The organism is Faecalimonas umbilicata (assembly GCF_004346095.1).
Classification (GTDB): domain Bacteria; phylum Bacillota; class Clostridia; order Lachnospirales; family Lachnospiraceae; genus Faecalimonas; species Faecalimonas umbilicata.
Genome location: NZ_SLZV01000003.1, coordinates 57,672 through 115,342, shown reverse-complemented (window position 1 = coordinate 115,342; position 57,671 = coordinate 57,672). Strand labels below are relative to the sequence as shown.

Below are 57,671 nucleotides of genomic sequence, written 5' to 3'. Positions count from 1 at the left end.
GTTGGTGGTATGTGTGGTGTTGTTACAAGTTGGAACTCTTTTATGATTGGTGGGAATAGAGCACTTATGTCCATGGCTGATTCATACATGATTCCGCATATGTTTGGAAAGATACATACCAAATATAAAACTCCACATCTCTCATTAATTTTGATTGGAGGGTTATCAATTTTATCACTTTTTTTTGGAAGAGTGATGCTTGTATGGATTGCAAACAGTGCCAGTTTTGCTTGCTGTATTTCATACTGCATGGTTGCTATAGCATTCGTTAAGATAAGAATTAAAGAACCTAATATGAAGAGACCTTATGAGGTCAAAAATTATAAATTAGTTGGATTTATGGCAATAGTGTTGTCTGGGTTTTTGTGTGTTATGTATTTGATTCCTAGAACGGGGTGTACATTAACAATTCAAGAACTAGTAATTACAGGTGGTTGGGCTGTGATTGGTGTAATATTTGCAGTGATTTGTAAATCAAAATATTAAGAAAGATTTGAAGATAATTTCGCTTCTAAAAACGGATTAATATGTAGATTAAAGATGGTTGCTATAAAAGCAAGTTGATTAACAAATGAAGTTAACAGAATAGTAGATGTTAAACAAGTAAAGAGATTTTATTGAGAGTATAAGATTTAAATTATATGTATTTGATTGGTGTTAGAATATAAATAGTACAAGTCAAAATGAGAATTCCTTATAAGAAAAATCATGGTACAATGTAGGTACCGCACTGAAGGAGGATCTCATTATGGCAAAACACTATGACAAACAATTTAAGCTGGATGCAGTCCAGTATTATCATGATTACAAGAACTTAGGACTGCGGGGGTGTGCTACAAATTTAGGAATCAGTCAGCAGACATTATCACGCTGGCAGAAAGAACTGCGCGAAACAGGTGATATTGAAAGTCGTGGTTCCGGTAACTATGCTTCTGATGAAACAAAAGAAATCGCACGATTAAAACGAGAATTACGAGATGCACAGGATGCCCTTGAAGTATTAAAAAAAGCAATCAACATTCTGGGAAAATGACAGAAGCCATTTATCTCGAAGTTACGGAGATGGCAGAAACTGCCCATAAGGCGAAGCGCCGAGTTTCTGTCTCCGGAATGTTGAAACATCTTGGCGTTTCCCGTTCTGGTTATCATGCGTGGCTAAAACGTGTTCCTTCTAATACGGAAAAAAGACGTGAAGCCGTAAAAGCTAAAATTCAGGATATTTACGATGAATCCAAACAGAATTATGGTGCCCCTAAAATCACCAGAGAATTGCGTAAATCAGGAGAAATCATCTCCGAACGTACTGTTGGTAAGTATATGAAGCAAATGGGCATCAAAGCCCAGTGGGTCAAGCCATGGACTATCACAACCAAAGATTCTGACTTCAGCAGCGAATTAAAAAATATCCTTGATGAACAGTTTAATCCAGAACGTCCAAATGCTGTTTGGTGTTCTGATATCACTTATATCTACGATAGACGGATTTGTTTATCTGACCAGTATCATGGACTTATATTCCAGAAAAATCATTGCCTGGACACTTTCCAAAACATTGGAGGTATTCTGCATGATTGAAACAATAAAGAAAGCCAAAGCAAGACGCAATATCGATAAGCCTTTAATTCTGCATTCAGACCGGGGAAGCCAGTATGTATCAAAAGAATACAAACGTGTAACCGCAACCATGCAGTGTAGTTATTCTAAAAAGGCATATCCATGGGATAACGCATGTATTGAGTCGTTCCATTCCCTGATTAAGAGAGAATGGCTGAATCGGTTTAAGATTCGAGATTATGATCATGCATATCGTTTGATTTTTGAATATTTGGAAGCATTCTACAATACGAAACGAATTCATAGTCACTGTGATTATATGTCACCAAAAGATTATGAAGAGCTGTATCGTAGGCTTCAGCAAGACGAATTGCAGCTGGCAGGTTAAGATGAGGAAAACCTCATTTTAACTTGTGCTAAATCTTGACATAGGACCAGATAATTATTAGAGTTTAAAGATAAACTGTTTTGATAATATAAGTGTAGTAAATTGAGGAGTTAATAAATGAGAGTATATGTTATAACATTATTATTGGCTGGCTTTTTTGCTTTAGTTGCCCAAAACAATAAAATTCGATTATTAAATAGAGAGTGTAGTTCTAATAGTTTGTTTAAATTTCATTTTTTTGTAATTCTTACAGCAATTGTACTTATTTTTGTTGCAGGTTTTAGATATAGAGTTGGAGCCGATTACATGAATTATGCATTAGGATACGAACAAGTAAAATCAACTTTTTGGAACTCGTTGAAGACTCTCGATGAGCCGGGTTACAAACTTCTAACAATAATCGGAAGTTGGTTTTATGATGATTATGCATCAATGTTTTTTATTCTTGCGTTGTTTACAATTGGAAAAAATATAAAAACTATGAGTAAATATTCAGATGACTTTTTTTGGGCAATTATTACTTATATTTTTATAGGTGCATGGCATGGATCATTTGGAGCGATGAGACAATATGCAGCTAGTGCAATATTATTTGCAGGACATCATTATATATATGAAAAAAAGTTTTGGCATTTTTTACTAACTGTTATGCTTGCGTTTTTCTTTCATCGTACTGCAATTGTATTCGTGGTAGTATATTTTATTGCAACAGATAAAATTTCGGTAAAATCTATATTTTGGATGGTAATTATCGCAGTTGTAGCAGCGTTGAGTCTAGATAAAGTATTTGAAGTTATGAGCTATTTTAAAGGAACAGATCAAACAGAATTTGTTTATATGACAGCAGACGTAAACCCTTTTCGGGTAATGATGGCCTTTTTACCATTATTGCTTATATTTCTTGTTCCTAAACGGGACAGAAAAAATCCTGAGTTAGCATTTTATTATAACTTGTTGATTATTAATGCATTATTTATGTTAGTTACATCATCAAGTACTTATCTTGCTCGTATAGGAATTTATACAGATATTTATGCCACAATTGCTTTTCCAAAGTTAAAAAGATATATGTCTGAGAATAATAAAAAAGCTTTTTTATTTTTGATGATTATTTTATATGGCTTTTTTTGGATTCACGAAATACAAGCTCGAGATACATTACAAAATTTTCAATGGATATTTTATAGATAAGGAGAAAATATGGCAGTAACAGTATGGGAAATGAATGGGGTTATGAACTCGGGAGGCACTGAAAGCTTAATAATGGAATTTTGTCGAAATAAGCCAAATGATATAAATCTTATTTTGATTATTCATTCTGAAACCACTAATTTTTCTGGTATTCACGATAAGGAAATTCATAGTTTGGGAATTAAAACTTATTTCTTACCTTCTGTTGGTTCCGTAGGAATAAAAAAATATGTTGGAGAGTTCAAGGGTTTATGTGATAGAATTGGAAAACCAGATATTGTACATAGTCACATTAACGGAATTGGGGGGATTATTTCATATGCCGCATATTTATGTGGGATTGATACAAGAATTATTCACTGTCATGCAGATATTAAATTTCGAGGTTCTTTTTGGTATATTGCAAAGGAAGAAATATTACTATATGTAATGAAGCTATTTGTAAAAAGATATGGAACAGAGTTTTGGGCGTGTTCAAAAGCGGCAGGTGAGAGATTATTTGGGAAAAATAAAAAATATAAGATAATAAAGAATGTAATTGATGTCAAAAAGTATAGATCATCTGTTCAAAAGCATATAGAAGAAAAAGAAAAGTTAGGGTTTTCAGAGGATACCATTGTTGTTGGTGCAGTGGGCCGAATTTCATCTATAAAAAATTATGAGGTTATTATAGAAGCAATTAATAAAATCAAGAGTAGAAATGTCGAGTTTTGCTGTTATGGACGAGTAAATGATCAAGAGTATTATAAAAAACTAATTATTATGGCTAAAGAATTAAATGTTTCCGATAGAGTTCATTTTTTAGGAAATAGTAGCAGTATTTGCGATAGAATTGCAGCATTTGATTTATTTGTGATGCCTTCAATTAGTGAGGGGTTAGGGATTGCAGCATTAGAAGCACAAGCGGCTGGAATTCCTAGTTTGATATCAACAGGTGTTCCTGAAGAAACGGATATGGGAATAGGTCTTGTTGAACGAGTGGATCCGCATAATGCAGAACAATGGGCTAATGCGATGTTAAATTTTAGGTTAGATACGATACCATATTCAACTATTCTTGATGCATTTCAAAATAAAGGATTTGATTCTAAAGAGCAATGCTCTGTAGTATTTCAATTATATAGAGATTATGTAGGGGGACACGATGATGAAGCAAAACGTTAGAGTTCTTTTTGTTGCTAATGTTGCTAAAGAGCATGTGCTAAAATTTCATGTGCCAATGATTAAAAAGTTAACTGATTTAGGATGGACGGTAGATGTTGCTTGTGGTGGTGATGAAGATATTCCATATTGTAGTAGTCAGTATAAATTAGCATATACGAGAGCAACAGTAAATATCAATACATTCAAAGGATTTAAACAGGTAATTGATATTGTAAAAGAAAATGAATATGATATTATTTATTGCCATACTACTGTTGGTGGAGCTGCTGGCAGAATTGCTAGCATATTTTCTAAAAATAAAAATGTAAAGGTGGTATTCTTTGATCATGGATTTGATTTTTGTAAGGATGCACCATGGTATGTTTGGATTACATTTTATCCTTTCGAAAAAATTATGGCAAAATTAACAGATGCAATTATATGTATTAATCAAGAGGATTATTACAACTCAAAATACAGATTAAAGCCTAAGCATCGGTCGTATTTTATAGAAGGTGTTGGAGCAGATTTTTCAAAGTTTGATGTAGATAATAAGATGGTTATACGAGCACAGTATAGAAAAAATATGAATATTTCAGATAATGCTACTGTTTTGATTTATCTTGCAGAATTGACACCGAATAAAAATCAGAGATTATTAATTGATGTTCTTGAAGTAATAAGAAAAAAAAATCCGGATACATATTTAGTACTTGCGGGTTTTGATCATTGTGATGGTTATTATATGAAATATGCGAAGTCAAAAGGCTTAGACCAATATGTTAGATACCTAGGATGGCGTGAAGATGTTGGAAATTTGTATGCAATGTCTGATATTTGTGTTGCTTCTAGCATAGTTGAGGGATTAGGATTAAATCTAGTTGAAGCGATGTATAGTGGATTACCTGTTGTAGCAACAAATAATAGAGGACATTCTACTGTAATAACCGATGGTGAAACAGGATTTTTAGTAAATCAAGGGGATGTTTTAGATTTTGCAAACAAAGTGAGCATGTTGATTGAAAATGAGCATTTAAAAAATTCTATAGTAACAAAGGGGTTGAGTGAATGCAGAAAGTATTCGACGGATGCTGTTCTGGAAAAATTATATAGTATTCTGTTGAATTATACACCATATCCATTTATAGAGTATTAAAGAAGGAGAGATAAAAGTGAGTTTTATTAAGGAATATGTAATTAGTGAACTACATATAATAGAGTGTTTTTTTTTACCAAAATTGATTTCAGATGAAAAAGCAATTAAAAGATATTATCGAAAGAAGTCGAAGGGAAATATGTTGAATCTTGATAATCCGAAACGTTTTAGTGAAAAGTTACAATGGTACAAATTGAATGGGAAAGATCCGCTCATGCAGATTTGTGCAGATAAAAATAGGGTTAGGAAATATATCTCTGATTTGGGATATGGATATTTATTAAATGAACAGTATGGCGTTTTTAAACATGTGGAGGATATTGATTTTGACAGTTTACCTAACAAATTTGTTATGAAAGCAGCTCATGGTAGTGGATGGAATATTATTGTTAAGGATAAGAACAAGCTTAATAAAAAGAAGGCAAAAATGTTAATGCGTAGTTGGCTAAAGCAAGATACATCTTGGAGTGGAAGAGAATGGGTGTATAAAGATATGCCAAGAAGTATTGTAATTGAAAAGTATCTGGAAGATGAAACCGGAGAGCTCAGAGACTATAAATTTTTCTGCTTTAATGGTCAGCCTCGTTTTATGCAATTAGAAGTTGGTAGGAATACAGCACATAATACTAGAAATTTTTACGATATGGATTGGAAATTAATGCCATTTGGTAAAGAGCTTCCGCATAATCCGAATTTGAATGTTCCAAAACCAACTTTGTTTGATGAAATGAAAAAAATTGCAGAGAATTTGTGCAAGCCGTTTCAGTTTGTTCGTGTAGATCTTTATCAGGCAAATGGGAAAGTTTATTTTGGAGAATTAACATTCTTTCCAGCTGGAGGTGCTCCTGATTTTGTTCCAGATCAATACGATGAAATTGTAGGAGATATGTGGGAGTTGAAAAGATGATTATGAATACAAAAAGTAATAGAAATTTGAATATTGAAATATTGCGAATCATCGCTATGTTTTTGATAATTATGGGGCACTCTATAGGGCATACATATCTTTTGGAATCGATTCCTCAAAATTCTATTAATTACTATTTAGTTTCATTGCTGCAGATTATATCTTATCCTGCAACAAATATTTATGTGATGATTTCTGGATATTTGCTTTGTGAGAAACAATTTAAGGTAAAAAGAATTTTTACGATATGGTGTCAGGTGTTCTTTTATTCAATAGTATTAATGTTGGCAGTTGGTATTATTGACAGAGGACTATTTTCAATAACATCGTTTATTAAAGTATTAATGCCTATTTCTGGAAATCAATATTGGTTTGCAAGAGTTTATATTGGACTATATTTGTTGATGCCATTTATCAATAAATTTATATTATCTTTAAACAAAAAGAACTACCAAGCTTTTTTGTTAGTATGTTTTATTTTATTTTCGCTTTGGAGAAGTTTTATTCCTTTTGCAAAAACACTTAATGGTGAAGGCGGAAATAGCATTATTTGGTTTGTGGTTTTGTATTGCTTTGGAGCATATCTTAAGTTGTATGGGTTTTCAGAAAAATTAACAATAAAGAAACAGTTGATATATGTGAGTGGATTATTGCTATTTTCATTTAGTTCCAGATTGGCAATAACTTGGATATCCAATTTAATTGGACTGAATGGAGCAGGATCTAGTTTGTTTACGGAGTTTACTTCATTTCCAATGTTGTTGACAGCATGGCTAATTACAAATTTTGTTGTTAAGTCCTCTAAAAATTTAGGGGGGGTATTCAAGGTATATTCTATGGTTTTCTAATAGCACGTTTAGTGTATATTTGATTCATGAAAATCAATATGTAAAAAAATTTTTGTGGAATTTTATTGATATGCCTGAAAAAGCAGAGAGTCAAGCAATAGTTTTAGTTACTATTGTTGTTACTTTAGGAATCTTTGTCATATGTACGATACTAGACAAAATATTATTTGTTCAAGCATCAAAATTTCTAAAGTATATAAAATTTGAAAAGATACAGGGAGTTGTTGAGTCATATCTCTACAAAAATTAAAGGGTGATAAGATGAGTGGAAAGATAATAATATTTGGAGATATTTGTCCAGATAATAATTATAGAAAAATATTTGATAAAGGCAGTTGTGCACTTTCGGAAAATATCTTGGCGGAGATAAAAAAAGCAGAGTATGTTGTTGCAAATCTTGAGTGTCCAGCAACAAATGAAACGAATCCGATTGTTAAATGCGGTCCAAATTTGAGGGCTAAACCAGGGGATTTACAGGTTTTGTCTAAGGCAGGAATTAATGTTCTGTCTTTAGCCAATAACCATATTCTTGATTATGGAGTAGATGCTGTGTCTGATACATTGAAAGCATGTCATGATAATGGTTTCTTTGTATTTGGTGCGGGGAAGAATCAAAGTGAAGCAGAGAAACCTCTTATTATTGAGATAAGTGGGAAGAAAGTAGGGTTTATTAGTTTTGCAGAAGAAGAATTTAATATTGCAGGACAAACAACACCAGGATCGGCGTTATTTGATCCATACTATTCCTTTGATAAAATTACAGCTCTCAAAAAAGATGTTGATATAGTAGTTGTACTTTATCATGGTGGTATTGAACATTATGTATACCCGACACCGCTGCTTCAGAAAAAATGTAGAAAAATGGTAGAAGTGGGTGCAGATTTGGTTCTGTGTCAGCATAGTCATTGTATTGGGACAATTGAAACATATCATGAAAAGACAATTCTATATGGGCAGGGAAATTCTGTGTTTGGTTATAGAGAGGGAAACGAAAAGTGGAATGAAGGACTACTCGTTGAGTTGGATGCATTTTCATCTAATACTACTTTCAAACTAATGAAAGCTACGCCGGAAGGAATTGTATTTGCAGATACAAAGGATGAAGATGCGAGGATTGATTTAATGAGAAAGCAGTCAGAAATTCTCGACGATGTAACTGCTATCAAGGATTCCTGGACTACATTTGTTGAAGAAAACAAAGCACTATATTACTCAATGTTGCTGGGGAAAAATAGGGTATTTAATAAGATGAACAGAATCTTAAAAAACAAGTTGATTGATATTATATATAGAAAAATGAAGCAGATGATTACTATGAATATTTTGCGTTGTGATGCACATAGGGAGGTGCTTATTACAATGCTGGAGGAAAAAGTTTATGGAAAATGATTTGATTACGGTTGTAGTTCCGATTTATAACATGGGATCATACTTAATGAAAGCAGTTGATAGTCTTCTAAAACAAAAATATCGTCATTATGAAATCATTTTGGTAGATGATGGATCTACTGATAATAGTTCTGAACTTTGTGATGAGCTGGCGAGCAAGCATGAAATAATTCGCGTCATTCATAAGAAAAATGGTGGACTTTCATCCGCAAGAAATTGTGGTATAGAGGGAGCTAGAGGAAAATATATCATATTTCCTGATCCAGATGATTGGGTAGATGAAAATTATCTTTCTGCTTTAGTGGAACAACAGGCAGATGAAATTGATCTTGAAATATGTGGAAATTATATTGTGACACATACGAAGCAAGTGATTCAAAATAATGGTGCTAAAAAAGAAATATTTAATAAAAAAGATGCCATTTTGCATCTATTGGCGCAGACGGAATATTGTGGATTTGCATGGAATAAATTATATCATTTAGATATTATTTATAGAAATAATCTAAGGTTTGATGAAGAATTGGGAATGGCTCAGGATCTCCATTTTGCCTTTAGATATATACTAAAATGTGGGAAAATTTCATATAACCCAGAACCTCATTACTTTTATGTTCAGCATAAAGCCGGTGTGACAAACATTAATCACCCACTAAGCCAGAGAAAAATAAGTGGTTTGAAAACATATGATAAACTTTTGGAATTAGCAAAAGTTTATGTACCAGAGGCTGTTCCAATTATTGGAGCGACTATAGCAAATCAGAATTTAAGTTTCCTATATATTTATTATAATTCTGGAATGAATGATGAAGTTCTTAAAGAACGATTGTATACTAATTTTAAGAAATATAAACATTACTTTTTTAGAAATAGAAAATATGGATTTTCGCATAGGATATTAGGTTTGATAGCATTGATAAATCCGGAATTACATTATAAATTGAAGAAGATGAAACATAGAGGAGACCAGTAAGATGAATAATCCAATTATATCTGTTATTATGGGAACGTATAATTGTGCAGATACTGTAAAAAATGCAATAGATAGTGTTGTGGCACAGACATTTGAAGATTGGGAATTTATTATTTGCGATGACTGTTCGACAGATAATACATATCATGTTTTAAAAGAAATTGCGGAGGGGGATAAAAGAATAAAAATAGTAAGAAATGAGAGTAATAAAAAACTGGCATATACACTAAACCATTGCTTAGAAATTGCAAAAGGAAAATATATTGCAAGAATGGATGCAGATGACATATGTTTTCCAGATCGCCTATCAAAGCAGGTGAAGTTCCTTGATCAACACAAGGAGTATGCTGTTGTTGGAGGTGGAATAATTCCATATGATGATAGTGGAGAGCATAAGGCTAGAATTGGGAAGGAAATACCAGAAGTTAGAGATATGATTAAAGATGTTCCATTTTATCATCCAACAATTATGATGAGAAAAAGTGTTTATAAAAAGTTGAATGGGTATACTGTATCAGAGCGAACAATAAGAGGACAAGACTTGGACTTATGGTTTCGTTTTTTTTCAAAGGGATTCAAAGGGTATAATTTGCAAGAACCAGTTCTGAAATATCATCAAAGTATGAGTGATTATAAAAAAATTGGAATGAAAGTTTCGATTAATATTGCAAAAACAAGATTGATTGGCTTTAAAATTAATAGATTTCCAATTTGGTTATATCCATTTGCTATTAAACCAATTATTACGGAACTGATACCCAAAAGAATTATGTATATATATCATCACAGATAATGAGCATCGTTTTCGTTTGCAAATTATGTAGAGTGTAGAAAGATGATAATATGTTTTGTGGACTAGCAACAATTCAATATTAGGATTTTGTGCTTTGCAATAGAGTGATATTATTATGAAAATAAATAGGTACAGCTATGGTTGTTAGAAGTGCTGTTTGAATAAATATCTTATGAATCTATAAATGTAAAGTAGGGTATGAGTGAATAAGATTATTCATATAATAACGTATTGGTGGAATGCAATTCTGATACGGCGAAAAATGATTTCATAAACGAGTATAGATTAACCCCGGAAGAAGTACTTTATTAAATGATGGATAAATTTGCATATGCTAATTTGTACATTATCATAGTTTCAATGATTATTACACATCGATTAATGCAAAAATGTACCATGGTTGATTTTGGGGCTAACAAAGAATTTGATTAAAACAATGTAACTATTAACCATTCAGAAAAACTAGTGAAATCATAGTTTTTTGTTTAAATAATTAATTAGGAAAGAATAGAGAGTATGTCATTTTTACATAATTATCCATATGTTTTAGGTATTTTTAAATTGGTATTTTATAAATTATTTATGGGAAAGAACTTAGAAATGCATGGAAAGCAAAGACTTAGTTTTAAAGCAAGTTTTAGAACTAGAAAAAATAGTAAGATAATTCTACAAGATCACGCACATTTTGCTGAGGGCACATTGCTGCGAGTGACCGATAATGCTATCTTTAAATTAGGGAAAAATTCGGGTTTCAATTCTTATTGTGTTATTACTTGTAGAGATAAAATTATAATTGGTGATAATGTAATGTTTGGACCTTTTGTAACAATTCATGACCATGATCATATTTTTGATACAGATAATAATATCAATGAGGAAGGGTATAAAACGGCTCCAATAATAATTGAAGATAATGTGTGGATAGGAGGTAATGTTGTGATTTTAAAGGGGGTTACGATAGGTACGGGATCTGTGGTTGCGGCAGGAGCAATTGTAACAAAGGATGTACCTCCATATTCAGTAGTATACAACAAGCGGAATGTTGTTATAAAAAAATTGAAATAAAACTAGAAGAGGGAGTAATTGTATTATGAACAGGAATAGAATGGTAGTATTAAATGGGATAATTGTATCAAGCACAACTATTCTATGCGCTGTTTTGGGCATGGTTGAAGTTTCACTATTTATAAAATGTTATGGAGCAGATATCAATGGCTTAATACAGACTGGAAATCAGGTCTTAAATTATATAGTTTTAATAGAGGCGGGGTTAAGTGCTGCATTTTTATATAAAATGTATAAACCAATAGCAGAAAATGATAATAAGCAATTATCAGCATTTTATAATGGTTTTCGAAAGAGTATGAGCAAGGCAGTAAATATAATGCTTTATGTTGCAATATTAATTTCAGCTATTTATCCATTGCTTATTAGAAAAAGTGATATAAAGTACTTAACTGTTTTCTCTATATTTCTATTACTTAGCCTAAAAGTAATTTTACCTTATAAAATCACAATGGTTCCTAAGTATATGATAATAGCTAAGGAACAAAAGTATAAAGCAGAACTTATAGGTGGTTTAACAAGGGGAATAACATATATAACAGAGATAGTGCTTCTAACAGTAATAATTAACTTTAATTTTGTAATTTCAGTGCAAGTTGTTTTGTTGGTTAGTGTGATAATATCTTTGATCGATGGTATATTATTTCATATTGTAATGCAGCATATCTATGGTAATACCCTTGATAAAACCGTAGCGCCTAATAATACTCCCAATAAGATGTCAAAAGATTTATTGGTTCATAACATATCGAGAATAGTTTTCAGTAGTACAGATAATATAATTATTTCAACAATGGGATCATTGGAGGCTGTAACTGTTTATAGTTCATATAATATGGTTGTCGGACAAGTAATAGAGATGGCACAAAAATTTATGGATGGCGTTACAGCAACTCTTGGAATTAAAATTGCGCATGAGGATAAAAATTCATATAATGTATTTAAAGAGATGTTGGCGGGGAGTTATTGGCTAGGAGGTATAATCGCTTCGGTTTTTATTTGCATGATAAATGAGTTTGTTTCTTTGTGGATTGGAAAAGAATATTGTGTAAATATTATCAATATAATTCTTTTTTCTATGGTTTTATACTGTGGTATTATTCTTCCTTGTATTCAAGTTGCAAGAAACGCATGTGGATTGTATAGGGAAAGTAGAAATTTTACTGCAATTCAGGCTGTAATAAACTTATTGATTACGATTCTCTTGGTTCCTAAACTAGGGATTATGGGTGCTCTTATTGGTACGGTGTTTGCTAGAGTTGCAATAACAGTTCCTTGCAATTATAAGTTGATATGTAAAAAAGTTTTCCCAGAGTTAAAAGCTAGCTGGTTAGAGATGTATACTAGTTATGTGCTTGTAATAGGAATAGGAATTTTAAATAAGTATTTAGTGATATATGTGGGGAAAATGCTTCAAAATGGAGTCGTAGGTTTTATCGTAAAAACATTGCTTGCATCATTTGTGTCATTTGTGATATACACAGTATATTATTACACATTTGATTTAGGATTTAGAGACCTTTCAAAGAGATTATTAGGAATAATAAAAAAATAAAGGAGAACGTAAGAAATGCGTAAGAGAATACTTTGTCTCGATATTGTAAGAGTAATATGTATGACATATATTGTTGGCTTTTGGCATATGTCAAATTATACAGAATACTCAAACTTTATAGCAGAATCAAAAGTATTAGCTGATATTACACTTGGGATATTGGGGGGATTTATTTTTTTGTCTGGATTTTTGGGGGGAGGGAAGCACTTTGAATGTGTCAAGGAAATAATGGTATATTATAAAAAAAGATTTATTACAATATATCCATTGTTTTTTGTATCTTGTTTTAGCTTGTTTTTTATTACTAGAATGGGGATGGGGAATTATATTGTTGATTTAAAACAATTGGGGTTAACACTAGTAGGAATGGCATGTTTTATTTCTGTTCCCCCAAAAACAGTTTGGTTTATTAGCATGCTAATTCCATTATACATTGTAACTCCGTTATATAATAAATTGAGCATGAAATTAAAGATAATAGTAATATTTGCTTGTTATACTACTATAGTAATGAAACCTGGCAGAGCTTATAGTGATGTCAGAGTATTCTATTTATTACCAATATATTTTATTGGATTAATGTTAGGAGAAATTTTTTTTGTAAAAAAGTATGAGTGGACAAAAAGAAAAAATACACTTTTGCTAATGACAAGTAGTATAGTGGCGGTAGTGTCAGAAAATTTAAGCTTAGGTATAGGAAATGAGTTTAAGATAGAAAAGATAATTGTAAAGAGTATATATATGTTGTTCTTTATATTATTTCTTTTTACGTTAAGTTATGAAGTAGAGGTGCGGATTAAAAACAATAAATGGGTTAGTATACTTGAAAATATTAGTGTAGCATCATTAACATGCTATTTATTTCATAGACAGATTTACTTTGTATTGAACATATTATTTGGTGAATATAATAGCTTTTTTGAGTGTATTACTTTTTTTCTTCTAGTGTTGATAATTTCCATTTACATTCAAAAATATTATGATAAAGTGATAATGTTACATAAAAAAAGAAAACAGTAATAGCAAGTGTTAGAGATTAATCAAATTAAGTACAAAAGGGATTTTGGTAAATGAAAAATGTCAAGATATTTGCTATGTTGTATCTTAAAACAGCAAAAATGTAAGCACTCAAATACATGTACCGTAAGCGATGAATAACAACACGGGTATCCAAACCAGGGAACCCTAAATTGGCAGGTTCCCACGATTTTCTGGAAGTTCCAGGCTATCATCTATGATTCCGGAACACTTATCCTGTACAAATGTACTCCACGGTAGCAACTGTTCTATGCCTGCGGGCTCATTTTTGTAGTCCGGCATATACAAAAGCAGGGTGTACAGATACTTGTAAGCATTTAGGTTGTTTGCTTTTGCTGTCTCCACAAGACTCATAACAATTGCGGTTGCTTTCGCATCGTCAACAGAGTCGTGAAACAGGAAGTTTTTACGCCCGGTGGCGTAAACCTTTGCCTTTCGCTCAGCGGAATTGTTTGAGATTTCACATCTTCCATCCAGAAGATAATTCATTAACGATTCCTTATGGTTTAAGGCATACTTAACCGCTTTCTCCAGATTGCTTCCGCCAGATGGATCCAGCGTGTCAATCCAGGACCAGAATTCATCCCAGATTGGTGTTTCTTCTTCAAGACGTTTTGCTTTTCTGTCTTCTGGAGATAACTCCTTATACATACGTTCCTTGAAGAACAGACGATTGCAGAAAGCAACTCCTTTTTCGGCTGGAAGCAGATTTGCATCTTCCTCTGAGGAAAGGGGTTCATCCAGTGCCTGCTCCGAGTTGATATCCAGAAGCCGGATTCTTTTTTGCCTTCCTTTTGGAACTGCATCAAAGAATTTACGGCGTGCATGTGCCAGACAGCAGATAAGGATTACATCTTCAATGCATCCGTATGCCGCATAACCATCGCACTGTATCATTCCATGAAATCCTTTCAGGAATTCAATCGGATAGGCACTTGCCCGGCCCGGCTGATATTCATACAGCGCCACAGGAGGTTTCCCATCACTTCCGCTTTGATAAATCCACATGTAGGATTTCTGAGTCGCCTTGCGGCCATCCTCGTGCAATACCTGACAGGGAACTTCATCTGCATGGATAAGGTCTCTCCCTATAAGTTCCTCATGCAGCTGACTGTAAATCGGTTCAAAATACTCAAGAGCACCTTTAATAAACCAGCGTGCTTGCGTTTCACGAGGAATCGGAACACCACTCATGCCAAAATCCATTTCCTGCCGGTAAAACGGAAGATAAAGTCCTGCTTTCCGGTACATGATCATTGCCACAAGGGATGGTGATGCCGGACTGTGGGGAAACAGAGACGTTGGAGCAGGTGCCGCAACGATCGTTGTTTCATCTTCTTCATGACAGCCGGGACAGCGCATCTTCTGCTGAAGGTAACGGACCCGAAACAGTTTTGCGGGGATTACCCTTAATTCCTCTCTGACAAATTGTATCCCATAGGTTCCAGCGGGGTACCACAGTCCGGACAAAACTTCTGTTCATCCGGCAGTGGACATTTGACTTCACAGACCGGAAGCGAAGCATAAAGCTCTTCTCAGGATGCCTTTGACTTACGAGGTTTTGAACTCTTTTTACTTTTCGCCGGAGTCTCCTTTACATCATCCTCTGATACATCTTCCGCCACATCAGACTTTTTACCGTCTGCTGGCAGAGAGATATTTTTGGAATGCTCGCTTGAAATGCCAAAGAATCTCCGGTTTAACTCGGCAATGGTTTCTTCTAGATTCGCAATGGTCTGGCGCAGATCCCGGATGGTATCCTGCATGTCCTCGCCATTTTTTGTGAGGAGCGCAATCGTATTATTCTGTTGTTCAATGATTGTCAGAAAAGTGCTGATATCACTTTGCCGGTTGCTATTGTTTGACATGATTTACCACCTGTTTATTTCTACTGTTATTATAAAAATAAATCAGGTTTTTCGCAAACCGGCTGATTTTATGCATGGTCATTTTGACCAATAAAATCCTGTGGATATCTAACCTGAGAACCTGTAATTCAATGGATAATTCCGGATTTTCAGGTTAGATATCCACCGTGGAATAAGAAAACGGAAGGAATCCGTCCGGTATTCCACAGATGGAGCAAAAATAGAAAAAATGCTGTTGATAAGTCTGGAAAGCGTCGTTTTATGACCGGAAAAAAGTTTTTATTTTTCTCTGTTTTGTACAAAACTCAGAAGTCTTTTTTCCTGCTTCCTGCTTTGATTGCCTTGGGCTGATCGATTGACAGACCTTCCATGAGCCATTGGAATTCCTGTCTTGTAAGCAGGCGTGCTTCCGAGGCATTGCGCGGCCACTGGAAACGACCGCTTCCATCTAATCTTTTTTGCATCAGGACAAAACCGTCCTTGTCGAAGTGCAAAGCCTTGATTTTCCGGCAGTCTCTTCCGCAAAAAAGAAACAGAGCATTGGAGTATGGGTCGAGGTCGTAGCTGTCCCGCACGATAGCCATGAGCCCATCAAAACTCTTTCTCATATCGGTGCGGCCGGTGATTACAAAAATCTTGGAAACACCGGGCAGGTCGCCTAACATAACTTTTGCAGAGCCGTTAGTGTTTGAACGATTGTAGACTCTGCCGCAGCATTGGTGATTTCAATCTGAATCCCATGCATTGAGATTTTAATAGCAGTTGCAGCAATCTCCTCTGAACTACAATTCATTGGTAATTCAGATACAGGATTGAAATTCAGTTCTACAACTTCCTGCTTCTGGCAGGGAATCACGGTACCGACAGTAGCTGCCGGAATACTGCATGCTTTATTGCGAAGTCGTTTGACATGGTAATAAAAAGTACTGATACCGATTTGATGCTCCATGCACCAGTCCTTGTCAGAAAGCCCGCTTGATCGGCATTCGCTAATTAGGTCAAGCCACTTTTCATCAGAGTAGTGCAGTCTTTTTGAACTCATAGTAATTCACTCCTAAAGGTTATTCAGAGTGAATTCAACCGGAATCAATCACAGTTAGAGTAAACAGCTCCAAATACAAATGCAACTGTTCCAGAGATATCCTCACTCCTGAAGTGATTATCTCATGAAAAGTTGGTGGCGACAAACCGTGTGATTATACATCGCTTACACTTTGACGGCATTCCATGATGAGACGGTATTGTTCTTCGGCAGGTATTCTTTTGCTTCTCATGAGTACACCTCCATAAATCGGATAGAGTAAAATGCTTGCATCTATCATTTCTAGCAAGAGAAGATGAAGTAAAATGCTTGCATTTTCTATTGATTATTATGGATGCATTTTTAGGGCAACACAATCCGTTGAATTATTTTGCGCTTACGAAATATAAATAAATACCATCGTTTTCTTCATGATGAGATCAAGAAATTTGAAGGAAAAACTGAAGAAAAGACTGCTTAGAAAAAGGGTGCTTTCAAAAATGCAGTCAAGGGGTTTTTGCGTCCTAAAATACATACAGAAAAGAAAAAATACGAATCTCCTAAAGAAGTTCAAGTATTAAAAATACTGATTTCTATGGGAGATTCGTATTTTAAGATTTAGAGCCTAAAAATCGGTATTAACCGATTTCTACTTTTAAAAAGTCTAACTTTTTAGGGTCGCCCCAATTTAAAATCATCCCCAACATTTATTTTAGAGACGAACCAAACTTTATTTAAATTTTATAAAACGTTTTATACCATTCCGCGAAGTTACGAAGCCCTGCTCTTAAGGAGGTATTTGGTTTGAAACCATAGTCTTTTTCCAGTGCGCTTGTATCAGCATATGTTACTGGCACATCACCGGGTTGCATGGCAACAAGTTCTTTGTGGGCTTCAAAGTCATAATTTTCAGGAAGTACGTCTGCACGGATCAGCTCTTCCTGAAGGATGGTGACAAAGTCTAGAAGATTTTCGGGATTACTGTTTCCAATATTGTATATAGCATACGGAGGGATTGGAAGACCGTCTTCTCCGTTTTTCTTTTCCGGAGCGCCCTGCATGACACGTTTTATTCCTTCTACAATATCATCAACATAGGTGAAGTCACGTTTGCAATTTCCGTAGTTGAAAATTTGGATTGTTTCGCCTCTGAGCAGTTTGTTTGTGAATCCGAAGTAAGCCATATCTGGTCTTCCTGCCGGTCCGTATACAGTAAAGAAGCGAAGTCCAGTGGACGGAATATTATAAAGTTTGCTGTATGCATGAGCCATAAGCTCGTTTGATTTCTTTGTGGCTGCATAAAGGGAGACCGGATTATCTACTTTGTCCTCTGTACTGTATGGAATTTTTTTGTTGGTGCCGTAAACAGAAGAGGAAGAAGCATATACCAAATGCTCTACCCCTTTAGCCCCATTATCATAGGAATGGCGGCAGGCTTCCAAAATATTGTAAAAACCAATCATGTTTGACTGAATATATGCGTCCGGGTTGCTAATTGAGTAACGCACACCTGCTTGGGCTCCTAAGTTTACTACAATATCTGGTTTATGTTCTTCAAAGATTTTATCAATAATTACTTTATTTGAAAGGTCGTTTTTATAGAATACATAAGTGGAATCAGTGTGTTCATTGACACATTTTTCAATTTCCTGTAAACGCCATTCTTTGATGTTGACATCATAGTAGTTGTTCATATTGTCAAGTCCGATAATACAGATGGGTGATTGCGTTTTTAAAAGTTCAAGAACAAGGTTGCTGCCGATAAATCCGGCAGAACCTGTAATGAATATTGTTTTATTTTTTAAATCTATATGCTTCATATTGTTTCCTTTCATGTTAATCTCTTTTGAAGATATCTCTTGTATAAACCTTATCTTTTACATCATCGAGGCAGGAAGCATATCTATTGGCAATGATTGCCTGACTTTTCTTTTTGAATTTCTTTAAGTCATTGACGACTTCAGAACCATAGAAAGTTTCTCCATTTTTTAAAGTTGGTTCGAAAATAATAACTTTGGCACCTTTTGCCTTGATTCGTTTCATAACACCTTGAATGGAAGACTGGCGGAAATTATCTGAGTTACTTTTCATCGTTAGGCGATATACACCAATGACTTTTTCCCCTTCTTTGGTTGGATCCCATGAACTGTTTGCTTCATAGGCTCCAGCCATTTCTAGAACCTGATCTGCAATATAGTCTTTTCTTGTTCTATTACTTTCTACAATAGCAGAAATCATATTCTGAGGTACATCATCAAAGTTAGCCAGAAGCTGTTTCGTATCCTTCGGCAGGCAATAGCCACCGTATCCGAAGCTTGGATTGTTATAATGAGAACCGATACGTGGATCCAGACATACACCATTGATGATTTCTTGTGTGTTTAATCCTTTTGTTTCTGCATAGGTATCCAGCTCATTGAAATAAGAGACACGGAGCGCCAGATAAGTGTTGGCAAACAGTTTAACTGCTTCCGCTTCTGTGAATCCCATGAATAATGTATCTATATTTTTCTTTATAGCGCCCTGTTGAAGAAGGCCTGCGAAGATTTCAGCCTTTTTTCTGGAATCTTCATCACAGGAGACGATGATTCTAGATGGATAGAGATTATCATAAAGTGCCTTGGATTCACGAAGGAATTCCGGACTAAAGATGATATTCTTTGTATGCCATTTTTCTCTGACAGATGCAGTATATCCCACAGGTATGGTGGATTTAATGACCATCGTTGCATCTGGATTTACTTTTAGTACCAGCTCAATTACAGCTTCCACAGCGGAGCAATCAAAGAAGTTCTTTTTACTGTCATAATTAGTTGGGGCTGCAATGACGATAAAATCGGCATTTTTGTATGCTTCTTCTCCATCAAGCGTAGCGGTAAGATCAAGCTCTTTTTCAGCAAGATACCGTTCGATATAATCATCCTGAATAGGTGATTTTCTATTGTTGATGAGGCCTACTTTTTCCGGAATGATATCAACAGCCGTTACGTGGTTGTACTGTGCAAGGAGGGTGGCGATGGAAAGACCTACATAACCGGTACCGGCAACAGCAATGTTATATTTTTTATGAAGAACCAGTTTATCGTTTTCTGGTCGGATTTCCTCAAAAAGATCTATTACTTCAAAATGAAGCGCTTCTGCAATCGTATGAAGCTGGTCGATGGAAGGGATATAATCGAGGCTTTCAATACGGCTGATCATCCCTCTGTTGATGCCGGTCATTTTTGCTAGCTGTGCCTGAGTGAGTTTGAGTTCTTTTCTTTGGGTGATAATTGTATCTGCCATTTTTGCATAAGATATTTTTTTCATATCAAATCTCCTAATGTTATTATCTGTCACATGAAGTGTGAGTTTTTTTTTATATTCCAATAAGAAGATGCTATCAGAAACATATGTAAATGTCAATAAAAATAACTTAAAAGTAAGTGTAAAATAATTTAACAGATTGTGTGCCCTAAAAATCGGTTCATAAGTAAATGCCCATGGTGGGTGCGTAGACAGGACACTAAACATTTGAGATAATCTCTTTGCCAAGTATAAAAAGTTTAGAATCAACTTTTAAGACTAGACTAGAGGCGGTAGAGACCAGGAGTTCAATTGCAATCACTGTCGCACAACAAATATCGTCTTCAAGAATGAGCATCCCAGATCAGAGAATGTCAAAGACGTCCGCAAAATCTTACTGTAAAAGACTGGTGTGTTCAACATCAGATTACAGTTGAGAATTATTACCAGCGTTTGCGCTAGGTTCGGGAAGCGTGTCTGAAGGGAATGACTTCTGAAGTTGCACCACAAGCGGTTGTCGCTGTTCCAGTGACATTGATGGAACGTGCGAGTTCAACATCAGATCCATGCACTTTAGAAATCTAGATTAATTCTATGAGGATTTATGTTTCTGAGAATACATCTCCGAATTTACTGAAAATGGTTTTGCAAGTGGCTACTGATGTTAAATGATGCTACACGCTTTAAAAATATCTTTATAGCAACTGGATACACAGATTTTCTACTTGGTTTGGATTCACTTACAGCGATTATTGAATCAAAACTTGGTAGAAATTCCATTGAACCTGACGCTCTGTATATGTTTTGTGGAGGGCAAACAGATTGCATTAAATGTTTGGTCTAGGAATCTGATGGCTATCTGCTTTTATATAATTGGTTAGAATAAGGTGAATTCCAATGGTCACGTTCGGAATCGGAAATAAAAACTCTTACTCAGCAACAATTCCGTTGGCTTATGGAAGGATTATCTGTGATGCCTAAACGGCTTAGACTTTTTATAAAACAAAGGGATGAAAATTATTCAGAGGCAGTCCGTGAAAGCTGACTTGCGGAAATCAAGAATGAATCACCACGACAGAAATCTGCTGTATGGGTGCAGTATACATATCAGTTGGAGAAAATGGACTCTACAGGGACTATGTCTAATCGTGGACTTTATCTTAACTGGTCAAACTATGCTAAACCACCTGGGCTCCAGCAAAAGAATCTTGATGCGTATCTTGCTGATTGTGGAAATCTCTATACCAGCAGGACATTAGAAGTGTCCCGGATTTACTGTTCAGAGGGATTGATTTTTCTAGAAGGCATGGGAGTACATACCATTTCTGATATTACTTATGAAGCTGTCATAAAGCTGGTAGAAACAAAAATGTATTGTTCTGATGATACAAAGGTCATGATTCCGAATAATACTGCACATATAACCCGGTTCTACGGCGAAAAAGGACTTTGTTCTTTGAACTACAGTCTTGTGCTAAATCGGCAGATTTATCCTCATATAGAGTTAGTATCCCAGTTCTCGGTTGAAAATTGTGGAGAACTAGATAAGATAATGGATGTAACCTTGTCAGTGGATGAAGTCTACAAATCAATTATATGTGGACTTCTATGAGAATTAACTCTCATTTGTATCGGAAATAGCGATGAGAATGAATAAAGTGTTTTAATTTCAGTAGAAAAATGCGATTTTTCTTGAAAAAAATGATAAAGATGGTAGAATTGAGGAGAAATGGTGCTAGAATATAAATAGTACAAGTCAAAGTGAGAAATCCTTATTAGAAAAATTATGATACAATATAGATACTGTACGGAAGGAGGATCTCCTTATGGCAAAGAACTATGACTAACAACTTAAGCTGGATGCAGTCCAGTACTGTCACGATTATAGGAACTTAGGACTGCAAGGCTGTGCTACAAATTTAGGAATCAGTTAGCAGACATTATCACGCTGGCAGAAAGAACTGCGTGAAGCCGGTGATATTGAAAGTCGTGGTTCCGGTAACTATGCCTCTGATGAAGCAAAAGAAATCACACGATTAAAACGAGAATTACGAGATGCACAGGACACTCTTGAAGGATAAAAAAAGCAATCAACATTCTGGGAAAAAGATGGAAGCCATTTATCTCAAAGTTACGGAGATTGCAGAAACTGCTCATAAGGCGAAACGCGAGTTTTTGTCTTCGGAATGTTGAAACATCTTGGTGTTTCTTGTTTTGGTTATCATGCATGGCTAAAACGTATTCTTTCTAAACACAGAAAAAAGGCGTGAAGCCGTAAAAGATAAAATTAAGGATATTCATAATAAATCAAAACAGAATTGCGGTATTCCCAAAATTATCAAAAAGCTACGAAAAACGGGAGAGATTATCTCCGAGCGTATCGTTGGTAAGTATATGAAACAAATGGGTATCAAAGCGCAGTGAATCAAACCATGGATAATCACAACCAAAGGTTCTGACTTCAGAGCAGCGAATTAAAAAATATCCTTGATGAACAGTCCAAAACAGTGGAAGTATCCTGCGTGATTGAAACAATAAAGAAAGGCAAAGCAAGACGTTGGTGTTAGAATATTTTATGCAATGAGTGTTGAGGTGTATTAATTATTAAAGATATTTGACAATTGCCATGTAAATAAATGTTCTAATCAATCTATGACAATATATTTATTACATTGACCAATTGTTTATTCTTTTAGTACTTGGGGCTTTGTTGGACTGGTGAGAAGATACGATAATTTTTCAGTATAATATTGGATTACATTAGGTGTTACGGTTAGTGTTTTGGAAATTATAGTATATTGTTGCAGCAATGTGTTTGATCGGGGTAGTAATACTCTTTTAAATACAATTACATAAAAGGTGATAAAAATGAGATTAATTATTATTGGTGCGGGAGGCCATGGACAAGCTGTATGTGAAGTTGCTGGCGCATTACAAAAATATAATACTAGAGATGAAAATAAAAATATTATATTTTTAGATGACAGGTATAGAGATGTTGCCAATAGAGAACAGAAATATGGGACTGTAGTTTATAAAATAGTAGGCATGTGTGATGAATATTGGAAGTATATAAATCAAGACACAGAATTTTATCCGGCGTTTGGAGATAATAAAATAAGATTAGAATGGGAAGAAAGAATTGCTCAAGCAGGTGGTAAACTTGCAACAATTATTCATCCTACGGCATATATTGCGAAAAGTGTGGTAATTAAATCGGGTACAGTTATTTTCCCTAAGGCAATGATTAATACGGGCTGTATGGTTGGAAGCGCATGCATCATCAATATGGGAGCGATTGTGGATCATGGATGTGTTTTAGATGATGCATGCCATATCAATTCAGGAGCTATAGTTATGGCAGAAAATTATGTGCCTAAATATACTAAAGTGGATGGTGGGGAGGTAATTGAAATTCGAAAGTGGAAGGGTTAGACAAAAATCAAGTCAGTTAGCAATAAAACAAAAACAACAAGAAATGAAAGATGCAAGAGAAATGGCATTAGCGGGATATTCTATTGAGCAAATCTCTTCTCTGATGCATCGTTCCTATAAAGCTATACAAAATTATTTAAATCCTGATTTTTCAGTTATAAAGAGGCACTATAGTGTTAGGATTCTAGGGAAATTAGCTCCATACGAAAAAGAGGTAATAGAACTTAGGAGTCAAGGATTAACCTATCCCCAAATACATGGAATCATTTGCGAAAAGGGATATGTTAGACAGTGTAGCTTTGCTATGAATGTTTATGTAAAAAGAAAGAATAATGCATGAGCAGAAAGAAAATAAGAAGTCGCATTCTGAAGAAGTGCAGAGGTAAATCCTTATGCAGTAAAGCAGACAAAAGAAATTGAAGATAACAGCCAACTTAAGGATGACAGAAAAGATCCAAAACTCATAGCAAATCTTGTGAAAGATGGAAACTTTGGAATGCCGTATCTGCCAGAAAAGCTTTATGCTGATATTAGATGGTTGTCGATGCTTCAAGACCAGATAAACGAGGATCGGATAAGAGATCTTAACCGACTTCACAGAGAAATGAAAATCTATTTTCCAGAGTATAAGGACGCATTCGGAAAAATAGATGGGGCATTTTGCTTGGAAGTACTTAAGGTTGCACCGTTTCCAGAGGATCTGGTTACACTTGGTGTAGAAGTTATCAGACAGATTTGGCATGAAGCAAAACTGCGGGGACGTGGTTATGTAAATGCAACTTCCATCTTTGAAAATGCCAAGAAAAGCATAGGGATTCAGGATGGAGCGGAATCGAGCAAAGTTGCTGTCAAGTGGTTGGTTCATCGAATGCTTGAATCAAATGAGCAGCTAGCAGACATAGAGAGCTGTTTGCATCAAATGTGTATGGATATTCCATATGCAGAAAACATTCTGGCAATATCCGGAATAGGAAAAAACACGCTTTCCGGGATACTTGCAGAAATGGGTGATATATCAAGGTTTGATGATGTAAAGGAAATACAGAAATTAAGTGGACTGGGTTTGGTAGCAATAAATGTATAACAATGAATTTTTGTAAGGATTAACAATTATTACTTTGCTTATAGGTAATTATTTGTTTGTTTTGTAATATGTCTGGATAAGAGCATGCAGTATAAATGATCAACAGATAATTACTAAATAGACATGATTTCATGTTAATGATGAGAGTACAGACTTTCGCAGAAGGAACAAGTTTTTCAGAAGGAAAGAGTCAGTATCATTTTTGCCAAGAGCAAAAGATATTTAATGCTTTGATGTATTTTAAGGAGTGACTAACTGTATTCTTCGAGATGCTATAATTGAAGAAAATGTTTTGCTTACTAAGATTTAGACTTTTAACTTCGAAAATCTCTCAATCTTTAGCTATGGTAGTGACATTCACAAAATGCATTTACACCACCTAGAGTATAATTAAATTCTAAGGATATGTGATAAAGGTTTCCTAAAGCCGGGAAGCAGAGAGAAGGAAGAATTATTCTTCATTTTCTATAATTTTACGGGGCATAGATTTTATGGAAAAGTTTGTGGAAAAATTTAATATTTTTGATATCTTCACAATGTTAGTGCCTGGTATAGTTATTTCCTGCTTATTTAGTATCTCTCTATCATTCAAATATTATGACATTTGGAAAAATTACGGAAATGAAAAGTACGTTCTATTTTTTGTTTTTTCTTATGTTTTGGGAGTGGTGTTTCAAGAAATAGGAACAATATTAGATGAAAAATATTTATGGAAACACTTATGTGGAGGAGAACTACGACATATTTTTTTGTCAGAAGATTGCTATAAGAATATTTTCGATACTGAACTTGCTTATAAAAACGCATTAGATATTAAAGTATATTTTAAAAAATATATAAATTCGGAAATCTACGAAAACGCAAGTGAGAAAGAGAAAAATGCTCTTATATTTGAATATTGTTTGAATATATGTGAAATGAAAGGTATAACATACAAGGCTGACAAAATGCTTATAATTTCTGAAATGAGTCGATCGATATTTTTGGGGTGCATTTTCACAATAGTTATAAACATGTATCTGATATTTGTTTGCTCATATTGTTCCACATTCCTATACTACGAAATTCCATTATTAGTAATTAGTGCAATTATATTCTTCTATCGAAAAATAAGATATGAAAAATATAGAATTAGAATATTGATTAGAATGTTTTTGATTTATGTACAGCAACAAACTATTGAAAAATGAATATTATAGTACGATGGAGACATCAGTTTGGAGTGACCTAGAATAATCGGCGAGAGTATGAAACTTTTTCTGTAAATAATGTTTTAGAAGGTTTGCTATGTGTTAGCTTCCAGGTAAATATTTGAGCGTTTACGAATCTTTTCCAAGAGATATACGAAGTAATTTTTGCCGTGTATTATATGATCAGGAACGAAGCAGGATACTTCATGCCATTTATTTTGATAAACGGTATACATCTGTGAGAGCTGAGATTAGAAGAGACCGTAAAATGGAAGAATTACAGGCAACAGACTTTGAATATATTTTTTCCGGTAGTGCGTTTGGTGATCGCTTAGCAGTGCTCGGAGATGCTGTGCTGCATGGATCTGCCATTGCTTTTCAAGGGCGAGGCGTGATATTTTCTGCAATCAGTGGAGTTGGAAAGTCTACTCATACGGGACTTTGGAAAGAACGGTTTAAAGAAAAAGTGGAGATTGTGAATGATGATAAACCGGCGATTCGCTTTCGGGATGAAGTGCCTTGGATTTATGGAACACCATGGAGCGGAAAAACAGACTTAAATCGGAATATGTCAGTACCGCTTGCGGCAGTTGTATTTTTAAAGAGAGATATAAAAAACTGGATAGAACCGATGAACATTTCAGAGAGAATGTATAATATTACAAATCAATTGATGGTTCCATTCTATGATGAGGAAGCAGGAAGGAAGTTAACAGCGTTTGCGGCGAGGCTGGCACAGAGTGTTCCAATGTATTATTTGCATTGTAATATTAGCCAAGAAGTAGTGGAGATTGTAAGAAAAGAAATATTTTGCGATAATTAGTAGAAAAATAGAAGTGGAAATGGAGAAAATAGGATGAAGATTAAAGATACTTTTCAGCTTGTAACAGTAGCAGGGGAACATATGGTCATTCCGATTGGAGAGCAAAGTGTGGATTTTCAGGCAATGATCACACTAAATGAGACAGGCGCCTTTTTATGGGAAAAATTGCAGGAAGAAATGTCAGAAGAACAATTGGTTTGTGCGTTGACAGACGTATATGAAGTTGGAAAAGAAATAGCAGAAGAGGACGTTAGAAAGTTTCTTTCTATTTTAAGAAGGAAAAATATTTTGGAATCATGATGGAAGAAAGAACAGTAATACTTTCTTTGGAAGAACTTTCTCCGATATTGAATAGCCTGTTAGAACAAGGACAGACCGTCACTTTGCAGGTGACAGGGACAAGTATGATGCCGTTGTGGATGCATAGAAGAGATCAGGTTGTTTTAGAACATTGTCAGGAAGGAAGTTTAAAGAACGGAGACATTGTTTTATATCGGCGAGAAAATGGTCAGTATGTCTTACATCGGATTATAAAACTTTATGATCGACAGATGAGTTTATGTGGGGATGCACAATCAAAGCTTGAGAAAAATGTTTCAACAAATGCAGTGATTGCAAGAGTTGTGAAAATCTGCAGGAAGGGGAAATGGTTTTCCTGTGATCATAGGGGATATTTATTGTATGTGTATCTGTGGGGAATAATGCGACCTGTTCGAGGGAAGGTGCTTGGAATTGCAGGCAGAATCAGAAGTCTTAAAAAAAGCAGGAAATGAGGATGAATATGAATACGGTGCAGACAGCTGTCATACAGTTATTGCAAATTTACATGGGAATGGATGATTGCGTAGACACATTCCCAAAGCAGGTAGATTGGGCGGAAGTATATGAATTGGCAGTCAAACATAATATAGGCGGAATCTTATATACAGCGATCAGAAAACTTCCGGAACAGGAGTGCGTACCGAAAGACATTCAGAAAGATTTGCAAGTGCACTTTTATGCATCGGTTAGCCGAAGCAAGGAGCAGGATATGCGGATGGTTCAAGTAATGGAATGCCTAAACCAAAATAAAATTTTTCATGTTTTAATGAAAGGGTGGGTTTTGAAACGATATTATCCTATTCCGGAATTGAGGACGATGGGGGATATTGATTTTCTCATTCGGGAAGAGGATAGACAGCGTACACATGAAGCACTTTTGCAGCTTGGATTTCTCTGTACATCCGATACGGGGTTTGTGTGGTGCTATGAAAAAGGAAATACTCTTTTAGAAGTGCATAGTCGAATTGTTTCTCAAAAAGTTGGAAGAGGAGCAGATACGGAGCAGTACTATTTAGATGCTGTTTCTCATACAGAAAAGGTTCGGGGAGAATACACACTATGTTTTATTAAAGAGTATCATCTTGTATATTTGTTTGTGCATGCAGCGAAGCATTTTCAATATGCAGGATATGGATTGCGCGGACAGTTGGATTTTGCATTGTTTATGGAGAAATATGGAAATGAATTGAACTGGGATTATATTTGGCAGGAACTAGAGAAGTTGGGACTATCTGCGTTTGCAAGAGCAACTTTGACTTTGTGCAAAGAGTGGTTTGGTACGAAAATAGACTTTCTTCCAATGCAAATGGAGACAGAGAACTATGAAAAGATGAAGGAGATTATTTTTGCGGGAGGGGTGTATGGCTATTGTGACAGAAACATGGAGGCATCCCAAGTGCGTGATCAGTTGGAGGGAGCAGAGAAATCAGATTTAAAAACATTGAAATGGAAAGCGATGATAAAGATGATTTTTCCAGATCGACAGTATATGAGAATGTACTTAAAGAATGTCGAGAAGCACCCGTCACTTCTGCCGGCAGCGTGGGTAATCCGCTGGTACCAGGCTATATTTAAAAGAGGAAGCAGAAATACACAGAGAATGAAGCAGTTTCTGTCAGTGGATGAAGGGGTTCGAGAAGAATACACACTTTTGAAAGAACTTGATCTACTTCAATAGTGAATGCATAGAAGATGAGGGGAAGGAAACATATGGGTAGATTTTTTCGGGATATAAAGAAATATTATAAATATGCCATTTACTCTGGCAGAGCGGGATTGAAGGCAGAGGTGGCAAATTCCCGCTTAAGTTGGCTCTGGTGGATTTTAGATCCTCTGTTATTTATGATCATATATTGGTTCCTGTCGCAGATTGTTTTTGGGCAAAGAACAAGATATTATATGGTCTTTGTATTTATCGGATTAAATATGTGGGACTTTTTTCAGAAGAGTATTGTGACCAATGTAAGAGTTGTGACGAATAACAGTTCGATTGTAACGAAAGTCTATCTGCCGAAATTCATTCTCGTTTTGATTGAGATGTTTAAATACGGATTTCGAATGGCAATTGCATTTGGACTGGTAGGCGTGATGATGATATTGTATCGTGTCAGAATCACTTGGAAGATTTTATTTGTGCTTCCCATTTTCTTTACACTATTTCTGCTTGTATTTGGAATCTCCTGTATAGTGGCGCATTTTGGTGTATTTATCGAGGACTTGCAAAATGTGGCGGCAGTAGGGATGCGGCTTTTGTTTTATATATCAGGAGTATTTTATGAAATTGAGCCAAAGCTGAAAGGAATCAGCCGGATTCCGGGAACGCTTGCGGACATTATGATACAGTGGAATCCGATTTCTTTTTTGATTACGCAATGTCGTGAAGCACTGATTTATGCAGGAAATATAAATCTGACGATGCTGTGTTTTTGGATGGCTGTTGGATTTTTATTATCTGCAATCGGTGTTTTTTTAATCTATAAATACGAGAAAGATTATGTGAAGGTGATTTGATGGACGATAGAAAAAATGCAATTGAGGTGGAGGACGTTCATCTTTCTTATCAGTGCCTCCAGGCTTTTCCTCTGCGGAAGAGTATTTTTAGTTTGAAAAAGAGTAAGGTAGAAAAATATGAGGCGCTCCGCGGTATTTCTTTTGGAGTTAAAAAAGGAGAGATTGTAGGGGTGATTGGAAGAAATGGGAGTGGAAAATCTACTTTGTTAAAAGCAATTGCAGGAATTTTTGCACCAGATCAGGGAACAATCACACTTGCAACCCCATCTGTTTCGCTTTTATCTATTGGAGTAGGATTTCAGCGTAAACTGACAGGGCGTGAAAATGTGATGCTTTCTGGAATGTTGCTGGGCTTTAGTGAGCAGCAGATTTTAGAAAAGATGGATGAAATCATAGAATTTGCAGAAATTGGTTCTTTCATCGACCGCCCGGTGAAGACGTACTCAAGTGGAATGTTTTCCAAACTGGCATTTTCCATTACTGCAGTTCTGGAGACAGATATTATGCTGATCGATGAAATCCTGAGTGTAGGAGATACCAAATTTAAGAAAAAAAGTTATGAGAAGATGAAAGAACTGATTTTTGATAAGAATCGAACGGTAATGATCGTCTCTCATAATCCAGATACTGTTAGACAACTTTGTACAAGTGTATTGTGGATCCACGAAGGAAAGGTTAGGATGCAGGGGGATGTGGAGACGGTGTTGGAGGCATATGAGGGGGAAGCATAAGGATTTTCAATTGCGGAACAGCACAGAATCTGCTATGATAATCTCATAGAATTCCTCTGTCAAATGGAGGAGTATCATGAGAAGAAAACATCGTTTAAAGGAACTTACGATCAAAGATAATTTCATGTTTGGTGCAGTGATGATGGATGAGAATACTAAAGTATGTAAAGGCAGACCTTGCAGGAAGTATTTGATGATTCCTATGTGGAACAGCTGCAGAATTTTATCCACAAGATCAAGGGAAGCCGGGAAATGGAGGTGCGCTTTATGATTTTTGAAGAGATGTTGCGAGAAGAGCGTGAAGAAGGATATGCAGAAGGATTTGCGGAAGGATATGCAGAAGAATTTGTAAAAGTATTTGCAGAAGTACTTGCAGAAGGACGAAGTGTTTTGAAAGAACCCCTGCTTTTGTGCTTGAAAAGATTCGGAGACATTCCGGATGAGATTTTGGAGCAGGTTCAGTCTCAGCAGGATATGGAAGTGTTAAAGAATTGGATACAGACCACCGTTCGGTCAAAGAAGTTGGAAGAGTTGGCACGGAAGATGTAAGAATTTTCAATTGCGTAACAGCACAGAATCTGCTATGATGAATTCATAGAATTCCTCTGTCAAATGGAGGAGTATCATGAGAAGAAAACATCGTTTAAAGGAACTTACGATCAAAGATAATTTCATGTTTGGTGCAGTGATGATGGATGAAAATAACTGCAAGGGACTTTTAGAAAGAGTGCTGGAGATACCGATCGATCGGGTGGAAGTCAGCCGGGAGAAGAGTATCGTATATCATCCGGAATACAAAGGTGTCCGATTGGATGTTTATGCGAAAGATGAGTGCCAAAGTCATTATAATGTGGAGATGCAGGTGAAAAGAAAGGCAGCGCTCGGGGAGCGAAGTCGTTACTATCAGAGTCAGATGGATATGGAACTATTACTATCAGGAGAAGATTATTCAGAACTTCCAGATACCTATGTCATTTTCATCTGTGATTTCGATCCATTTGAAGAAGAAAAATACCGGTATACCTTTAAGATGAATTGCAAAGAGTCCGGTCAGACGAATCTGGAAGATGGAAGGACTATCGTATTTTTGAACACACATGGAAAGAATGAAAGTGAAGTTCCAAAAGAACTGGTAACATTTCTAAAGTATGTAAAGGCAGATCTTGCAGGAAGTGAGGAAGCATTTGATGATTCCTACGTGGAACAGCTGCAGAATTTTATCCGCAAGATCAAGGGAAGCCGGGAAATGGAGGAGCGCTTTATGATTTTTGAAGAGATGTTAAAAGAAGAGCGTGAAGAGGGACGTGAAGAAGGACGAAGTGTTTTGAAAGAAACCCTGCTTTTGTGTTTGCAAAGTTTCGGAGACGTTTCGGATGAGGTTTTGGAGCAGATTCAGGCCCAGCAGGATATGGAAGTGTTGAAGAATTGGATGCAGACTGCCTTTCAGTCAAAGACGTTGGAAGAGTTTGTACAGAAGATGTAAGAAAAATCTATTTCTGATCGATGATCAGATCTAAATCTTCGGAGGTTTCATTGTTCTTGTGAAATCTCCGAGATAGGAAACAAGTCGATGCCGTTTCAGGCAAGTATTCAAGAATAGACAGAGGAATTCTAGAATAATAGATAATGTGGAAGAGAAAGTTTTGGGGAAATTGTACAATTACTTTATATGGAAACTTCCATATTTTTTGTAGCAGCCTTCCGGTAGATGTGGTATGATAAGTTTATATCTTACATAGGAAGGAGGGGTATGTTTCCAATTTGGATTCATACAAAAGAAGAAGTGAAACGTTTATTGATTTTAGGTGCCGGTGGTTTTGGCCATATGATCCAGGAAACAGCAAGATTGTTGGGGTACGAAGAGGTTGTGTTTTTAGATGATGCCGTAAAGGGAGCGGATGTAATTGGAAAGTGCTGTGACTATAAGGCATTTTTAAATGAGTACGATACGGCAGTGGCAGCTCTGGGAGACAGCGGAATGCGGCTATACTGGACAGAGAAATTGATGGAAGCGGGCTATCAAGTTCCGGCGATCATTCATCCGTCAGCGGTCGTTAGTCCTAGTGCGGTGATCGGCAATGGAAGTTTTATTATGCAGAGTGCGATTGTCAATACCAATACAGTTGTGGAACATGGTGTGCTTGTCAACAGTGGGGCAGTTGTAGATCATGATTCTCGTGTTGGATGTGGAGCACATATCGGACTGGGCAGTGTCGTAAAGGCGAACTGCGTAATCCCTTCCAGAAAGAAGGTTGAAGAGGGAGAAGTGATCTTCTCTACGAGAAGAAAGATTGACGGTGTGACAAGCAGAAATCTGGAGGATGCACTGTATGCGTTTGGGTTCGGTCTTCAGTGCAGCTATGTGAAGCCGTTTGGAGAGGGACATATTAACGAGACGTATGCGGTCTATATGCCGACGGAGGAGGGCGATGAATTTGCCTATATTCTTCAGCGGGTGAATAATAATGTCTTCAAGGATCCGGCAGGTGTGATGGAGAACATCTTCGGGGTGACAGAATATCTAAGAAATGTCATTCGAGAGGAAGGGGGAGATCCGGACAGAGAGACACTTTCCTGCATTAAGACAAAGAATGGATGTACCTATTTCGAGGACAATGAGGGACAGCCGTGGAGATGTTATAATTATATTTCGAATTCGGTATGTTATCAGCTTGTAGAGGATCCGGAGCAGTTCTATCAGTCTGGAAATAGTTTTGGACACTTCTTAAAACAGCTTGGAAATTATCCGGCATCCAGCTTAAAGGAGACAATCCCAGATTTCCACAATACGGTGAAACGGTTTGAAAATTTGGAGAAAGCTTTGAAGCGAGATATCAAAAACAGGGCGATCACTTGCAGACCGGAGATTGCATTTGCCCTTGATAGAAAGCAAGATTGTAAGGTGTTAGTAGAACAGCAGGAGAATGGAACGTTGCCGCTTCGAGTGACACACAATGATACGAAGCTGAACAATATTTTGTTTGATGCAGAGACTGGAAAGGGACTTTGTATCATTGATCTGGATACGATCATGCCAGGGCTTGCTGCAAACGATTTCGGAGATTCCATCCGGTTTGGTGCGGCGACAGCGGAGGAAGATGAGCGCGATCTGGATAAGATGCATTTTGATATCTCTCTATATGAGCTGTATGTGAAAGGATATTTGGAGGCGACAAAAGATGTGTTGACACCGGAGGAAGTCGAGAGTCTTCCATGGGGAGCGCGTCTGATGACATTTGAGTGTGGAATTCGGTTCCTGACAGATTATCTGGAAGGAGACACTTACTTTAAGACGGCTTATCCAGAACACAACCTTGTCCGTGCGCGGACGCAGTTCCGTCTGGTGGATGAGATGGAGCAGCAATTTGCAAAGATGCAGGAGATTGTAAGAGAGTACGCATAAGAAAAGAAAGCCGGGGTGGAAGAAGCTCCGGCTATTTGATTGGAAAGAGAAACGACAGATCGGAGGTGGACGATGAAGAAATTTGGAAAGATAGTTGTATTTAGTTTCTTTTTGCTGACAGGAATTCTTTTGGTCAGTCTTATCTTATCACAAAAATGTCTCATTGTTCGGCAGTATACTTACCGGAATCCAAAGATTGCAGCTCCAATTAGAGCTGTGCAGCTTACAGATCTTCACAATTATCAGTACGGCAGGGATAATCAAAGGCTGATTGCGAAGATTCAGAAGCAGAAGCCAGATGTAATCTTTATGACGGGGGATATGCTCAATGAGGATGAAGACCGCACGGATATTCTTCTGCATCTGGTTCGGGAAGCGTGCGCGATTGCGCCGGTGTATTTTTCGCTGGGAAATCATGAAGTGGGTTATGAGAAAACTTATGGTGAAGGCGATCTGACGGAACAGCTTGAAGCTGCCGGGGCAGTTGTGCTAGAGAAAGAATATGTGGATACCAAGATTGCCGGACAGGAAGTAAGGATTGGGGGAGCCTACGGATATTTACTGCCGGAAGACTGGAAAGATGGATCGGAGCAACGATTTCTGGAAGCGTTTGTGCAGACGGATCGGCTGAAGATTTTGCTGAGTCATGTACCAGAAGGCTTACTGTTGTGGAAGAGCATGGAATACTGGGATGTAGATCTAGTCTTCAGCGGACATGTGCATGGTGGTCAGGTAAGAGTTCCGTTTGTAGGAGGACTGTTTGATCCGGAGGAAGGATTTTTCCCAACGTATACGAGAGGAATGTTTTCCTGCGGAAATGGAACGATGATCTTGTCGGCGGGTCTTGGCAGTTCCAGAGGGATTCCGCGAGTTAATAATCTTCCGGAGATCGTTGTGTGTGACATCGTAAGATAAATCAAAAAGAAAGAGAGAAGCAGATGAGAAGAGAAAAAGAACAGAGGGCACTCTTTCAGTTGATCAAGAGTGTTTTGCAAGTATCAGAAGATTGACAATCTAGTATCCTATGGAATTTTACCACTGCAGGAACAGGAGAAAATCCCTGCGGATGTGGTCTGTGCAATGCAAAAGGCGCAGCAGAAAGGGATTGCGAGAGAGGCTACCCAGTATTTTTCTTTGCAGGAGATCCAACAGAAGTTTGAGGAAGAACAAATCGAGCATCTCCCATTAAAGGGAGCTCAGTTGAAAAAGGAATACCCTTCTCCTGATATGCGTTTTCTCACAGACCTTGATATTTTGTGTCAGAAAGAGCAGCAGGGCAAGATTCAGGAAATTATGGAGTCGCTTGGATATACTTTGGAACATGGAGGAGGGCATCACGATGTCTATGTGCGGAATCCTTTTATGACGGTTGAGATTCATTGGGACTGCTCAACGGAGAATCGGGAGCTAGACGTACTTTTGGAGGATATCTGGAGCAAATGTATCCGAAAGGAAGGTTTTGCGTTTGCGTATCAGATGCCTTGGGAAGAGTATTATGTATATATGATCGGTCATATGGCAAAGCACTTGAAGTACGGAGGAATTGGAATCCGGATGCTGTTGGATCTTTTTGTGTTTGCACAGAAGAAAAAAGACAGTTGCGACTGGAAAAAGGTCGAAGCGTATCTGGAGCGAGGGAGACTTTTGAAGTTTTCCGAAACGATGCAGCGCTTTTTACAGCAATGTATGGAGGAAGACGAATCGTTTTTTGAGGGAAATATTCTTTTGGAACATATCATTGGCAGTGGGGCATACGGCACGATGGAAAATCATATGGGAGCGAGACTCTTAAAAGAGGGCGGGGAGAAAAAGCAAATCCGAAGGACACGCATACGGTTGGTGCTGACAATGCTTTTCCCGCCTTTGGAGGCAATGAAAGAACTTTCTCCGGCAGTGAGACGGCATGCATTTTTATTGCCGGCAGCATGGATCTGGCGTTTGGTCACGAAGACCATTTTTGCAAATAGAAAAGGGCGGGAGGCCTTAAAGAGCGCTGCGGTGACCGAACAGGTAGACCAGATGGATCGCGTATGCAGGGCGGCAGGACTTTACGAGTAAAAACATCTGTGAAAAAGAGCGAAAAATAAGAAAAATAGGAAGAAAAAATGGTGAAAAACACGGATGAAAAATAGTTGCAGAGATGTAAAAAGATAATGTATAATTTACCGGAAACTAAAATAAAAAGGAGCGTAAAAATAATGAAAGAAAGATATGAGGCATTAGAACTGAACATTGTAAAGATTCCGGTGGAAGATACGATTATGATGAGTGGGATTGATAATAATGGAGATGTAGGTGACTGGGGAGAGGAAGATCTAGGCTTTTAGGACAGCGACTCAGAGGTAGTATATGAAAAAGAAGACAATCATAACTGTAATTGTAATTCTTTTCCTCTGTGCCATCACATGGCTGTTATCTGATTCTTTTTCCGGAAGGAGTTCGGATCAGGCAGGTGATGATTCTAGAAAAGCTACAGCGAACGGGCAGGCAGAGGATCTGGATACCGATTCCGAAGAGAAGAAAGAATTGGGAGCAAGCGATGAGCATGCAGGGAACTCTTCATTAGAGAAGCCAGGGGAAAGAAGTACAGAAGATTCATCAACAGACACCGAGATGGATATGGGAACGGAACAACCGTCAGAGAACCTTGATAATGAGGTGACAATTCCAGAGGACTGGGAAGAATAAAGACTAGAAGGAGAAAAGGAATGCTAAAAAGACTAAATAAGATATGCAAAGTATTGTTATTAGCCTTAACATTCGTATTGGGCAGCACAGGGTTCGCGTTGGCGGCAGAGAATGAAACACATATTTCTACAGAATCTATGGAGATTCGAACAGAAGGAAAGACAGGACTTCGGACGATTTCGGCAATTGATAAGGCTTACCTGGAGCAGCTGAAAGCAGAAGGGAAAGAAGTCACTTACGGAACGGTGGCAGTACCTGCGAGTGCGTTGGAGGCAGCCGGAGGAGAACTTCAGATTGGCGGAAGCTATGCGTTAAAAGGGAAAGCTTACAAAGCTCTTGAGATTCCGGCAGAGAAGAATTGGAAGACAACAGAGGAGAAGGTTTACTATACCGGAGTTCTTACCGGAATCAGTGGAGCAGGGTTTAACACCAGATATGCAGTCAGATCTTATATGAAAGTAGACGGACAGATATCCTATGGGAATACACTTGTACAGTCTGCTTATGTGACGGCACAGGAGATGCTGAAGTCTTCGGAAGTGTCAACGGACCAGAAGAAATGGCTCGCCAAAAATGTGCTGGATGCGTGTGACACTGCGAAGAAGGTGACACAGGATACACTGACAATTACGGCGGAGCAAGTAAAGGACGGTATTTACACAGTGAATGCGACTGAGAAAGTGCGAAATTATAACAAGGTCGTTGTGGACAGCTCTGTACAAGGTGGAGAGATCGTATTGAATCAGCTTCGTGTAAAAAATTTGGAAGTGGCAGCAGATGCGGACTGTACTGTGACAGCAAATGACACAGTATTTGATCAGATCGGGAAAAGTGCTGCCGGTGCAGGCCGGGCAGCGGGGAATTTCACCCTGAATCTTGGAGCTGGATCCAGTGTTGCGAAACTTGTGGCGGGAAGTAATATGACGGTCAATGGAGCATTGAAAATTGCAGAAGTGGAAGTTGCAGAAGTGGTACAAGGATTTACAGTGAATGTACCTGCGGAGGAATTACTCGTATCTGAGGCTGCAGGTGGATCTATGATCACTGTCAATGGAACCGTGGAGAATGCTATTTTAAATGGAGACAATTCTACGATTGGCGGAAGCGGAAAGCTTGATAAAGTGCAGGACAATGGAAATAATCAAGTAGAAGTGGAAGTTGGGGAAGAGATCTTGACCAACAGCATTGTATCTGTGGAAGTACGTGGAATGAGTCGGATGATCGTTACTTTGGAGAAAGCGACAACACAACCGCTCGCAGTAGAAGATATGAGAATTATCTGCCATGGCGGGAAGGAAATGACACTTTTAAGCGCAAAGACGGAAGACAATCGCGTGTACGAAGTTTCTACTTCGGTGTTTGCAAAAGACGATACCTACACATTCTCGATGGAGATTGCACCGGGCAAGATCATTTCCAAATATTTCAGTTACAAAGTAGACTGCCCGACTGTCAGCGATGCAACAGTACTGAGAAGTGAGGCGACAAGAGCAGAATTTGATTTGTTTGATGTGGATGAGGGAGGATATGTATATGTATACCTTCCGGGGCATACACAGGTCAGCCGTGCGGCAGAGGAAATTCCTTCTGTGGATACGGTGAAGAAGGGATACCGGAAAGAGATGAAGACGGGATTCAATAAGGTGCTGATCAGTGGACTGGAGGAAGGAATCTCCTACCAGTTGTATTATGTGATGGAAGCTCACGATGGAAGAACATCGGATGTTCTGGGGCCGATCACCGTCAGTGGAAATGTGCAGGAAGATCCGAACATTTCATCCGAATATCAGATCGTATCTGTCGGAGAGAAACCGAAAAACACAATTACCGTAGAGTTAAATAAAGCTCCGGCAGAAGAGTTGACACTGGACAATTTCTCCTTTATCTGTCCGACCGGTTCACCGATCACAACAGATAAAGCACAGCTTTTTGTCAGCGAAGACAGAAAAGTCTATACGATTGTGATTCCGGAAAATTATGGACATAAAGATAATCAGTATATTGCAAAGGTGACATTTTCTGATGGAACCGTTGCAAAGAAATCTTTTGTGGTGGAATACAATCCGCCGCGGATTACAGAGCAGAAAGTAGAGCGGATCTCGGAGACTTCTTTCCGATATAGTTTTGTATCGGACGAGAGTGGAACACTTTACTACGGAACATATAACTTTAACGGCTCCTATAACTGGGAGAACAATACACCGGCCGGAGATCAACTGGTAGGTGGCGAGATCGCTTCGTCGCAGATTCAGATGCACAGTGGATACAACCAGGTGGAGATCTCCTATAATGGAACCGATAAGGATTACTTTGCGCTGCCGGTAGATGTCTATGGAAACTATGCGGGCTATACAGAGCATGATAGAATTCCGGCATATGTGCCGCAAGTTCCGGAAGAACCGAAGCTTGCAATTGAATCGATTTTCTATAATAAAGAAGAGTCGGATTATGGCACCTGTCTGGATGTTACGTTTACAACAGCAATCGATGACTTTCCGAATCAGGCACTGATTAAGTTTACAGTGATCCAAGGGACATCTGTAGGGAAAGTGTTGTTGGAGACAAGCTTTTTAGATGAAAGCCATACAAAACTTCGCATGCGTACACTGAATGGAGCATTTGGTCCGGGGACTTATAAAGTCAGCATGTATGTATCGAAAGATGGACAGCTGCAAAAAGTAGAAAAAGAATTTATCATTGACTGATCACAGGAGGATCTGGGAGCAATACTTCCAGGTCCTTTTTCGGAAAGGAGAAGAGGAATGCGATATCAGATTGCGGATTGCATTGTAGAGTATGAGCCGATCTATGAGTTTCTGAGAAAGAAGATGGAGTCATACCGCTTTGATGGGGATGCGAAGACGCAGATCACACTGACGATGACAGAGGAACTCTGTATACAGAAACAGGCAGAGCAGTCTCATCTGACATTAGAAGAGTGTGAATATATTTTTGTGGGATTGGAATTTTACCGCAAGCTTCTTTTGCAGGGCGGGATGATGATCCATGCATCTGCGGTGGAAGTGGATGGCAGAGTTTATCTGTTTTCTGCGGACAGTGGAATAGGAAAATCTACACATACAAAACAGTGGCAGAAATATTTTGGAACCGAGCGGGCATTGATCATCAATGACGATAAGCCGGCAGTCAGAAAAGAGGCGGATGGCTGGGTCGTCTACGGGACACCGTTTAGCGGGAAGACCGATGAGCAGTTGAACCGCAAGGGGAAACTGCAGGGAATCTGTATGCTGGAGCGTGGGAAAACAAACGAGATCAGGCGCATGGATCCTCAAGAAGCGGTGCTGCTTTTGATGCGGCAGACACTTGTTCCGCGCAGGAAGGAGATGGCAGAGAGGCTGTTAGAGATGCTGGATGAACTTTTTAAAGAAGTCCCGGTCTATCAGATGCAGTGTACGATTTCAGAAGATGCCGCAAAGATGGCATATGAAAGTATGAGAGGAGAAGGAATATGAGAATTAAAAATGGATTTTTTATGCGGGAAGTGGCAGGAAAATATGTTGTAGTCCCGGTTGGAGCACAGACAAATGAGTTCAAAGGAATGATTCAGATGAATCAGACGGGGGCTTTTCTCTGGAAAGCGCTTGAGAGGGATCTGACAGAAGAAGCACTGACAGAGAGGATGTTGGATCAATATGAGATGACAGAGGAACAGGCGAAAAACGATGTACATACATTTGTCACCAGACTCTTAGAGGCTGGCATTCTAGAAGTGTAGGCGGAACATACGATGCGCAAGAAAATGGAGCAGATTCTTTTAGAAGACGGGGAATTATTTACAGCGGCATCTGGGATCAGTATGCTTCCCTGCATCAGACCGCAGAAGGATATCTTGCATCTCGTTCGGCCGGAGGGAATCGTGGAAACCAGTGAGGTGATTCTCTATCGAAGGAAGAATGGATCTTATATTCTTCATCGAGTCATCGGAAGAGACACAGAAGGGTATATCCTCTGTGGGGATCATCAGTGGATACCGGAGCATGGAATCCAGGAGGAACAAGTGCTTGGAGTGCTGCGAGGATTTTACCGGGGAGAGGATTATGTCGATTGCAGAAAGGATAGGAGATATCGGATTTATGTAAAGATTTGGTGCAGTTCAGTCCGAGCGAGAAAATGGATCATAAGACTGACAGATCTAGTGTGGAGAGGATGGAAAGGATTGAGAGGGAAATGGAACAAAAACCGATAAGCTGGATCTATCGATGCAGCAAAAACCATCTGTGGGCGGTTGCATTGCTGGCAGGTGTCAGTGCAGCCATTGCGGGAAGTTTTCTTCTGCTTGCACTGATCTCCAGCGCACTTCTTGATGTGGCATCCGGCAGCCGACAAGGAAGCCTTTGGAGAGATTGTCTGATCCTTGTAGGGCTCATTGGCCTTCAGGCGATTCTGAATATCGTAAACAGTAATATCCGTGTCCGTGTCTCAGGCAAGCTGGAGATGGAACTGAAGCGCAGAATGTTCGCGGCGATTTTAAGGAAACCGTATCTGGAGATCAGCGGTATTCATTCCGGAGAGATTATGAATCGACTGACAAGTGATGTAGAGCTTGTCGTTGCAGGGATTGTCGGTATTTTGCCACAGTTGATCTCTCTTGGGACAAAACTGTCTGTGGGGCTGCTGATTCTATTTCGGATTGATTTTCGATTTACGCTTGTGATCTTGCTGATCGGGGTTGTGGTATGTATCGGAAATAGGATTTACAGTGAGAGATTTCGCCATTTTCATAAGGAAGTGCAGGAAAGTGGAGGGCAGGTGCGTGCATTTTTACAGGAATGTATCGAAAACCTTATGGTCATCAAGTCTTTTTCCAATGAAGAGATGATGGAACAAAAACTCACCAATTATCAGGAGATCCATTATCAGATAAAAAAGAAGCGGAATGCAGTCAGCAATCTGGCGAATACCATCGTCTATGTCATGTTTACGGCAGGATATTATGCGGCTCTGGCATGGGGTGCGATTCAGATTTCCAGAGGATTGCTGACCTTTGGTACATTGACAGCTTTTCTGCAGATCATCGGGCAGATCCGGGCGCCGTTCCGAAATCTTTCCGGGCTGATTCCTCAATATTATAGTATGATCGGATCGGCGGAACGATTGATGGATTTGGAGCAGATCGAGGAAGAAGAGGCATTTTCCGTGGAAGAGGAGTTTGAAAAAATTTCTGAAGAGATGCAGGCGATTGTCTTTGAAGAGGTTGGATTCTCCTACGAGAACCGAAGCGTGCTGGAACATTTTTCTGTACGTTTGGAAAAGGGAAGTCTGACGGCAGTTGCCGGTCCTTCTGGTGCAGGCAAAAGCACGATGATGAAGTTGCTGCTTGGTTTGCTTCAATGTGAGGAAGGACAGATTTATTTTGATCTTGGGAAGAAAAAGATACCGGCGGATGCCGGGACAAGAAAGATGTTTGCCTACGTGCCGCAAGGGAATATGATCTTATCAGGAACCATCCGTGAAAATCTTGTTTTTTCCGGAAGACAGGTATCGGAAGAGGAGATTTGTACGGCGGCAAAGATGGCATGTATCTGGGAATATATTCAGGAGCTCCCGGATGGATTGGATACGGTGCTGCGGGAAAGAGGAAATGGGCTTTCCGAAGGGCAGATCCAGCGGATCGCAATTGCGCGGGCACTCTTAAGTGATGCGCCGGTTCTTCTCTTGGATGAATGCACCTCGGCGCTGGACGAGAAGACAGAAGAACAAGTGTTAAACAATTTAAAACAGATGAAATCAAAGACCATTTTATGCATTTCCCATAAGGTGGCAGCATTTACATGTTGTGATCATAAAATCGTATTAGACGGATCCGGCAATGCTGAGGGAAATTAGACAATCTTTTGGATGGGAAAGAAAAGTGATAAGAAGGAGAGACAACGAATGCAGAGAAAAAAGAGGATGGCAGGTGCAATCGCCGGAATTGGCTTTTGCATACTGCTTGGAAGTGGGATCGCTTTGTGGGAACACTTCCAGGGGGATGAGAAAGAACAGCAGAAGAAAACACCGGTGTCGGATGAGGTGGCAGAGATTGAGAATCTCAATGCACGTGACCATGTGTTGGATCTAAATCATCTTTTTGAAGAAGAGGATGTTACCTGGAAAGAAAAGAGAGCGCTGAAGAAAGATGCACAGAAGCAGGCAGAAATGTCTGACGGAAAGAAAAAATCAGCGGATAAAAAGAAAGACACCAAGAAAGATACTGAAAAAGAAACAGAGGGAAAATCAGAGGTGCCACAGAAGCCGAATGAGGAACCGCAGCAGCCGCAGGAGCCAAATGGGGAACCAGAAGTGCCGCAGGAGCCGCAGGGACCAAATGAGGAACCAGAAGCACCACAGGAGCCGCAGGGACCAAATGAGGAACCGGAAGTGCCACAGCAGCCGCAGGGACCAAATGAGGAACCGGAAGCGCCACAACAGCCACAGGAGCCGGAAGTGCCGCAGAAACCGACACTGCCGCAAGTGAGTGAGCCGGGGTGGATTACAGGAATATACTAAGGAAGGATTAGAGTATGAAACAGAGGAAAAAGAGTTTAGGCATCTGGATTTTTTTGCTGCTTTTGTTCTGGGGACAATGGGTAGTTCCGGTCAAGGCATCCGGACCTGAGCTGCGGGATGTAGATATGCAGATGTTGGGTGGACAAATCCGCACGATTACTCCGATGGGATTAAGAATGATCGGGTGTATCAAGAAATCTTATCTGCAAGAATTAGAGAGCAGCGGTGCAGTTGTAGAATATGGAATGGTTCTGCTTCCTAAAACATATCTAGGGGAGCAGGAACTGGAACTGGACCGCAAATATCTTTACAATGGTGCAGTGTACAAGCCGGCTAAAGTAACGGCAGTTAAAAAGTTTTCAGAAGATGACGACAGAATCTATTTTACAGCGGTTCTGGCAAATCTTTCGAAAGAGCGATATAAAAATGATTATGCGGCCAGAGTCTATGCAAAGATTACAAGAACGATTTCCAATGAAGAAGGATCTTCGGAGAAAAAGACAGAGATTGTATACAGTGACGATACGGTCAACCGCCAAGTCTATCAGATTGCACAGGCGGCAGTGGACGGGACGACAGAGACAGAGGAAAATAAGGAGTGGCTGCGGGAAAATATTTTGAATCCGGTAGACCAGCCGGAACAACCGCAGGAAGAAGAAAAGAAAATTCCATTTGAACTCGGAACCGTTTCCGGTGTTACGCTGTATCACAAGACTGGAATCGGAGAAGAAGTGGGGGAAGTAGAAGAGGTCTCACACTTCCGTGTAGAGGAGTTTAAACCAGAGCAATATATTGTAAAGGTTGAGATGGAAGATCAGCCAGAAGTATTTTCTGAGATTACAAAGTTGATTGTCTCGGAGGATGGGAAAGTCAGCTTCGGGTTGAAACTGGACAACTATGTGATGCCGCAGCAAGGGCAGTCGCAGGCAGAGGTTGTTGTGGAGTTTGGAACTTTATCGGAAGGACAGGCATCCACGAAATACATTACGATGCAGGCACTGGTAGATCGAATCAAGGCAGATCCGAATGGGACTTATACACTGGAGCATGATATCGATGCCGGCATGGTGCAGGGAGAAGACGTGCTGATCCCGGAATTTCGCGGGACTTTTGATGGAAAAGGATATAAGATCAAAGGGCTGACGACAACTTTGTTTGGAACGATCTCAGGTGGTACGGTAAAGAACGTGAAGCTGGAAAATGTATCCATTACAAAGCAGGGATCCTATGGAGATGCCGGCGGCGGAACGCTGGCAAACAAAGCGATGGCAAACGCAAGTGTGGAAGATGTCCATGTAAGCGGAAGTCTGAAAACACCGAACAGCAGACAGCTGCTTGGAGGTCTGATCGGTCGTATGGATTATGCAGCGGTCAGAAGATGTTCCGCCAACTTGGAGATTACCGGTACGTTTAATACGACAGGTGGATTGATCGGACAGATGTCAAATCTGAGAAACGTCAACAATGGGAATGGCAGCAATATTATAGAAAATTCCTATGCAGTTGGAACGATCCGTGGAAACCAGACAAACGGTGCCATCGGAGGATTGATCGGATGGCATAATTCGAACTGCAGCACTTCGGTCACAAACTGTTATACAAACGTAAGTATGGAAGTGGCAAAATCCAATCAGAAAGAGTCTGGTGGATTTATTGGATACATTGGAAATGCAGATGGAACGGGTATATTGAAAAACAATGTTTCTTACAGCAGCGGAACCCAGGGCTATAAATTTGACGGAGCATCCGAAGACACAAAGTATAGTGCAGAAGGTGTTTCTGGATTATATTCTATGAAAGAGAGCCGATTGAAAAGGGAGAGCAGCCGAACCGGGGCAACAGCATTGACAAAGATTACAGAGAGTTCCGTCGATACCCTTTCCAGAAAAGAATTTTACACGGCAATGGCATGGTCGGAAAACGTATGGAATTTTGCACCGCTGCAGGAGGGAAAGACACCGATATTGCAGAATGGGGATTCCAATATGACAACGATGCTGCAGATGAAAGAGATTTCATCGGTGGATGACCTTCGGAAGATCAAGGATGACCTGGGCGGCGCTTATGTTCTGACAACCGACCTTGATGTATCGGAGATCACAGAAGGCAATGCGATCATTTCGGGTAGCTTCCGAGGCCTGTTGCGGGGAAATGGACATCAGATCATCGGAATGAAGCTTCCGTTGTTTGAGACATTGGCAGGAGCTTCGGTAGAGGAGCTGAAGTTGACGCAGGGATTGATCGGGAAGAAAGATACCGATCAGGTTGCTGCACTGGCTAAAGTTTCCGAGAGCGGAACGATACTTAGACATGTCTATGTAAGAGATATGAGCATCACAGGAAGAACTACGGTAGGTGGTATGATTGCAGTGATGAAGCAGACGACGGCAGAAGCTTGTTCCGTCAATGCGGAGGTGACCGGAGGGAACGCAGGCGGATTTGCGGCGGAGATTTTGGAAGGCTCTGTCATTTCAAACTCTTATGCAAAGAGAGCGGCAGATCCGGACAGCTTCCAGACGGCAGAGGGTCCGCAGGGCGGATTTGCGGCAATCGTGAAGCGGTCACAGCTGAGTAAAAACTTTGGACAGCTTTCATGGAAAAAGACGGAGGAAAAGAATGAGACTCCGGCTGCGGCAGGTGTTGTCGGAACTTTTATCGGGGAAAGTGGTACGGGAGACCAGACTCCGACAAAGATTGAACACAATATCTCCTTCGGACCGGCTTCCTATACATTTGTAGGAAATCAGCAGGCGATTGCCGAAGGAGAGAACTATGTAGGAAACTACGAATATCGTGAGGGAGATCCGGTATCTTCGGTATTGCCTGGAAAAATCGAACAGGCATCTGAGGCGCAGATTCAAAGCAAGGAATTCTATTTGCAGACACTGGAATGGCAGGAAGACATCTGGTATTTGGATGATGTTGTCGGAGGAAAGAGACCGCGTCTGCAGGCAGAAGGAGATGTGTACGGGACGGAAGAAAATCCAGTTTCGGTGGAAGCGCCGGAGATGATCCAGGAAGCGATCGCAGTGCGAAGTCAGGAAGAGGCTGCTTTGTCAAGATCACTGGAAGGAATTACAGGGTATCGGGAAGACCGAAAATTACTGTATGAAAATTTACAGTTATTTATGCCGTTCTACCAGAGGGAACAGATCGTTCTGGATGGAAATCACGTAGATGTGTCACACATTTTAAATCAGAAGAGAGTGCTGGCAGTCTATCCGATGGATGAACAAGGGAGAAGGATTGTAGCGCTGTCAGATAAGACCGTGAATCAGGTAAAGAAACTGAGAATTCAATTTGCGGATGAAACGACACCGCTGATCTACAATATGTCTTATATAGATACGCGGGCGAACATTGCTTCTTATAAGGTGTCACAGATTCCGGTACACTTTAACTTTAAAAATTATGTAGTGAATACAACATCAGCGCAGTTCCAGAAGTTGCTGGAAACAGCAAAGACATATGAATTTGACCGGGATATTGAGACAAGAGTGGCACAAAAGGACAGTGGTTCTGTTTTGGATGTATATCGGAGAAATTATAATGAAGTTGTCAAAACGGAGATGGAGCAGGTTCTTGTTTCGATGTCGGCCACAAATGCACAGTATCCGATAAATCTGGAAAATGAGATGGCAAAGAAGATCGTGACCGATCACTTCCTTACCAGCGAGTATCTGAAAGATTTCCTCTATGCGTATAACTATCTGGATCGCTGGTATGACTTTGAGATCGGAGGTATCAATCTCAGGGATGTCGTCCTGTTTGACAATTCTATCTTAAAGACAGGGAAAAAAGTGCGAAATCTTCCTACAGAGATTGTGAAACTCAGCAGCAATGGCGGGCGTCAGGGGAATAATACGCCATCGTTCTATATTAACCGCCTCTCAGCTTATACAGGGATTTCTAACGTGGCGTCGTTCGTGGAATACTTTATGAAAGAGTATGCTGGCTATGCGGACGTCAATGATTGGATCATCGACAATTTCCAGAGTGGATTTATTGTAGAGGCGCGGGCGAACAACCCGAAGATTCAGTCTAGATTATGGAAGATTTTGAAAAATAATACGGTGCAGCGGAATCATGAGCTGATCCTTCCGGTATTATCGTATAAAACTTCCAAAAACTTGTATCTGGCATCGTTCCCATCCGCGCTGATTTATGGAAATCTGGAAATCTACAGTGGATATCAGGATACAGAAGCATGGAGACAGCAGAAAAAGCAACAGGTGATTACGCAGGTGAATCACTTCAAGACAAGTTATGATAATTTTGTTGATGTTGCAGAAAATGGGGCAAATTCCATTAACAACAGTAAGTTTTTGATCGTGGACTCTTCTTCCAATAAGAATCATAATCAGGATGTGTTCAAGGAATTTTATAGGCCGCTGCAGACACTTTGGCAGCATAGCAGTGGTGCGGTAGCGGTGATTTTCGGAGATCCAAATCGGGATTACATTTATTATAATGGTTCGAATTTCATCGGAGATCTGACTGTCTTAAACCACGAGATGGGACATGTGACAGATATGTGGATCTGGATGGAGAACAAAGGAAAACGACCGGGACGAAATGGCGAGGACTATTCCAATGGATTTGCCAATCAGGCGAACGTAGACTATAATATGAACTTTATGAAAACCTATGCGAGAGACGGATCGATGATGACAAATCTGACACCAGATCGGATCAATTCTCCGGAGGAGTTTCAGAGCTATTATAAGGAAGTGTTCGATGTCATCTATACGTTGGATTATTTGCAGGGGAAGGCGTATTTACAACTGACTCCGGAGCAGCAGGCAAGGATTACACTGCAGCACCGATACGGAACAACCAACAATCACCAGAAGTGGAACAGTGCAAACAGTACCTGGCGGACGATTGGCGCCGGAGAATTAGAAAATATGAATCTGAAGACATTGGATGATCTGTGGGACAATCAACTGACGATCCGGCCGGGACATCGGTTGGATCTGAGAAGTTTCAATGAGGTAGGAGTCAACAATTTAGGTGCTTATCAGATCGACAGAGCATGTTATGCGAGCTGGTATGTCCCGTATGTAGATAATGGTACACCGAATGCACAGACATTTCGTCGAAATGGGTATGAGCTGGCTGGCTTGTATGGATACAGCAACGGTCTGGTAGAGTACCTGAGTGGAAGAACAAGAACGGGGGATCTGCAATATTTCCGGCAGAAAACAGGAAATGCAGACTTTACGTTTGAGTCCTATCGAAAAAATAAAAACACAGAAATCGAGACAAAGATCCACGAGCAGAAAGAGCAGGGGAATGCGTACTTTGATGAAGAAGCTTTGATTCAATATCTAAAGCAAAACATGATCAATTATGGAAATGAGATCGGAAGTGGAGCTTCCAACGGAAACAATACACTGAATCATATCAAGGAATCCAGAGAGAATGTCTTCCGTTATCTCCAGAGGATTACCGATGAGTTCCGGACTCCGGTTTACGGTGGGACAGAGACGAGAAATGCCGTATCCATTTCTACAGCAGAAGAACTTGTCCAAAAGCTTAGAGAGAATCCAAATGGATTTTATGTGTTGGAAAAAGACATTTCCATGAAAGGCATCCAGGCAAGTGGAGAGGTGTATGTGGACACGACTTTCATCGGGAAACTGGATGGCAATGGACATAAGATCACAGATGCAGCAGTGCCACTTTTGCGCAGAACAGCCAATTCGTACATTGCTGATATAGAGATCAGTGATACAACAGGGACAAAGAAAGACTGGGTTGCACAACAGAAGCAGTTTACGATTGTTGTAAAAGAAGAACAAGAAGAGACCGTACAGGAGATTAGAACATTAGAAGAGCTCCGGACTCTGGGAGAAAATCGTTATACGAAATATGTGCTGAAAAATGAGATTGATGCTTCTTCGGTGACAGATGCTGCTGTGATCCAAGGTACATTCACAGGAGAGCTGGACGGAGGAGAGTATGCGATCACAGGTCTTCAAGTACCGCTTTTTGAAAAAGTACAAAATGCGACGGTTCGTAATCTGAAGCTTACTTCTGTAAACATTGCAAACAGCGAAAGCAAAAATGCCGCAGTGGCAAAAGAATCGAACCATTCGACGTTTGCACGGCTGAGTCTGGAAGATATCAAGATCAGTGGAAAAAGCTACAATGCTGCTGTCGTAGGATACGATTATACTGGTTCTGACTTTTCACAAATCCAGATTCGAAATGCGCAGATCCAAGGAACCGGAAATTACAATGCGGTCTTTGCAGGGCGCGCTTCTGGTTCAGAGATCAGTGAAATTGCAGTGATCGACAGTAAGGTGACACTGAGCGGAACGGATTGTGGAGGATTTATCGGAGCTGGGAAAAGCTTAAATATCCGCCAAGTGTACAGTGGTGCAGATATGGTGGCAGAGAACTATACGGATGAGAAGAATCGGACGAATAGTGCGGGATTCATTGGAAATCTCGGAGGAAAAAGCAATGTGGAAAATGTATTTGCGGCAGGAAAGGTAGACAATCGAACAGAGACGCCTCTTTATAACTTCCTGGGAACACCGGAAGTGTTAGAGTCGATGGTGAAGAATGCGTTTGTGCTTGAAACTGCCGGGGGAATCTCTCACACGACAGAAACGATAGGAATCCTTTCTGCAATTTCGGAAGAACGCACAAAAGAGGAAGAATTTTACAGGGCTTCTATGAACCTTTCGGAAGAAATCTGGAATCTCAGCTTAGTAGCTATGAAGGGATATCCGGAATTAAGAGGCATGGAGAAAAAAGAAATTATAGAGATCCATACACCGGAGGACTTTCTGAAGATGAAAGCATTCCCTGGACAGGAATATCATCTGAAAGCAGATATCGATCTGACGGGAGCAGAAGGCGAACGCGGTGTCATACCGGAATTTACAGGCGTGTTGGATGGACAGCACTATAAAATCACCGGATTGCAAAAGCCGCTGTTTGATCAACTGAAGGGAAGTGTCCGGAACCTGGCAATAGAGGGAAGCACTGTGGAGCTGTCAGACACTCCGGAGACAGCGAGCGGAATTTTGGCAAATACAATGGAGGATGCTGTTGTAGAACAAGTGCTGCTTCACGGGATCCGAGTGAACAGTGCAGCAGGAAAGGCTGCGGCGGTTGTAGGAACTGTACGCAATACAACGATGAAAAATCTTTTTGTAGAAGGTGCTGTTCAGGCGGCTTCTACGGCAGCCGGAGTTGCGGTGACGACAGAAGGAGCTGTTTTTGAAAATATTTATCTCAATGTGGATGTGACAGGGGCAGACGGAGCCGGGATGGTAGGAAACGGTGTCGGCGAAAATACCTACCGCAATATTTGTTCGGTAGGAGATGTGGCAGACCATATGCAGAAGCTTGGCGGAAATACTGCACAGTATAGCAATGCATATGAATTTGCAGCCGGAAATGGAATCAGTCAGTCTGGCGAAGGTGATTTTATAAGACCGATAGGCAAAGAGGTGTGGACAGCGGAATTTTATACAGAAACACTGGGACTGGATGCTTCTGTGTGGGATGCGGCGCAGGCAGCTGAAAGAGGATTTGCTTCGTTGAGAGAGTTTGCAGTCGAAATCAATCCAATGCGGTCGGAGATCCATACAGTGTCAGATCTCCAGAAGATGAACCGAGTGCCGGAAGGAAAATTTGTGTTGACAGCTGACCTAGACTTTGCAGAGGTAGAAACTGCTTATGTGACAGAAACCTTTACAGGAAGTCTGGACGGGCAAGCACATGGCGTGAGTGGAATCAGAGGTCCGCTGTTTGCGGTACTGTCAGGAACCGTAGAGAACCTTCGTTTCAGAAATATTTTTGTGAAAAGCGAAGATGCCGGCGCAAATGTGCTGGCGGCGGAGACGAAGAATGCCACGGTAACAAATGTACATTTCAATGGAATTACTTTAAACGGTCAGAGTTACACAGGACTGGTTGGAAAAGATCAGGGATCCACCTTTGATCGAATCAGTGTACAAGGTATGGATCTGACGGCAAACGCGGCTTATGCAGGGGGGATCACAGCCCAAGCAGCTGCATCCAGAATGTCCAATCTGCTTGTAGCAGAGACAAAGATACATACATCCGCAAATGAGGTGGGTGGACTTGTCGGAAGCGCAGATGCGGTGACGATTCAAAAAGTATTTGCAGATGCAGAATTGCACATGCCATATCAGGCGGCTCCGCAAAATACAGCGGCATTTGTCGGAAGCGTGACAGGAGAAAGTGCAATTTCAGAATGTGTGGTGGCTGGCGGTGTGTACCCACAAGATCCGGGAAGCACTCGTTACAAATTGATGTATATGAACAACCCGGATGATATTAATGAATTGAAGGCATTTAAAAACTGTTTTGTCAATACGGACACACCGGGATACCAGATTGTAGGTACAGATCCGCAGGGAGTGACTCAGGATCGTCTGCAAAGTGAAGCATTCTATCAGTCTGATCTGAAACTGGATCCGAACATCTGGAACTGGGCTGATGCAGCAAAGACGGGTTGGCCGAGACTTCGTGAGATGGATGCAGAGGGAATCAGACCTCCGGGTACAGAAGGAACACCGGCAGAAGAAACCCCGTTACAGACGACGGTTCCGCCTGGATATGAGCCGATCCATACGGCCGAAGAACTTCTGGCGGCGAAAAACAGTTCCGGAAAATATATTCTGATGCAATCGATTTCTCTTTTTGGGAAAAAGGCTGAGGATGGCTCTTTCCTTGGAAACTTCAGTGGAGAGCTGGATGGAAATGGACTGACGATCCGTGAAATTTCCGGGGCACCGCTATTTGACCGATTGTCGGGAACTGTGAAGAACTTAAAGGTGACAGACGTAACAGTAGAACGGTGGAAGAGTGACCAAGGGGCGAATGCGCTTGCGAAGTCTTTACAAAATGCGAAGATTTCGAGATTGCAGTTAAAGAATATCCTTCTTGCAGGAGGAGATAATACAGGTGCACTTGCAGGAACGGCACAAAACACGACGATCAGTGAAGTGTGGGCAGAAGGATTGAATATCAATCCATATGGACCGGCTTTTGCTGGAAAGACAGATTTGATGGTCGGAGGCCTGATCGCGCAGTTGAATGGAGGAGTTCATGTCAACGACAGCTATGCGGCAGGAGAAATCACTGTTCGCTCCAACACGCAGGGTGGTGTGTTTGGCTACAACAACTACGGAACGGAGAACACTGTCAAACAGGTCGTTTCAAATATGCGGACAAAATCCACATCACCACAGACCGATGGAGCCGGCTTTATAGGAATGGTCGGTTTTGACGGAAGTATGACAACGTGGATGGAAAATAACATTGCAATCGGGGAAGCAGGAGAAAACCGGGCACAGGGAAGTGTCGGGGAGGCTTACCGATTTGCAACAAAAGGAAATTCGAACACCGCGGTGGAATTCGGCTTGAAGAACTGCTATGAGGCAGCGGTGAGCGGAAGAAGCGCCGCAGTTTCGGGATACTTGACAGAAACTACCGAGTATAAAAATCCGGATTTTTATCGGGATACTTTGAAATTTGACAGTACTAAATGGAACTTTTCTTCTGTGGCAGAACATGGATATCCTTCCCTTGTATGGATCGCAGGAGAAGAACCGCTTCCGCCATTGCCGGAAGGATCGGCAGTGACCGAACATCCACTGCGCACCGAACATCCATCTGCGGAATATATTCAGATTCGTACACCGGAAGACTTGATGAAGATTTCAGAGAATCCGGGTGGAAAATATATTTTGATGAACAATATTTCCATGGAGCAAGTGAGATTGCCGGAAAATCAGACCTCCTACATTATGAAAGAATTTTCAGGAGAACTGGATGGAAACAATCAGGTCATCCACGGCTTGCGTGCCTCTTTGTTTGACCTGATTCGAGGAAGGTCAGTCAATGCCAAGGCGACTGTGAGAAATCTCCGTATACAAAATGTCTTTGTAACTGCAGGCGAGAAGACGGAGTGGGGATATACAAGGAAAGCAGAAGCCAATGGACTTGCACGTTCGGTAGAGTATGGTCATCTGGAGACGATCTATATGAATCATGTAAAACTGAATGGAGGAACGAATACTGCGTCACTTAGCGGGCTTGTGTATGAATCCTATGTCGGAAAAATCTGGTTAGAGGGAATTGACATTAACCGGGAGATTGCTCCGGCAGACCTTTCGAATTTCAATCTGGTCGGAGGAGCCATCGGGCAGCTGTCAGGGTATCGTTCCAAATTTGAAGATTCCTACGTGCAGGGGGAAATTGTTATGGATAATAACCAGCAAGGCGGTGCTGTGGGAGAGATTAAGGCAGCCCTGATAAGAAATGTCATCAGTAACATGGAGGCGAGATCCAACCAACCGGCGACATGGAGAGATAAGAGTGGATTTTTAGGAAGCATAGATACTTTTGGTACCAACGGGAAGAATTGGTGGGTAGACAGATGTATTGCCATCGGAAATGCAGGAGCCAATTATAAGTTTTTAGGAAAATATCAGATTGAAACAATAGAAGCGACAAATCTTACAAAATGTTACGAGCTTTCCAGCGCGACAGGAACAAGTAATGTTTCGGAGGCGACGATTGCAAAAGGAACCTTGTTGGCTGCTGAGGAACAGCAGAAATACGACGTCTCGTTCTATCGCGATGTCTTGACTTTCAATGGCAACGAAGGGGGAGCCGATTCAGACGCGTGGGATTTCGGTTCGGTATCCACAAAAGGGTATCCGACATTAAAATGGCTTTTGACCTATGACAATTTGCCGATTACTATAGAGGAACCAGAACATTTGGAACCATCAGAAAATCAGGCGGAAGCGCAGCCGGGAGAAGGGCATACACTGGAACTGCCGGAAGCTGTACTTCCGGAAGAGCAGCCGGTATTGCCAGAAGAGGAAGTGCTGCCGGAGGAGCTTTTTGGAGAAGAAGAGATACTTCCAGAGTAGGAAGAGATACAATCAGTAGAAAGGATGAAGCAGGATGAAAAGACAGTATGAAGCACCAGCATTAGAAATTATCGAGTTTGACGGAGAGAGTATCATCACGATGAGTGGAGTAACAGGGGATGAGACTTCGTCACAGAATGATAATATGCTTGATGTTGGAGGAACTGGCTGGGGAGAATAATCCTAGTCAGGAAGAGATGACATAAGAAGGAAAGTGAGACGGCGGCAGACTTTTGTCTGTTGCCGTCTCTTTCTGTGAGCGGCAGGAGAACACCTCACAAAATTTTCTTCGATTGATTTTCTTCTTTTCTTATCGTATAATGTTTTATACGAGTGAAAACAGAGAAAGAGAGTGCAGAAGGAATATGAAAGCAGGAAAACAAAGGATGGCATTGCTGAGGATTGTGGCGGTAGTAGTCACCGTCATCGGGATCATTGGCATTGCTGCGGCGCTGTGGGCAGAGAAGAAAAAGGAGCAGCAGTGGGTTTCGAGCAATGCAGAAATTACCGCACGGATTAAGCCGTTTGAGGAGGAGAAGCGTGTATTAGAGAAGCAGGATAAGGAATGGCTGCAGCGGTTGGAGAACACAAGAAATGGAGGGACTTGTGTTCTGCTTGGCTTTGCAAATGCAAATCAAACGCTTACACAGGATACACTCCAGATCATGACAGAATATGGATATCGAGGAACATTTCCGCTGCAAAATGGGTTAGTACCGGGAAGTTCGCCGGAACTGATGAGTATGGAAGCGTTTCATGGCATGCTTGGAAGCGGATGGGAATATGTGTTCCAGACCGAGTCTCCGGGAGGAGAAGATGAGGAGCAGTGGGTACAACAACTGGATGCCCAGATTGCAGCATGGAATGGTGCGGGGATTGGGACACCGGGGGGATATTTTTTCTCTGAGGGGCAAAGTTCCGAGAGCAAGGAGGAAGATCTGAAGGCGCGAGGATTTTCGGTATGGGCGGTTCCGCAGCAGTCCGGAGGCTATATTGGGAATCTGGAAGATGGTGTACTTCCGGTGAAGACTGTGGTAGTGTCAAAGCATGCAATGACGATGGAGTCTGCCCTCACGAATGCGATAAGCAAAAAGAAGTCGGTGGCATTTTTGTTTCCGGAAGTGACTTCTCAGATAGAAGGTGACGGGGAAGCCATTACACCTGAGACGTTTCGAAAGCTTCTGTCAGAGATCAAAGAAAAGGAGATGGCAGGAGCTTTGCAGGTGATGACCTATTATCAGTACTACCAGTATCGCGTGCAGTGCCAGGCGGAAGCAGAAGCATTGAAATTGGAGTATGAGATTTTTTGCCAACAGAAAGATGCAAGAATCAAAGAGCTGGATGAGGAAATCCGAAACGTACTGGAAGAATATCGATAAAATGAGAAATCCCGTCGGGAAGAGATTCCATTTTTGATAAAATTATGATATACTGGTAACGTAAGAGTCCTGGTATGTCTATATATCAATGACAAAAGAGAATAAGGAGCGAGACAGATGAAGAGAGTATTACTGAAGCTCAGCGGAGAAGCGCTGGCAGGAGATAAAAAGACAGGTTTTGATGAGGCGACCTGTATCGGAGTCGCAGAGCAGGTAAAACAGCTTGTAGATGCAGGAATCCAGGTTGCGATCGTGACCGGAGGAGGCAACTTCTGGAGAGGAAGAACGAGCGAGACGATCGACCGCACGAAAGCGGACCAGATCGGGATGCTGGCGACAATCATGAACTGTACTTATGTATCTGAGATTTTCCGCCATGTGGGAATGAAGACAGAAGTATTTACTCCATTTGTATGTGGAGCATTCACGACTCTGTTCTCCAAGGATGCAGCTGTGGAAGCGCTTGAAGAAGGAAAGGTAGTTTTCTTTGCCGGAGGTACCGGACATCCGTATTTTTCTACGGATACAGGTGCGGTTCTGCGTGCGATTGAGATCGAGGCAGAGGCAATGCTCGTTGCGAAGACGATCGATGGCGTATATGACAGTGATCCGAAGGTGAATCCGGAGGCTGTGAAGTACGATGAGATTTCGATCAGTGAAGTGATCGAGAAGAGACTGGCCGTGATCGATCTGGCAGCATCTATCTTATGTATGGAGAATCAGATGCCTATGCTCGTGTTTGGTTTGAGCGAGGAGAATAGTATCGTAGAGACGATGACAGGAACATTTACAGGAACGAAAGTAACTGTATCATAAAAAGAAGCGGAGGAATATAGCAATGAATGAAAGACTGAATGTATTTAATGAAAAAATGGAGAAATCTTACAACAGCCTGACAAGTGAACTGGCAACGATCCGTGCAGGACGTGCAAACCCACATGTACTGGATAAGCTGACAGTAGACTACTACGGATCACCAACTCCGATCCAGCAAGTGGCGAATGTATCTGTGCCGGAAGCGCGCATGATCCAGATCCAGCCATGGGAAAAATCAATGGTAAAAGAGATCGAGAAGGCGATCCTGACTTCTGATATCGGAATCAATCCGACCAATGATGGTACAGTCATCCGTCTTGTATTTCCGGAGCTGACAGAAGAGCGAAGAAAAGAACTTGTGAAAGATGTTAAGAAAAAAGGAGAAGCAGGAAAGGTTGCAGTTCGTAACATCAGACGTGATGGAAATGATACGTTTAAGAAATTAAAAGGAACAGAGGTTTCTGAAGATGAGATCAAGGATCTGGAAGATGAATTACAGAAACTGACAGATAAGTACATCGCACAGATTGATAAAGCTGTTGAGGCAAAATCAAAAGAAGTGATGACTGTCTAAGAAGAAATTCTGTGTGAGGCACACAGTGTTTCATTTCTGATCTGAGACAACAGAAGAAAAAAAGGAGGATAAGCAAGGGGGATGAAGTGACGTCTGACCTTGCTTATCCTATTAGAGAGGAGAATTTGATTAGATGAACGTACCACAGCATATTGCGATCATCCTGGATGGGAATGGGCGTTGGGCGAAGAAGAAAGGAATGCCGAGAAATTACGGGCATGCTCAGGGAAGCAAAAATGTAGAGCGGATCTGTGAGGAAGCATATAAGATGGGTGTCAAGTATCTGACGGTCTATGCGTTTTCTACAGAGAACTGGAACCGGCCGAAAGGGGAAGTAGATGCGCTGATGAAGCTTCTCAGAAATTATATGAAGACTTGTTTAAAGACTGCCGAGAAGAACCGGATGAAAGTGCGCGTGATCGGAGACTTGACAGGACTTGATGAGGATATCCGCACAAGGATCTTAGAACTTGAGGAGGCTTCGAAGAATAACGATGGTCTGAACTTTCAGATTGCGATCAATTATGGAAGCAGGGATGAAATCGTCCGTGCAGTGAGAACTCTTGCCAAGGACTGCAAAGAGGGAAAGATAGAGGCGGAGAAGATCACAGAAGAGGTGCTGGAGTCTTATCTGGACACACATGGGATTCCGGATCCGGATCTTTTGATCCGTACAAGCGGAGAATTGCGGCTCTCCAACTATCTGCTCTGGCAGCTTGCCTACACAGAATTTTATTTTACAGATGTGTTATGGCCGGACTTTACGAAGGAAGAATTGCGAAAGGCGATTGAACAATATAATCGCCGTGACAGACGTTTTGGAAAGACAGGGGAGGAAGATACAAATGTTTAAGACAAGATTGATCAGCGGGATTCTGCTTGTGATCGTGGCGCTGTTTGCGATTGTCAGCGGAGGAGATATTCTGTTTGGAATCCTTCTCGTTCTCAGTCTGATCGGAATGAGTGAACTTTATAAAATTGCAGATGTGCATAAAAAACTGCTTGGTGTGACAGGCTATGTGGCAGCAGCAGCTTACTATATTTTGCTGCACAGAGTAGCGGCGGGAAAAGCGCCGGGAGCATTTGCAGCGGGCCAGATCA

54 protein-coding genes and 1 pseudogene (2 of these 55 cut by a window edge) are annotated in these 57,671 nt (G+C 40.0%); 49 read left to right on the top strand and 6 right to left on the bottom strand.

Annotation, left to right across the window (positions count from 1 at the left end):
• The 15 genes from EDD74_RS15680 to EDD74_RS02220 form a co-directional block, all read left to right on the top strand.
• Positions 1-486 carry the 3' portion of an APC family permease gene (locus tag EDD74_RS15680; RefSeq protein WP_330410015.1) on the top strand. 174 nt of this gene lie to the left of the window's left edge, so 486 of the gene's 660 nt are visible here — the last part of the coding sequence; the start codon falls outside the window, past its left edge; it ends in the stop codon at positions 484-486.
• A 262-nt stretch (positions 487-748) separates the two neighbouring features.
• Entirely contained in the window at positions 749-1,033 is a 285-nt protein-coding gene (locus tag EDD74_RS02280) for a transposase (RefSeq protein WP_174704856.1), read from the top strand.
• Positions 1,030-1,575 carry an IS3 family transposase gene (locus EDD74_RS15310; RefSeq protein ID WP_242990179.1) on the top strand — a complete coding sequence of 182 codons (546 nt, stop codon included), beginning with the start codon at positions 1,030-1,032 and terminating at the stop codon, positions 1,573-1,575. Before EDD74_RS02280 ends, EDD74_RS15310 begins: the two co-directional genes overlap by 4 nt.
• On the top strand, positions 1,505-1,942 hold the full coding sequence (locus EDD74_RS15305; RefSeq protein WP_242990180.1) for a DDE-type integrase/transposase/recombinase: 438 nt from the start codon (positions 1,505-1,507) through the stop codon (positions 1,940-1,942). The genes EDD74_RS15310 and EDD74_RS15305 overlap by 71 nt, the downstream gene beginning before the upstream one ends.
• A gap of 117 nt (positions 1,943-2,059) precedes the next feature.
• Complete coding sequence (locus tag EDD74_RS02270; RefSeq protein WP_116442094.1) at positions 2,060-3,133, top strand: EpsG family protein; 1,074 nt, start codon at positions 2,060-2,062, stop codon at positions 3,131-3,133.
• A gap of 9 nt (positions 3,134-3,142) precedes the next feature.
• Positions 3,143-4,297 carry a glycosyltransferase gene (locus EDD74_RS02265; RefSeq protein WP_116442095.1) on the top strand — a complete coding sequence of 385 codons (1,155 nt, stop codon included), beginning with the start codon at positions 3,143-3,145 and terminating at the stop codon, positions 4,295-4,297.
• Positions 4,278-5,432, top strand: coding sequence for a glycosyltransferase (locus EDD74_RS02260; protein WP_116442096.1), 1,155 nt, complete (start codon positions 4,278-4,280; stop codon positions 5,430-5,432). Before EDD74_RS02265 ends, EDD74_RS02260 begins: the two co-directional genes overlap by 20 nt.
• Positions 5,433-5,448: 16 nt before the next feature.
• Complete coding sequence (locus EDD74_RS02255) at positions 5,449-6,339, top strand: ATP-grasp fold amidoligase family protein (protein ID WP_116442097.1); 891 nt, start codon at positions 5,449-5,451, stop codon at positions 6,337-6,339.
• A complete protein-coding gene (locus EDD74_RS02250) occupies positions 6,336-7,187 on the top strand; it encodes an acyltransferase family protein (RefSeq protein WP_116442098.1) in 852 nt (283 codons plus the stop codon). The genes EDD74_RS02255 and EDD74_RS02250 overlap by 4 nt, the downstream gene beginning before the upstream one ends.
• Positions 7,188-7,448: 261 nt before the next feature.
• Complete coding sequence (locus tag EDD74_RS02245; RefSeq protein ID WP_116442100.1) at positions 7,449-8,576, top strand: CapA family protein; 1,128 nt, start codon at positions 7,449-7,451, stop codon at positions 8,574-8,576.
• Positions 8,566-9,549, top strand: a complete 984-nt coding sequence (locus tag EDD74_RS02240) for a glycosyltransferase family 2 protein (RefSeq protein WP_165851610.1) — start codon at positions 8,566-8,568, stop codon at positions 9,547-9,549. The genes EDD74_RS02245 and EDD74_RS02240 overlap by 11 nt, the downstream gene beginning before the upstream one ends.
• Before the next feature lies 1 nt (position 9,550).
• Positions 9,551-10,342 (top strand): glycosyltransferase family 2 protein, encoded by a 792-nt coding sequence (locus EDD74_RS02235; protein WP_116442102.1) that lies wholly within the window; start codon positions 9,551-9,553, stop codon positions 10,340-10,342.
• 516 nt (positions 10,343-10,858) lie between these two features.
• Positions 10,859-11,407: an acyltransferase gene (locus EDD74_RS02230; RefSeq protein ID WP_116442103.1), complete on the top strand. Its 549-nt coding sequence runs from the start codon at positions 10,859-10,861 to the stop codon at positions 11,405-11,407.
• Between the two features lie 25 nt (positions 11,408-11,432).
• The gene (locus EDD74_RS02225; protein ID WP_116442104.1) at positions 11,433-12,962 is read left to right on the top strand and encodes a polysaccharide biosynthesis C-terminal domain-containing protein; all 1,530 of its coding nucleotides are present in this window, start codon (positions 11,433-11,435) and stop codon (positions 12,960-12,962) included.
• A 15-nt stretch (positions 12,963-12,977) separates the two neighbouring features.
• Entirely contained in the window at positions 12,978-13,982 is a 1,005-nt protein-coding gene (locus EDD74_RS02220; protein ID WP_116442105.1) for an acyltransferase family protein, read from the top strand.
• Positions 13,983-14,147: 165 nt separating this feature from the next.
• On the opposite strand, the gene tnpC is transcribed toward EDD74_RS02220, so the two are convergent.
• The 6 genes from tnpC to EDD74_RS02180 form a co-directional block, all read right to left on the bottom strand.
• The gene (gene tnpC / locus EDD74_RS02215; protein ID WP_116442106.1) at positions 14,148-15,470 is read right to left on the bottom strand and encodes an IS66 family transposase; all 1,323 of its coding nucleotides are present in this window, start codon (positions 15,468-15,470) and stop codon (positions 14,148-14,150) included.
• A gap of 65 nt (positions 15,471-15,535) precedes the next feature.
• Positions 15,536-15,868, bottom strand: coding sequence for an IS66 family transposase (locus EDD74_RS15300; protein WP_116442107.1), 333 nt, complete (start codon positions 15,866-15,868; stop codon positions 15,536-15,538).
• A 305-nt stretch (positions 15,869-16,173) separates the two neighbouring features.
• Positions 16,174-16,533, bottom strand: a complete 360-nt coding sequence (tnpB, locus tag EDD74_RS02205; protein ID WP_116442108.1) for an IS66 family insertion sequence element accessory protein TnpB — start codon at positions 16,531-16,533, stop codon at positions 16,174-16,176.
• The gene (gene tnpA / locus EDD74_RS02200) at positions 16,527-16,910 is read right to left on the bottom strand and encodes an IS66 family insertion sequence element accessory protein TnpA (protein ID WP_116442109.1); all 384 of its coding nucleotides are present in this window, start codon (positions 16,908-16,910) and stop codon (positions 16,527-16,529) included. Before tnpA ends, tnpB (EDD74_RS02205) begins: the two co-directional genes overlap by 7 nt.
• Before the next feature lie 713 nt (positions 16,911-17,623).
• Complete coding sequence (locus EDD74_RS02185; RefSeq protein WP_116442511.1) at positions 17,624-18,709, bottom strand: GDP-mannose 4,6-dehydratase; 1,086 nt, start codon at positions 18,707-18,709, stop codon at positions 17,624-17,626.
• A gap of 16 nt (positions 18,710-18,725) precedes the next feature.
• A complete protein-coding gene (locus EDD74_RS02180) occupies positions 18,726-20,198 on the bottom strand; it encodes a nucleotide sugar dehydrogenase (RefSeq protein ID WP_116442512.1) in 1,473 nt (490 codons plus the stop codon).
• A 637-nt stretch (positions 20,199-20,835) separates the two neighbouring features.
• Here EDD74_RS02180 and tnpB (EDD74_RS15675) point away from each other — a divergent pair.
• From tnpB (EDD74_RS15675) to EDD74_RS02025, 34 genes and pseudogenes are all read left to right on the top strand, one after another.
• The gene (tnpB, locus tag EDD74_RS15675; RefSeq protein WP_116442110.1) at positions 20,836-21,018 is read left to right on the top strand and encodes an IS66 family insertion sequence element accessory protein TnpB; all 183 of its coding nucleotides are present in this window, start codon (positions 20,836-20,838) and stop codon (positions 21,016-21,018) included.
• Positions 21,019-21,294: 276 nt separating this feature from the next.
• Complete coding sequence (locus tag EDD74_RS02170; protein WP_116442111.1) at positions 21,295-21,786, top strand: hypothetical protein; 492 nt, start codon at positions 21,295-21,297, stop codon at positions 21,784-21,786.
• A gap of 662 nt (positions 21,787-22,448) precedes the next feature.
• A pseudogene (locus tag EDD74_RS15595) lies at positions 22,449-22,598 on the top strand (IS3 family transposase); the annotation flags it as partial.
• 444 nt (positions 22,599-23,042) lie between these two features.
• On the top strand, positions 23,043-23,609 hold the full coding sequence (locus tag EDD74_RS02160) for a PglD-related sugar-binding protein (protein ID WP_116442112.1): 567 nt from the start codon (positions 23,043-23,045) through the stop codon (positions 23,607-23,609).
• Positions 23,584-23,949 carry a hypothetical protein gene (locus EDD74_RS02155; RefSeq protein WP_116442113.1) on the top strand — a complete coding sequence of 122 codons (366 nt, stop codon included), beginning with the start codon at positions 23,584-23,586 and terminating at the stop codon, positions 23,947-23,949. The genes EDD74_RS02160 and EDD74_RS02155 overlap by 26 nt, the downstream gene beginning before the upstream one ends.
• A 75-nt stretch (positions 23,950-24,024) precedes the next feature.
• Positions 24,025-24,693, top strand: coding sequence for a transposase (locus tag EDD74_RS15550; protein ID WP_242990214.1), 669 nt, complete (start codon positions 24,025-24,027; stop codon positions 24,691-24,693).
• A gap of 491 nt (positions 24,694-25,184) precedes the next feature.
• Positions 25,185-25,883: a hypothetical protein gene (locus tag EDD74_RS02145; protein ID WP_116442114.1), complete on the top strand. Its 699-nt coding sequence runs from the start codon at positions 25,185-25,187 to the stop codon at positions 25,881-25,883.
• Positions 25,884-26,151: 268 nt separating this feature from the next.
• A complete protein-coding gene (locus EDD74_RS02140; protein WP_116442115.1) occupies positions 26,152-26,706 on the top strand; it encodes a hypothetical protein in 555 nt (184 codons plus the stop codon).
• A gap of 33 nt (positions 26,707-26,739) precedes the next feature.
• Positions 26,740-27,006: a PqqD family protein gene (locus EDD74_RS02135; protein WP_116442116.1), complete on the top strand. Its 267-nt coding sequence runs from the start codon at positions 26,740-26,742 to the stop codon at positions 27,004-27,006.
• Positions 27,003-27,479, top strand: coding sequence for a S24/S26 family peptidase (locus EDD74_RS02130; protein ID WP_116442117.1), 477 nt, complete (start codon positions 27,003-27,005; stop codon positions 27,477-27,479). Before EDD74_RS02135 ends, EDD74_RS02130 begins: the two co-directional genes overlap by 4 nt.
• Positions 27,480-27,481: 2 nt before the next feature.
• Entirely contained in the window at positions 27,482-28,705 is a 1,224-nt protein-coding gene (locus tag EDD74_RS02125) for a nucleotidyltransferase domain-containing protein (RefSeq protein WP_165851611.1), read from the top strand.
• 32 nt (positions 28,706-28,737) lie between these two features.
• Positions 28,738-29,538 (top strand): ABC transporter permease, encoded by an 801-nt coding sequence (locus EDD74_RS02120; protein ID WP_116442119.1) that lies wholly within the window; start codon positions 28,738-28,740, stop codon positions 29,536-29,538.
• Positions 29,538-30,269, top strand: a complete 732-nt coding sequence (locus EDD74_RS02115; protein ID WP_116442120.1) for an ABC transporter ATP-binding protein — start codon at positions 29,538-29,540, stop codon at positions 30,267-30,269. The genes EDD74_RS02120 and EDD74_RS02115 overlap by 1 nt, the downstream gene beginning before the upstream one ends.
• A gap of 76 nt (positions 30,270-30,345) precedes the next feature.
• Positions 30,346-30,540, top strand: a complete 195-nt coding sequence (locus EDD74_RS14985; RefSeq protein WP_165851580.1) for a hypothetical protein — start codon at positions 30,346-30,348, stop codon at positions 30,538-30,540.
• Positions 30,537-30,818, top strand: a complete 282-nt coding sequence (locus EDD74_RS02110; protein ID WP_242990181.1) for a hypothetical protein — start codon at positions 30,537-30,539, stop codon at positions 30,816-30,818. The genes EDD74_RS14985 and EDD74_RS02110 overlap by 4 nt, the downstream gene beginning before the upstream one ends.
• A gap of 76 nt (positions 30,819-30,894) precedes the next feature.
• Complete coding sequence (locus EDD74_RS02105; protein WP_116442121.1) at positions 30,895-31,752, top strand: Rpn family recombination-promoting nuclease/putative transposase; 858 nt, start codon at positions 30,895-30,897, stop codon at positions 31,750-31,752.
• Between the two features lie 267 nt (positions 31,753-32,019).
• Positions 32,020-33,672 carry a phosphotransferase gene (locus EDD74_RS02100; RefSeq protein WP_116442122.1) on the top strand — a complete coding sequence of 551 codons (1,653 nt, stop codon included), beginning with the start codon at positions 32,020-32,022 and terminating at the stop codon, positions 33,670-33,672.
• A gap of 72 nt (positions 33,673-33,744) precedes the next feature.
• Positions 33,745-34,587 carry a metallophosphoesterase gene (locus EDD74_RS02095; protein WP_116442123.1) on the top strand — a complete coding sequence of 281 codons (843 nt, stop codon included), beginning with the start codon at positions 33,745-33,747 and terminating at the stop codon, positions 34,585-34,587.
• A 69-nt stretch (positions 34,588-34,656) separates the two neighbouring features.
• Complete coding sequence (locus EDD74_RS02090; RefSeq protein ID WP_242990182.1) at positions 34,657-35,730, top strand: nucleotidyltransferase domain-containing protein; 1,074 nt, start codon at positions 34,657-34,659, stop codon at positions 35,728-35,730.
• Between the two features lie 140 nt (positions 35,731-35,870).
• The gene (locus EDD74_RS15450) at positions 35,871-35,999 is read left to right on the top strand and encodes a hypothetical protein (protein WP_278320673.1); all 129 of its coding nucleotides are present in this window, start codon (positions 35,871-35,873) and stop codon (positions 35,997-35,999) included.
• A gap of 22 nt (positions 36,000-36,021) precedes the next feature.
• Entirely contained in the window at positions 36,022-36,360 is a 339-nt protein-coding gene (locus EDD74_RS02085) for a hypothetical protein (RefSeq protein ID WP_116442124.1), read from the top strand.
• 20 nt (positions 36,361-36,380) lie between these two features.
• Entirely contained in the window at positions 36,381-39,065 is a 2,685-nt protein-coding gene (locus EDD74_RS02080; protein ID WP_116442125.1) for a hypothetical protein, read from the top strand.
• Between the two features lie 57 nt (positions 39,066-39,122).
• Positions 39,123-39,833, top strand: coding sequence for a hypothetical protein (locus EDD74_RS02075; RefSeq protein ID WP_116442126.1), 711 nt, complete (start codon positions 39,123-39,125; stop codon positions 39,831-39,833).
• Complete coding sequence (locus tag EDD74_RS02070) at positions 39,830-40,096, top strand: PqqD family protein (protein ID WP_008975847.1); 267 nt, start codon at positions 39,830-39,832, stop codon at positions 40,094-40,096. The genes EDD74_RS02075 and EDD74_RS02070 overlap by 4 nt, the downstream gene beginning before the upstream one ends.
• Before the next feature lie 12 nt (positions 40,097-40,108).
• Positions 40,109-40,567, top strand: coding sequence for a S24/S26 family peptidase (locus EDD74_RS02065; protein ID WP_116442127.1), 459 nt, complete (start codon positions 40,109-40,111; stop codon positions 40,565-40,567).
• Entirely contained in the window at positions 40,549-42,207 is a 1,659-nt protein-coding gene (locus EDD74_RS02060) for an ABC transporter ATP-binding protein (protein WP_116442514.1), read from the top strand. Before EDD74_RS02065 ends, EDD74_RS02060 begins: the two co-directional genes overlap by 19 nt.
• Positions 42,208-42,255: 48 nt before the next feature.
• The gene (locus tag EDD74_RS02055) at positions 42,256-42,870 is read left to right on the top strand and encodes a hypothetical protein (RefSeq protein ID WP_116442128.1); all 615 of its coding nucleotides are present in this window, start codon (positions 42,256-42,258) and stop codon (positions 42,868-42,870) included.
• A gap of 14 nt (positions 42,871-42,884) precedes the next feature.
• Positions 42,885-53,801: a ZmpA/ZmpB/ZmpC family metallo-endopeptidase-related protein gene (locus EDD74_RS02050; protein ID WP_116442129.1), complete on the top strand. Its 10,917-nt coding sequence runs from the start codon at positions 42,885-42,887 to the stop codon at positions 53,799-53,801.
• A gap of 34 nt (positions 53,802-53,835) precedes the next feature.
• The gene (locus tag EDD74_RS14980; protein ID WP_008975841.1) at positions 53,836-53,982 is read left to right on the top strand and encodes a hypothetical protein; all 147 of its coding nucleotides are present in this window, start codon (positions 53,836-53,838) and stop codon (positions 53,980-53,982) included.
• A 205-nt stretch (positions 53,983-54,187) separates the two neighbouring features.
• A complete protein-coding gene (locus EDD74_RS02045) occupies positions 54,188-55,180 on the top strand; it encodes a hypothetical protein (protein WP_116442515.1) in 993 nt (330 codons plus the stop codon).
• 117 nt (positions 55,181-55,297) lie between these two features.
• A complete protein-coding gene (pyrH, locus tag EDD74_RS02040; RefSeq protein ID WP_116442130.1) occupies positions 55,298-55,996 on the top strand; it encodes a UMP kinase in 699 nt (232 codons plus the stop codon).
• 22 nt (positions 55,997-56,018) lie between these two features.
• Positions 56,019-56,570, top strand: coding sequence for a ribosome recycling factor (gene frr / locus EDD74_RS02035; protein ID WP_016440451.1), 552 nt, complete (start codon positions 56,019-56,021; stop codon positions 56,568-56,570).
• A gap of 133 nt (positions 56,571-56,703) precedes the next feature.
• Entirely contained in the window at positions 56,704-57,423 is a 720-nt protein-coding gene (locus EDD74_RS02030) for an isoprenyl transferase (RefSeq protein ID WP_008975836.1), read from the top strand.
• A protein-coding gene (locus EDD74_RS02025) for a phosphatidate cytidylyltransferase (RefSeq protein WP_008975835.1) crosses the window boundary here: on the top strand, positions 57,416-57,671 show its beginning. The gene runs 584 nt beyond the window's last position; the window shows 256 of its 840 coding nt (coding positions 1-256); it begins with the start codon at positions 57,416-57,418; its stop codon lies off the right edge, out of view. The genes EDD74_RS02030 and EDD74_RS02025 overlap by 8 nt, the downstream gene beginning before the upstream one ends.

Bases quoted from the DNA above. Each gene is read 5' to 3' on its own strand.
- EDD74_RS02230 (WP_116442103.1), top strand. From the start codon at position 10,859: ATGTCATTTTTACATAATTATCCATATGTTTTAGGTATTTTTAAATTG.
- EDD74_RS15305 (WP_242990180.1), top strand. From the start codon at position 1,505: ATGGACTTATATTCCAGAAAAATCATTGCCTGGACACTTTCCAAAACA.
- EDD74_RS02030 (WP_008975836.1), top strand. From the start codon at position 56,704: ATGAACGTACCACAGCATATTGCGATCATCCTGGATGGGAATGGGCGT.
- EDD74_RS15300 (WP_116442107.1), bottom strand. From the start codon at position 15,868: ATGTCAAACAATAGCAACCGGCAAAGTGATATCAGCACTTTTCTGACA.
- EDD74_RS02100 (WP_116442122.1), top strand. From the start codon at position 32,020: ATGTTTCCAATTTGGATTCATACAAAAGAAGAAGTGAAACGTTTATTG.
- EDD74_RS02055 (WP_116442128.1), top strand. From the start codon at position 42,256: ATGCAGAGAAAAAAGAGGATGGCAGGTGCAATCGCCGGAATTGGCTTT.
- EDD74_RS02170 (WP_116442111.1), top strand. From the start codon at position 21,295: ATGGACTCTACAGGGACTATGTCTAATCGTGGACTTTATCTTAACTGG.
- EDD74_RS02110 (WP_242990181.1), top strand. From the start codon at position 30,537: ATGATTTTTGAAGAGATGTTGCGAGAAGAGCGTGAAGAAGGATATGCA.
- EDD74_RS02235 (WP_116442102.1), top strand. From the start codon at position 9,551: ATGAATAATCCAATTATATCTGTTATTATGGGAACGTATAATTGTGCA.
- EDD74_RS02070 (WP_008975847.1), top strand. From the start codon at position 39,830: ATGAGAATTAAAAATGGATTTTTTATGCGGGAAGTGGCAGGAAAATAT.
- EDD74_RS14985 (WP_165851580.1), top strand. From the start codon at position 30,346: ATGAGAAGAAAACATCGTTTAAAGGAACTTACGATCAAAGATAATTTC.
- EDD74_RS02140 (WP_116442115.1), top strand. From the start codon at position 26,152: ATGGAAGAATTACAGGCAACAGACTTTGAATATATTTTTTCCGGTAGT.
- EDD74_RS02225 (WP_116442104.1), top strand. From the start codon at position 11,433: ATGAACAGGAATAGAATGGTAGTATTAAATGGGATAATTGTATCAAGC.
- tnpB (WP_116442110.1), top strand. From the start codon at position 20,836: ATGTTAAATGATGCTACACGCTTTAAAAATATCTTTATAGCAACTGGA.
- EDD74_RS02065 (WP_116442127.1), top strand. From the start codon at position 40,109: ATGCGCAAGAAAATGGAGCAGATTCTTTTAGAAGACGGGGAATTATTT.
- EDD74_RS02280 (WP_174704856.1), top strand. From the start codon at position 749: ATGGCAAAACACTATGACAAACAATTTAAGCTGGATGCAGTCCAGTAT.
- frr (WP_016440451.1), top strand. From the start codon at position 56,019: ATGAATGAAAGACTGAATGTATTTAATGAAAAAATGGAGAAATCTTAC.
- EDD74_RS15310 (WP_242990179.1), top strand. From the start codon at position 1,030: ATGACAGAAGCCATTTATCTCGAAGTTACGGAGATGGCAGAAACTGCC.
- EDD74_RS02060 (WP_116442514.1), top strand. From the start codon at position 40,549: ATGGAACAAAAACCGATAAGCTGGATCTATCGATGCAGCAAAAACCAT.
- EDD74_RS02075 (WP_116442126.1), top strand. From the start codon at position 39,123: ATGCGATATCAGATTGCGGATTGCATTGTAGAGTATGAGCCGATCTAT.
- EDD74_RS02120 (WP_116442119.1), top strand. From the start codon at position 28,738: ATGGGTAGATTTTTTCGGGATATAAAGAAATATTATAAATATGCCATT.
- tnpA (WP_116442109.1), bottom strand. From the start codon at position 16,910: ATGAGTTCAAAAAGACTGCACTACTCTGATGAAAAGTGGCTTGACCTA.
- EDD74_RS02265 (WP_116442095.1), top strand. From the start codon at position 3,143: ATGGCAGTAACAGTATGGGAAATGAATGGGGTTATGAACTCGGGAGGC.
- EDD74_RS02105 (WP_116442121.1), top strand. From the start codon at position 30,895: ATGAGAAGAAAACATCGTTTAAAGGAACTTACGATCAAAGATAATTTC.
- EDD74_RS02135 (WP_116442116.1), top strand. From the start codon at position 26,740: ATGAAGATTAAAGATACTTTTCAGCTTGTAACAGTAGCAGGGGAACAT.
- EDD74_RS02160 (WP_116442112.1), top strand. From the start codon at position 23,043: ATGAGATTAATTATTATTGGTGCGGGAGGCCATGGACAAGCTGTATGT.
- EDD74_RS15450 (WP_278320673.1), top strand. From the start codon at position 35,871: ATGAAAGAAAGATATGAGGCATTAGAACTGAACATTGTAAAGATTCCG.
- EDD74_RS02260 (WP_116442096.1), top strand. From the start codon at position 4,278: ATGATGAAGCAAAACGTTAGAGTTCTTTTTGTTGCTAATGTTGCTAAA.
- tnpB (WP_116442108.1), bottom strand. From the start codon at position 16,533: ATGTTAGGCGACCTGCCCGGTGTTTCCAAGATTTTTGTAATCACCGGC.
- EDD74_RS02080 (WP_116442125.1), top strand. From the start codon at position 36,381: ATGCTAAAAAGACTAAATAAGATATGCAAAGTATTGTTATTAGCCTTA.
- EDD74_RS02130 (WP_116442117.1), top strand. From the start codon at position 27,003: ATGATGGAAGAAAGAACAGTAATACTTTCTTTGGAAGAACTTTCTCCG.
- EDD74_RS02050 (WP_116442129.1), top strand. From the start codon at position 42,885: ATGAAACAGAGGAAAAAGAGTTTAGGCATCTGGATTTTTTTGCTGCTT.
- EDD74_RS02115 (WP_116442120.1), top strand. From the start codon at position 29,538: ATGGACGATAGAAAAAATGCAATTGAGGTGGAGGACGTTCATCTTTCT.
- EDD74_RS14980 (WP_008975841.1), top strand. From the start codon at position 53,836: ATGAAAAGACAGTATGAAGCACCAGCATTAGAAATTATCGAGTTTGAC.
- EDD74_RS02085 (WP_116442124.1), top strand. From the start codon at position 36,022: ATGAAAAAGAAGACAATCATAACTGTAATTGTAATTCTTTTCCTCTGT.
- EDD74_RS02185 (WP_116442511.1), bottom strand. From the start codon at position 18,709: ATGAAGCATATAGATTTAAAAAATAAAACAATATTCATTACAGGTTCT.
- EDD74_RS02145 (WP_116442114.1), top strand. From the start codon at position 25,185: ATGGAAAAGTTTGTGGAAAAATTTAATATTTTTGATATCTTCACAATG.
- EDD74_RS02045 (WP_116442515.1), top strand. From the start codon at position 54,188: ATGGCATTGCTGAGGATTGTGGCGGTAGTAGTCACCGTCATCGGGATC.
- EDD74_RS02180 (WP_116442512.1), bottom strand. From the start codon at position 20,198: ATGAAAAAAATATCTTATGCAAAAATGGCAGATACAATTATCACCCAA.
- EDD74_RS02095 (WP_116442123.1), top strand. From the start codon at position 33,745: ATGAAGAAATTTGGAAAGATAGTTGTATTTAGTTTCTTTTTGCTGACA.
- EDD74_RS02270 (WP_116442094.1), top strand. From the start codon at position 2,060: ATGAGAGTATATGTTATAACATTATTATTGGCTGGCTTTTTTGCTTTA.
- EDD74_RS02220 (WP_116442105.1), top strand. From the start codon at position 12,978: ATGCGTAAGAGAATACTTTGTCTCGATATTGTAAGAGTAATATGTATG.
- EDD74_RS02245 (WP_116442100.1), top strand. From the start codon at position 7,449: ATGAGTGGAAAGATAATAATATTTGGAGATATTTGTCCAGATAATAAT.
- pyrH (WP_116442130.1), top strand. From the start codon at position 55,298: ATGAAGAGAGTATTACTGAAGCTCAGCGGAGAAGCGCTGGCAGGAGAT.
- EDD74_RS02240 (WP_165851610.1), top strand. From the start codon at position 8,566: ATGGAAAATGATTTGATTACGGTTGTAGTTCCGATTTATAACATGGGA.
- EDD74_RS02250 (WP_116442098.1), top strand. From the start codon at position 6,336: ATGATTATGAATACAAAAAGTAATAGAAATTTGAATATTGAAATATTG.
- EDD74_RS02125 (WP_165851611.1), top strand. From the start codon at position 27,482: ATGAATATGAATACGGTGCAGACAGCTGTCATACAGTTATTGCAAATT.